This window comes from Janthinobacterium sp. BJB426, from assembly GCF_002735705.1.
GTDB lineage: Bacteria > Pseudomonadota > Gammaproteobacteria > Burkholderiales > Burkholderiaceae_D > Janthinobacterium.
In genome coordinates, this window is sequence record NZ_PDZL01000011.1 from 57,672 (window position 1) to 115,063 (window position 57,392).

Here is a 57,392-nt window from a genome sequence, read left to right on the forward strand (position 1 = left end):
ACGGAAGCGCACGCCACCCTGGCCGTGGCCATGAACCGCATCGGCGGCAAGTCGAACACGGGCGAGGGCGGCGAAGATCCGAACCGCTACATGCAGGAATTGAAGGGTATTCCGATCCGCCAGGGCGACACCATGGCCTCCGTCGTGGGCGCCGAACAAATCGTCGTCGATATTCCGCTGCAGGAAGGCGATTCCATGCGCTCGCGCATCAAGCAGGTGGCGTCGGGACGTTTCGGCGTCACGGCCGCCTACCTGAACTCGGCCGACCAGATCCAGATCAAGATGGCGCAGGGCGCGAAACCGGGCGAAGGCGGCCAGTTACCTGGCCATAAAGTGTCTGAATACATCGCCAGCCTGCGCTTTTCCGTGCCGGGCGTGGGCCTGATTTCGCCGCCGCCGCACCATGACATCTATTCGATCGAAGATCTGGCGCAGCTGATCCATGACTTGAAGAACGCCAATCCGCGCGCCTCGATCTCCGTGAAGCTGGTGTCGGAAGTGGGTATCGGCACGGTGGCTGCCGGTGTCACCAAGGCGAAAGCCGACCACGTGGTCGTTGCCGGCCATGACGGCGGCACGGGCGCCTCGCCACTGTCGTCCGTGAAACATGCGGGCACGCCGTGGGAGTTGGGTCTGGCCGAAACGCAACAAACGCTGGTCTTGAACGGCTTGCGCAGCCGTATCCGCGTGCAGGCCGACGGCCAGATGAAGACGGGCCGCGACGTGGTCATCGCCGCTCTGTTGGGCGCCGACGAGATCGGTTTCGCCACGGCGCCGCTGGTGGTCGAAGGCTGCATCATGATGCGCAAATGCCACTTGAATACGTGCCCGGTGGGCGTGGCCACGCAAGATCCGGTGCTGCGCGCCAAGTTCTCGGGCAAGCCTGAGTATGTCGTCAATTATTTCTTCTTCGTGGCCGAAGAAGCCCGTCAGTTGATGGCGCAGCTGGGCATCCGCACGTACGATGAACTGATCGGCCGCGTCGACTTGCTGGACAAATCGAAGGCAATTTCGCACTGGAAGGCGCAGGGGCTGGACTTCTCGGCCATCTTCTACAAGCCGGAAACCCCGGACGGCCAAGCCTGCCGCCACGTGGAGTTCCAGGATCATGCGCTGGAAAAGGCGCTCGATCACAAGCTGATCGCGCAAGCGCGCGCGGCGCTGGAAAAGGGCGAGCGCGTCTCCTTCATCTCGCCCGTGCGCAACCTGAACCGCACGGTGGGCACCATGCTGTCCGGCGAAGTGGCGAAGAAATACGGTCACGCCGGCTTGCCGGACGACACCATCCACATTCAATTGCAAGGCACGGCGGGCCAGTCGGCCTGCGCCTTCCTGGCGCACGGCATTACGATCGACCTGGTGGGTGAAGGTAACGACTACGTGGGTAAAGGCTTGTCGGGCGGACGCATCATCGTGCGGCCGAATACGGAATTCCGTGGCTGGGCCGTGGACAACATCATCATCGGCAACACGGTGCTGTACGGCGCCATCGCCGGCGAAGCCTTCTTCAATGGCGTGGCCGGCGAACGCTTTGCCGTGCGCAACTCGGGCGCCACCACGGTGGTCGAGGGCCTGGGCGACCATGGCTGCGAATATATGACGGGCGGCACGGTCGTGGTCCTGGGCAATACGGGACGCAACTTCGCGGCCGGCATGTCGGGCGGCATTGCCTATGTGTATGACCCGGCGGGCGACTTTGCCAGCAAGTGCAACACGGCCATGGTCAGCCTGGACAAGGTGGTTTCTGCCGGTGAACAGCACCTGGACCGCGATGCCTGGCATACGCAGCACCGCGATGGCGTGCCGGAAGCCGACGAGGTCATCCTCAAGCGCCTGATCGAGCGTCACTTCAAGCACACGGGCAGCACGCGCGCCCGCGTCTTGCTGGACGACTGGGCAGCGGCGCGTGGCAAGTTCGTGAAAGTCTTCCCGAACGAATACAAGCGCGCACTGATTGAAATGGCAGCTGACGCCGCCATGGAAGTGCAAGCCGTCGCCGCCTGAGCCAGCTAAGCTCATTGCCAAATGAATGACCAGGGAGCGGCCCAGCCGTTCCCCGCCAGCCAAATACAAAGGAAACATCGTGGGTAAAATTACCGGCTTCATGGAATTCAAGCGCCAGGACGAACACTATCTGGAGCCTGCCGCGCGCCTGAAGAACTACAAGGAATTCGTCTTGCACCTGTCGGACGCGCAAGCGACCGTGCAAGGCGCGCGCTGCATGGATTGCGGCATTCCCTTCTGCACCACGGGTTGTCCCGTGAATAACATCATTCCCGACTGGAATGACCTGGTGTACCGCGGCGCCTACCGCGAAGCGCTCGACATCCTGCATTCGACAAATAACTTCCCGGAATTTACGGGCCGCATCTGCCCGGCGCCGTGCGAATCGGCCTGTACCCTGGGCATCCATGAAGATCCGGTCGGCATCAAGTCGATCGAACACAAGATCATCGACATGGGCTGGGAACACGGCTGGGTCACGCCGCAGCCGGCCCCTTTCAGTACCGGCAAGAAAGTGGCCATCGTCGGTTCCGGTCCTGCCGGCCTGGCGGCGGCGCAGCAGCTGGCGCGCGCCGGCCATGCCGTCACCGTGTTTGAAAAGAGCGACCGGGTCGGTGGTTTGTTGCGTTATGGCATCCCCGACTTCAAGATGGAAAAGTCGCACATCGACCTGCGCGTGAAACAGATGGAAGCCGAAGGCGTCGTGTTCCGCACCAGCGTGCTGGTGGGCAAGGATTTCCCGGCCCACGTCAACAACTGGGCCAAGGAAACCATTTTCCCGGAAGACCTGGAAAAGGAATTTGACGCCGTCATCATGGCCGGCGGCGCCGAGCAGCCGCGCGACTTGCCCGTGCCGGGCCGCGAACTGAAAGGCGTGCATTTCGCCATGGATTTCTTGCCGCTGCAAAACAAAGTCAACGCGGGCGACAAGCTCAAGGACCAGATCAAGGCCACGGGCAAGCACGTGGTGGTGATCGGCGGCGGTGACACGGGTTCCGACTGCGTCGGCACCTCGAACCGCCATGGCGCCGCTTCGGTGGCCCAGTTCGAACTGATGCCGCAGCCGCCGGAACAGGAAAACAAGCCGCTCGTCTGGCCGTACTGGCCGACCAAGCTGCGCACCTCGTCCTCGCACGAGGAAGGCTGCGAGCGCGACTGGGCCGTGGCCACCAAGCGTTTCGAAGGCAAGGGTGGCAAGGTGGAAAAGCTGATCGCCTGCCGCGTTGAATGGAAAGACGGCAAGATGAGCGAAGTGCCGAACTCGGAATTCGAGATGAAAGCGGACCTGGTCTTCCTGGCCATGGGTTTTGTTTCCCCTGTGCAACAGGTGCTGGAAGCGTTCGGCGTCGATACGGATGCGCGCGGCAATGTCAAGGCAACAACAGACGGCGTTGGCTGCTACCAGACGTCGGTGGCCAAGGTGTTTGCGGCCGGCGACATGCGCCGTGGCCAGTCGCTGGTGGTCTGGGCCATCCGCGAAGGACGCCAGTGCGCGCGCGCCGTCGATGAGTTCCTGATGGGGGCATCCCTGCTGCCGCGCTAATTAACGAGCAATTGTTCGTTTTTTTGCCAGGGCCACGGCGCGGATCGCGACGTGGCCTTTGTTATTTTTACTTGTCAAGTCAACAGCGGCGAAGGCGATCGGGCAGGGACGCGATGTGCGGGCCAAATTTCCACTACAATATCTGACTTTCGATTCATTAGTGTTGTATTCTTCCCCTTTACGGGGCTGTCCCTAGGGGTGTCTCAGCAGAGGTTGGCGTTTCTGCACTACAATACGCCATTAAAATAGTGAGCTTCGTCGTGCCAAATCTTGTTGAGATCCGTGATTTACACTTTGCCTATGGAGAACGTTCGATTTTATCGGGCCTTCAAATGGATTTCCCACGTGGAAAAGTTGTGGCCGTCATGGGTGGCTCCGGCAGTGGCAAGACGACCGTACTGCGCCTGATCGGCGGGCAGTTGCGCCCCAGTTCCGGCTCCGTGAATGTGGACGGCCAGATCGTGCATACCTTGGGGACCGACGAGCTATATCAGCTGCGCCGCAAGATGGGCATGCTGTTCCAGCACGGCGCCCTGTTTACGGATTTGACGGCGTTCGAAAACGTGGCGTTCCCCCTGCGCGAACACACGGACTTGAATGAAGAGCTGATCCGCACCCTGGTGCTGATGAAGCTGCACGCCGTGGGACTGCGCAATGCGGCGCAATTGAAGCCGGCCGAGATCTCGGGCGGCATGGGCCGCCGCGTCGCGCTGGCGCGCGCCATCGCGCTCGACCCCGAACTGATCATGTATGACGAACCCTTCGCCGGCCTGGATCCGATTTCCATGGGCGTGACGGCGAATTTGATCCGCAATCTGAACGATGCGCTGGGCTCCACGTCTATCCTGGTATCGCATGATGTGAAGGAGTGTTTCGCCATCGCTGATTATGTCTATTTTCTGTCATCGGGCAAGATCGTGGCGCACGGCACGCCGGCCGAGATGGCCGTGTCGACGCATCCGTACGTCAAGCAGTTCGTCAATGCCGAGGCCGATGGTCCCGTGCCGTTCCATTACCCGGGCAAGTCGCTGGCCGACGACCTGGGCCTGCAGACGGGGGGCGGCCGATGATCGCGCGTTTCCTGGCGGCGATCGGAGCATGGTTGCGCAATTCGGTACAAGACCTCGGCTTCGCCGTGCGGTCGTTTTTCATCATCATCGCCTCGTCGGGCGGCCTGTGGCGCCGTCCGCGCCTGGTGATTGAGCAACTGTTTTTTATCGGTAACCGCTCGCTGGTGATTACCGCCGTCTCTGGCCTGTTTGTCGGCATGGTGCTGGGTTTGCAAGGCTATTACACCTTGACCACGTACGGCGCCGAACAGTCGCTGGGCTTGCTGGTGGCGCTGTCCCTGACGCGCGAACTGGGGCCGGTCGTCACGGCGCTGCTGTTTGCCGGCCGCGCGGGCACCTCGCTGACGGCGGAAATCGGCCTGATGAAGGCGGGCGAGCAATTGTCGGCCATGGAAATGATGGCCGTGAACCCGATCCAGCGCGTGCTGGCGCCCCGTTTCTGGGCCGGCGTGATCGCCATGCCGATCCTGGGTGCCATCTTCACGGCCGTCGGCATCATCGGCAGCTACCTGGTCGGCGTGGTGCTGATCGGCGTCGATGAAGGCTCGTTCTGGTCGCAGATGCAGGGCGGCGTGGATGTCTGGAAAGAAGTGGGCAATGGCACCATCAAGAGCCTGGTGTTCGGTATTGCGGTGACCTTCATCGCGCTGTTCCAGGGATACCAGGCTCAGCCGACGCCGGAAGACGTCTCTGGCGCCACCACGCGCACGGTGGTCATCTCGTCGTTGATGGTGTGGTGGCTCGATTTCATGATGACGGCGTTGATGTTTAGCAAGTAATTGCCGATCAGCGACAAACAGCGGGCCTGGGCAAGATGTTGCGCAGGCGGCAGCAAGTAAAAATTATTTAGGATTGTTTATGCAACGTAAATCTTTGGATGTCTGGGTCGGCTTGTTCGTCTTGCTGGGTGTGGCGGCATTGATGTTTTTGGCGCTTAAGGCCGGCAATATGAGCTCGCTGTCTTTCAGCAAGACGTATACCATTACGGCCAAGTTCGACAATATTGGCGGCCTCAAGCCGCAGGCGCCCGTCAAGGGTGCCGGCGTGGTGGTGGGGCGCGTGGCGGAGATCCGCTTTGACGACAAGACCTACCAGGCGCTGGTGAAACTCGACATCGAAGATGGCTATAAATTTCCGAAAGACAGCTCGGCCAAGATTTTGACGGCCGGTTTGCTGGGTGAGCAATATATCGGCCTGGAAGCAGGCGGCGATCTGGCGAACCTGGCAGAGGGCGACAAGATCGCCCGTACTCAATCGGCCACAGTGCTGGAAGACCTGATCAATCAGTTCATCTACAGCAAGGCAGCGGAAGGAAAGGACAGCAAATGAGCGAGTCGACCAAGCAATTCCAAGGCAGCCTGGCGCGTATCGGCCTGGCCCTGGCCATCGCCGCCAGCGTAAGCGCTTGCGCCACCGGCACCAATCCGCGCGACCCGCTCGAGGGTTACAACCGCGCCATGTTCAAGTTCAACGACACCGTCGACCAGGTGGCCCTGAAACCGGTCGCCACGGCCTACAAGACGGTCACGCCATCTTTCGTGCAAACGGGCGTGGGCAACTTCTTCGGCAACTTGTCCGATGTGTGGAGCGCCGTGAACAATTTGCTGCAAGGCAAGGGCGAGGCGGGCTTGCAAGACGTCGTGCGCGTCAGCATGAACTCGACTTTCGGTATCCTCGGCTTGATCGACATCGCGTCGCAGGCGGGCATTCCCAAGCATAACGAAGATTTTGGCCAGACCCTGGGCTGGTATGGCGTCCAGCCTGGTCCGTACGTGATGCTGCCGCTGCTGGGCCCATCGACCGTGCGCGACACGGTGGCCCTGCCGCTCGATATCACGGGCGACCCATGGCGCTACAAGGATCCGGTCAATGTGCGCAATATCGGCACGGTGACGCGCGTGGTCGACAAGCGCGCCGCGCTGCTCGACGCGACCAACCTGATGGAAGCGGCCGCGCTGGACCGTTATGAATTCATCCGCGACGGCTTCCTGCAGGCGCGCGAAAGCAAGGTTTTCGATGGCGATACGGATCGCCGCGACCGCAAAGTGCCAAAAAACGACACCAGCGATTATGAGCCGGAGTACGAGGCAAAACCGCAACCGGCCAGCGACGTCCCTGCGGCCACGGCCGCCGCGGTTGTGACACCCGCGGACCTCGTAACATCTGGTAGCAATACCGTTGCCGCCGAGACCAAGCCGCAGGAGTAAACTCCGCTACAGGAACACCACGGCTGCGATCAACGCCAGCCGGTGCATAGCAACACCATGAAAGGTAGAACCATGAAATTGATGAAACAACTGCTGGCGATGGCCACCATCGCCTTTGCCACCGCCGCCCAGGCCGCCCCCGCCGTGGAAGCGCCGGACGTATTGGTCAAACGCATCAGCCAGGACGTGATCGACACGGCCAAGAACGACAAGGCCATCCAGGCTGGCGATATCAAGCGCGTCACCGAATTGGTGGAAAGCAAGATATTGCCGTACGTGGATTTCCAGCGCATGACGGCCCTGGCCGCCGGCCGCCACTGGCGCGATGCCACGCCCGACCAGCAAAAGCAGCTGGCCGCGGAATTTCGCACCTTGCTGATCTACACGTATTCGGGCGCCCTGTCGCAGATCAAGAACGAAACCGTGGAATTCAAGCCGCTGCGCGCCGACCCTAGCGACACGGAAGTGGAAGTGCGCTCGCAAGTGAACGTGGCGCGCGGCGAACCCGTGCCCCTGAACTACCGTGTGGCGAAAACCCCGTCCGGCTGGAAGATCTATGACATCAACGTGCTGGGCGCGTGGCTGGTGGAAACCTACAAAAGCAGCTTTGCCAGCGAGATCAGCAAGGGCGGCGTCGATGGCCTGATCAAGACCTTGTCGGCGAAAAACAAGGCCCTGGCCAGCCGTCCCGCTGCCAAAGCCAAATAATCGGCTATCATATAGCTCCTGACCCAGCTCCAGACCAGCGCAGCCCGACGCCATGCCAGACTCTCTCGACACCTTGCAGTCCCTGACTTCCCTGACCGTGCACAATGCCACTTCGGCATTGGAGCAGGGTCTGGACGCCATTCGCTCGGGTCAGACGAAGTTTGACTTGCGCAACGTCAAGGCCGTCGATTCGGCAGCCGTCTCCGTCATGCTGACGTGGCAACGCGCCGCGCAGGATGCCGGCGGCGTGCTGGAGCTGAAAAACCTGCCGAACAACCTGAAAAACCTCACCAAGCTGTATGGCGTGTGCTCGCTCGTTTCGAGCACCCTGAGCGCCGACGACTGCGCCAGCGCCGGCGGCCACGCCGAACGCAGCCCGTCCGACCTGCATCATCATTGATCCTGTCCCACTCCCCGCATCAGCAGTAGCTTTCAAGCCGGCAGGCCAGCAGCGCCGCCGGATTGATCTCCAAGTGTTCCACGAATTTTCCAACTATAATTGACTGTTGCGCCGTCCTCGCCTGAAGGCGGCGCCCTGCACCGGCCTGCCGGCCTGGATGTCTCCGGCAACTGGCGCATCACACCAGACGCATTACACTTGAAACAAGCACATGACCGCAATTCAAATCACGAATGTAGAAAAGAGCTATAAATCGCTCAAGGCGCTGGGCGGCGTGTCGCTGGCCATCGAGGAGGGCGAATTTTTCGGCCTGCTCGGCCCGAACGGCGCCGGCAAGACCACCCTCATTTCCATCATCGCCGGCCTGATACGTCCCGACGCGGGCACCGTCAAGATCCATGGCCACGACGTGGTCACGGACTTCCGCAATGCGCGCCGCAACCTGGGCGTGGTGCCGCAGGAACTGGTGTTCGACCCGTTTTTCACCGTGCGCGAAACCCTGCGCCTGCAATCCGGTTACTTCGGCTTGCCGAACAACGACAAGTGGATCGACGAGGTCATGGAAAACCTCGACCTGACCGGCAAGGCCGACACGAATATGCGCGCGCTGTCCGGCGGCATGAAGCGCCGCGTGCTCGTGGCCCAGGCGCTGGTGCACAAGCCGCCCGTCATCGTGCTCGATGAGCCGACGGCCGGCGTCGACGTGGAACTGCGCCAGACCCTGTGGAAGTTCATTTCGCGCCTGAACCGAGAAGGCGGCCACACGGTCGTCCTGACCACCCACTACCTGGAAGAGGCGCAAGCCATGTGCCAGCGCGTCGCCATGCTGAAAACCGGCAAGGTGGTGGCGCTCGACACCATGTCGGCCCTGATCCGTCGCATCGCCGGCTCGCAGCTGCAGGTGCACCTGAAACACGGCGCCCTGCCGGCCGACCTGCAGCACCTGGTGCTGCACCCGGAAGAACAGCAGGCGCCGAACAAGTTCAGCCTGCGCGTCAACGAATACAGCGAAGTCGAGAAAATCCTCGCCCGCCTGCGCGAAGCGGGCGCCGAGATCGATGAAATGCAATTGCAACAAGCCGACCTGGAAGATATCTTCTTGCAGATCATGGATAAAGGTACCGTATGATTTCGACAGGATTTCGCACCCTCGTCTACAAAGAGACGCTGCGCTTCTGGAAAGTGGCGACGCAAACCGTGGCCGCGCCCGTGCTCACGTCGATGCTGTACCTGCTGGTGTTCGGCCATGTGCTCGACGGCCGCGTGGAGCCGAGCCCCGGCGTCAGCTACACGGCCTTTCTGATTCCCGGCCTGGTGATGATGAGCGTGCTGCAAAACGCGTTCGCCAATTCCTCGTCCTCGCTGATCCAGTCCAAGATCACGGGCAACCTGGTGTTCGTGCTGCTGACGCCCCTGTCGCACTGGGAAATCTTCTCGGCGTATGTACTTGCTTCCGTCGCGCGCGGCCTGGCCGTGGGCTTTGGCGTCTTCGCCATCACGTGCTGGTTCGCCGACCTGTCGTTTGTCGCGCCGCTGTGGATCGTCGTCTTCGCCTTCCTGGGCGCCGCCATGCTGGGCACCATGGGCCTGATCGCCGGCATCTGGGCTGAAAAATTCGACCAGTTGGCCGCCTTCCAGAACTTCCTGATCATGCCGGCCACCTTTTTGTCGGGCGTGTTCTATTCGATCCATTCGCTGCCGCCGTTCTGGCAGACGGTGTCGCATTTGAATCCCTTCTTCTACATGATCGACGGCTTCCGCTACGGCTTCTTCGGCGTGTCCGACGTCAGCCCGTGGCTCAGTCTTTCCATCGTCGCCGGCTTCCTCGTGATCCTGGCGCTGGCATCGATTCGCCTGCTGAAGAGCGGCTATCGTTTGCGCCACTAATTGCGCCACTGATTGCGGCATATCACATCACTACATTATTCAATATCAAGGACTTATCGTGACCACCACTCCAGAACTGATCCACGGCTACCTGTCGGCCGGCCTCGAATGCACGCACCTCGAAGTGGAGGGCGATGGCCAGCACTTCCAGGCCGTGATCGTTTCGCCCGCGTTTGCCGGCAAGCGTCTGATCCAGCGCCACCAGATCGTCTACGCGGCGCTGGGCGACCGCATGCGCGAAGAAATCCACGCGCTGTCGATGAAAACCCTGACACCTGAAGAATTCCAAGGATAAGCACATGGACAAGCTCCTCATCAACGGCGGCAACCGCCTGAACGGCGACATCGCCATCTCCGGCGCGAAGAACGCCGCCCTGCCCATCCTGTGCGCGGGTCTGCTGACTGCGGGCGACCTGGACCTGACGAACGTGCCGCATCTGCACGACGTGGCCACCATGTTGAAACTGCTGGGCCAGACGGGCCTGAAAGTGCAGCAGGACGGCGACCGCGTGCTCCTCAACGGCAGCGCCATCGATACCCTGGAAGCGCCGTACGAACTGGTGAAAACCATGCGCGCCTCGATCCTCGTGCTCGGTCCCCTGCTGGCGCGCTTCGGCGAAGCCAAGGTGTCCTTGCCGGGCGGCTGCGCCATCGGTTCGCGTCCCGTCGACCAGCATATCAAGGGCCTGGAGGCGCTGGGCGCCGAGATCCGCATCGAAGCGGGTTACATCTACGCCAAGTGCGCCAAGCTGAAAGGCGCGCGCATCGTCACCGACATGATCACCGTCACCGGCACCGAGAATCTGCTGATGGCCGCGACCCTGGCCGAAGGCGAGACCATCCTGGAAAACGCCGCCTGCGAACCGGAAGTAACCGACCTGGCGCACCTGCTGGTGGCCATGGGCGCGAAGATCGACGGCATCGGCACCAGTCGCCTGGTGATCCAGGGCGTGGACGCCCTGCACGGCGCCTCGCACGCGGTGATCGCCGACCGTATCGAAACGGGCACCTTCCTGTGCGCCGTGGCGGCCACGGGCGGCGATATCACCCTGCGCAATGTGCGCACCGATATCCTCGACGCGGCGCTCGACAAGCTGCGCGCCATGGGCCTGACGATGACCTTCGGCGCCGACTGGATCCGTGCCGAGATGTCGGCCCGTCCGAACCCCGTCAGCTTCCGCACCACCGAATACCCGGGCTTCCCGACCGACATGCAGGCGCAGTTCATGGCCGTGAACACGATTGCCAACGGCGCCAGCCGCGTTACCGAGACGATTTTCGAGAACCGCTTCATGCACGTGCAGGAAATGAACCGCCTGGGCGCCGACATCACCATCGAAGGCAACACGGCCATCATCGCCGGCGTCAAGCAGCTGCGCGGCGCGCCCGTGATGGCGACCGACCTGCGCGCTTCGGCGTCGCTGGTGATCGCGGCCCTGGCCGCCGATGGCGAAACGCTGATCGACCGCATCTATCACCTCGACCGCGGCTACGACCGCATGGAAGTGAAATTGTCGGCCGTCGGCGCGAACATCGTGCGCATCAAGTAAAAACAAGAAAAGGAACGAGCATGAACGGATCGAACAACGGTGACAGCTCCCAGCTGATCCTGGCGCTCTCGAAGGGCCGCATTTTTGAGGACACCATGCCGCTGCTGGAAGCGGCCGGCATCAAGGTGCTGGAAAACCCGGAGACTTCGCGCAAGCTGATTTTGGCCACCAACGATCCGAACGTGCGCGTCATCATCGTGCGCGCCAGCGACGTGCCGACCTACGTGCAGTACGGCGCGGCCGATTTCGGCGTGGCGGGCAAGGATGTCTTGCTCGAACACGGCGGCGAAGGCCTGTACCAGCCGATCGACCTGAATATCGCCGCCTGCCGCATGTCGGTGGCGGTGCAGGCCGGTTTTGACTACGAAAAGGCCGTGCACCAGGGCGCGCGCTTGCGCGTGGCCACCAAGTTCGTGCACACGGCGCGCGAGCATTTCGCCGCCAAGGGCGTGCACGTCGACCTGATCAAGCTGTATGGCTCGATGGAGCTGGCGCCGCTGGTCGGCCTGTCCGACGCCATCGTCGACCTGGTCAGCACGGGCAGCACTTTGCGCGCGAACAACCTCGTCGAGGTCGAGCACATCATGGAAATTTCGTCGCGCCTGGTGGTCAACCAGGCTGCGCTCAAGCTCAAGCGCGAGCGCTTGCAGCCGATCATCGAGGCGTTTGAACGCGCTTCGCAAACTAATTCGCAAGCCTAGACTTATTCAGTAGCAGAAAGCCGATTATGCCGATACAGATACGCAAGCTCGATTCAAGCCAGGATGGTTTCCAACAATCGCTCGACACCTTGCTGGCGTTCGAGGCGGGCACCGATGCAGCGATTGAAACGTCGGTCGCAAAAATCCTGGCCGATGTGAAAACGCGCGGCGATGCCGCCGTACTGGAATACACCAACCTTTTCGACCGCATCCCGCATGGCGGCGCGGCGGAAATGGCGGCGTTTGATATTTCGCAAGCCGAATTGCAGGCAGCCCTGAACGGCTTGCCGTCGGCCCAGCGCGAGGCGCTGCAGATCGCCGCGCAGCGCATCCGCGCCTTCCACGAACGCCAGCGCGAGGAATTGCGCGGCTTTAGCTACACCGAGCCCGATGGCACTGTGCTGGGACAGAAGATCACGCCGCTGGACCGGGTCGGCATCTACGTCCCGGGCGGCAAGGCAGCGTATCCATCGTCCGTGCTGATGAACGCCATTCCCGCGCACGTGGCGGGCGTGGGCGAGATCATCATGGTGGTGCCGACGCCCGATGGCGTGAAAAACCAGATGGTGCTGGCCGCCGCCGCAATCGCCGGCGTGACGCGCGTGATCACCATCGGCGGTGCGCAAGCTGTCGGCGCGCTGGCGTATGGCACGCAGACGATCGCCGCCGTGGATAAGATCGTCGGCCCCGGCAACGCCTATGTGGCTGCCGCCAAGCGCCGCGTGTTCGGTATCGTCGGCATCGACATGATCGCCGGGCCGTCGGAAATTCTCGTGCTGTGCGACGGCACGACGGACCCCGACTGGGTGGCGATGGACCTGTTTTCGCAGGCCGAGCACGACGAACTGGCGCAGGCGATTCTGCTGTGCCCGGACGCCGATTACATCGCGCAAGTCGAAGAGAGCATCGCCAAGCTGCTGCCGACGATGCCGCGCCAGGCCACCATCAGCACCTCGCTGCAGGACAGGGGCGCGCTGATCAAGGTGCGCAGCATGGAAGAAGCGTGCGAGATCGCCAACAGCATCGCCGCGGAACACCTGGAAATCTCGGCGGACAACCCGCAGCAGTGGGCCGAGCAGATCCGCCACGCGGGCGCCATGTTCCTGGGCCGCTTTTCGTCCGAGTCGCTGGGCGACTATTGCTGCGGTCCCAATCACGTGCTGCCAACGTCGCGCACGGCGCGCTTTTCGTCGCCGCTGGGCGTGTACGACTTCCAGAAGCGCTCCTCCATCATTTACGTCAGTGAAGCGGGTGCGCAAACCCTGGGCCGTGTCGCCGCCACGCTGGCGTATGGCGAAGGCTTGCAGGCGCACGCGCGCAGCGCCGAACTGCGCCTGAAGCCGCAGCCATGACGAAGTTGGCGGAGCAGCCGGACTGGGTCAACCGGGTCTATTGCGAAGATGCGCTGGCGGGGCTGGCGCGCATTCCCGATGGCTCGGTGGACCTGATCCTGACGGATCCGCCGTACAACCTGGGCAAGGATTACGGCAATGCCTCGGACCAGCAGTCGGTGGCCGACTACCTGCGCTGGACGGAACAGTGGATCGATGCGGCGCTGCCCAAGCTGAAAGCCAACGGCAGCCTGTACATCTTTCTGACCTGGCGCTATTCGCCGGAGATCTTCGTCATGCTGAAGCAGCGCATGGCGATGATGAATGAAATCATCTGGGACCGCCGCGTGCCGTCCATGGGCGGCAGCGTGCGCAGCTTTTCATCGGTGCACGACACCATCGGCTTCTTCGTCAAGCGCAAGGATTACTACTTCGACCTTGACGCGGTGCGCATCGCCTACGACGCGGCTACCAAGAAAGCCCGTTCGCGCTCGATCTTCATCGGCGCGAAATGGCTGGAAGTGGGCTACAACCCGAAAGACTTGTGGAGCGTGTCGCGCCTGCACAAGGAACATCCGGAGCGGGCCGACCACCCGACGCAAAAGCCGCTCGAAATCATCGAGCGCATGCTCAAGGCGTCGTGCCCGCCCGGCGGCGTGGTGCTCGACCTGTTCATGGGCAGCGGCACCACGGCCCTGGCGGCGAAGCGTTGCGGGCGCGATTTCGTCGGCTTTGAACTGAACCCCGACTACTGCGCCATCATCGAACAACGGCTGGCGGCGCTGACGCAGGAGCTGGCCGCACCGGCCACATTGGCCGCGTCCAAGCCCGCCAGGGCGGCAGCAAAGAAACCGACGGCTGCCAAGAAGCCGGCTGCCGTGAAAAAGCCGCCCGCCGTGAAAAAAGCACCGGCCCGCAAGGCGCGCAGCGCCGCCGTGCCGGAAGACGTCGTCATTTAATTTCATCAGGAGTGTTTGCAGCATGTCTTTCCTCGATCAGTTAATCAGCAACACCGTGCGCTCCGATGTGCGGGCCGTCAAAAGCTACCAGGTAGCCGATGCCAGCGGTTACATCAAACTCGATGCGATGGAAAACCCGTATCCGCTGCCGCCGCAGCTGCGCGAGGAACTGGGCGCGCGCCTGGCCGGCGTGGCGCTGAACCGCTATCCGCCGTCCTACGCCAGCCTGCAGGCGGCCATTTGCGCCAGACTCGGCGTGCCCGCCGGTTACGACGTCATGCTGGGCAATGGCTCCGATGAACTCATTTCCATCCTGGCCATGGCGTGCGCCCGCCAGGAGCCTGGCCAGCGCGCCGTGCTGCTGGCGCCCGTGCCGGCCTTCGTCATGTATGCGCGCTCGGCGCAGTTTGCCGGCATGGATTTTGTCGGCGTGCCTTTGCAGGCGGACTTCAGCCTGGACATGCCGGCCATGCTGGCGGCGATCGAACAGCATCGCCCGGCGCTGGTCTTCCTTGCGTATCCGAACAACCCGACGGGCAACCTGTTTGCCACTGGCGACATCGAGCGCATCCTGGCGGCCCTCGGCGACACGGGCATCGCCGTCGTCGACGAAGCGTATGAACCGTTCGCGCAGCACAGCTTCATGGGCCGTTTGCCCGAATATGAAAACCTGGTGGTGATGCGCACCGTGTCGAAACTGGGCCTGGCCGGCATCCGCCTCGGCTACATGTCGGCCGCGCCGGCCCTGCTGGCGCAATTTGAAAAAGTGCGCCCGCCGTACAATGTGAACGTGCTGACCCAGGCGGCGGCCGAATTCGCGCTCGAACACCTCGATGTGTTGAATGCCCAGGCGGATTTGCTCAACAGCGCTCGCGACGATCTGGCGCTGCGCCTGGCGGAATTGCCGGGCGTAACGGTCTTCCCCTCGAAGGCAAATTTTCTTTTGATTCGTGTGGCTGATTCCGACGATGTTTGCGCAAAACTGCTTGCCCGCAGGGTTTTAATTAAAAATATGAGTAAAATGCATGCTGCGCTGGCCAATTGCCTGCGCATCAGCGTCAGCACCCCGGAAGAAAATTCCCTTTTTTACGATGCCTTCAAGGCATCCCTCGTTTAGCCTATCGCCAGAGCCTCCCATGAACCGCACCGCAGAAATCACGCGCAACACCAATGAGACGCAAGTTCGCGTCGCCCTCAACCTGGATGGCACGGGCCAGCAAAAGCTGAACACCGGTGTGCCCTTCCTCGACCATATGCTGGACCAGATCGCCCGCCACGGCTTGATCGACCTGGATATCGAAGCGACGGGCGACGTGCATATCGACAATCACCATACGGTGGAAGACGTGGGCATCACCTTGGGCATGGCCGTAGCCAAGGCTATCGGCGACAAGAAGGGCATCCGCCGCTACGGCCACGCGTATGTGCCGCTGGACGAGGCGCTGTCGCGCGTGGTGCTCGATTTCTCGGGCCGCCCGGGCATCGAATACCACATCCCGTTTACGCGCGCCATGATCGCCGGCTTCGACGTCGACCTGACCCTGGAATTTTTCCGCGGCTTCGTCAACCATGCGGGCGTGACATTGCATATCGACAACTTGCGCGGCACGAATGCCCACCATCAGTGCGAAACCGTGTTCAAGGCCTTTGGCCGCGCGCTGCGTATGGCTGCCGAGCTCGACGAGCGCGCGGCCGGCATCATTCCATCGACCAAGGGCAGCCTGTAAGCGCCCGCGAACCACTGTAGATTCCGAGATCAAACATGAATAAAATTGTGGTGGTGGATTACGGCATGGGTAATTTGCGCTCGGTGGCGCAGGCCTTGCGTGCCGTAGCGCCGGAAGCCGACGTGCGCATTTCCGGACTGGCGCAAGACATCGACAGCGCCGACCGCATCGTCTTGCCGGGCCAGGGCGCCATGCCCGACTGCATGCGCAGCCTGCGCGAATCAGGTGTACTGGAGGCGCTGTTGCGCGCCGCCGACAGCAAGCCCGTGCTGGGCGTGTGCATCGGCGAGCAAATGCTGTTCGACGGCAGCGAAGAGGGCAATGCGGCCGGTCTGGGCTTGCTGCCAGGCAAAGTCGTGCGCTTCCAGCTCGACGGCCAGGTGCAGGAAGACGGCTCGCGCTTCAAGGTGCCGCAAATGGGCTGGAACCAGGTGCGGCAAACGGCGTCCCATGTCATGTGGGATGGCATCGCCGACAACGCGTATTTTTACTTTGTGCACAGTTATTTTGCTCAACCTCAAGAGGCGGCGCACACGGTGGGCGAGACTGTCTATGGCGCGCCGTTCGCCTGCGCCGTCGCCCGTGATAATATTTTCGCGACACAGTTTCACCCTGAAAAAAGCGCTGCCGCTGGCTTGCAGCTGTACAAGAACTTCGTTCACTGGCAACCTTAACGTTAGCTCTCCGGCTTTTTTTCCGCCTCTCACTCACTCTAGACCACACTGACCATGCTGCTTATTCCCGCCATCGACCTGAAAGACGGTCACTGCGTACGCCTGAAACAAGGCGATATGGAACTTGCCACCGTATTTTCCGAAGACCCGGCCGAGATGGCCCGCCATTGGCTGATGCAAGGCGCGCGCCGGCTGCATTTGGTCGACCTGAATGGCGCTTTTGCCGGCAAGCCGAAGAACGAAGGCGCCGTCAAGGCCATCCTGAAGGCGGTGCAAGATTTCGCCGTGGAAAATGACATCGAGGAAATCCCCGTGCAGCTGGGCGGCGGCATCCGTGACCTCGACACCATCGAGCGCTACCTCGACGCCGGCATCACCTACATCATCATCGGCACGGCGGCCGTGAAAAGCCCCGGCTTCCTGCACGACGCCTGCGGCGCCTTCCCGGGCCACATCATCGTCGGCCTCGATGCAAAAGATGGCAAAGTGGCAACGGATGGCTGGAGCAAGATGTCGGGCCACGAAGTGATCGACCTGGCGAAAAAATTCGAAGCCTACGGCGTCGAATCGATCATCTACACGGACATCGGCCGCGACGGCATGATGGGCGGCATCAATATCGAGGCCACCGTCAAGCTGGCGCAAGCCGTCAAGATCCCCGTCATCGCCTCGGGCGGCCTGCACAATATCGGCGACGTGGAAGCGCTGTGCGCGGTCCAGGCCGAAGGTATCGAAGGCGTGATCTGCGGCCGTTCCATCTATGAAGGCACGATCGACCTGGCGCAGGCGCAGGAACGCGCCGACGAACTGACCGACGCCGCCGTTTAAGCCTGCCTGGCCAGGGCGTGCGCGTGCATGCCCTGGCCAGGCGACAATCTGGATACCATCATGCTTGCAAAACGTATCATCCCCTGCCTCGACGTGACCAATGGCCGCGTTGTCAAAGGTGTCAATTTCACGGAATTGCGCGACGCCGGCGACCCGGTGGAAATTGCCCGCCGCTATGATGAGCAGGGCGCCGACGAAATCACTTTCCTCGACATTACTGCCTCGAGCGACAACCGTGGCCTGATCTTCGACATCATCGAAGCCGTCGCGTCGCAAGTGTTCATTCCGCTGACCGTGGGCGGCGGCGTGCGCGTGGTGGAAGACGTGCGCCGGCTGCTCAACGCGGGCGCCGACAAGGTCAGCATCAACACCTCGGCCGTGACGAATCCGCAACTGGTGTACGAAGCCTCGCAAAAGCACGGCTCGCAATGCATCGTCGTCGCCATCGACGCCAAGCAGGTGTCGCCCGGCAAATGGGAAGTGTTTACCCATGGCGGACGCACGGCCACCGGCCTGGACGCCTTCGAATGGGCGCGTAAAATGGAAAGCCTGGGCGCCGGAGAGATCTTGCTCACCAGCATGGACCGCGACGGCACCAAGGTCGGCTTCGACCTTGGCCTGACGCGCGGCGTGTCCGACGCCGTCAGCATTCCCGTGATCGCCTCGGGCGGCGTGGGCGGCTTGCAGGACCTGGTCGATGGCATCAAGGTGGGCCGCGCGGACGCCGTGCTGGCCGCCAGCATCTTCCATTATGGCCAGCACACGGTGCAGGAAGCCAAGCGGTTCATGGCGCAGCAGGGCATTCCCATGCGTCTGGCGTAAATATCAGCAGTAAATATAGGCAGGATAGAAGAACATGCAAAACGGAACCATCGTAGCAAGCAATGCCAAGTGGCTGAAAAAGGTCAAATGGGACGAGCACGGCCTGGTGCCCGTGATTGCGCAGGAAGCGGGCAGCAATGACGTGCTGATGTTCGCCTGGATGAACCGCGACGCGCTGGCGCGCACGGTGGAGCTGGGCGAAGCCGTATACTGGAGCCGTTCGCGCAAGAAACTGTGGCACAAGGGCGAAGAGTCGGGCCACACGCAAAAGGTGCTGGAAATCCGCCTCGATTGTGATGAAGACGTGGTCTTGCTGAAAATCGAGCAAGCGGGCGGCATCGCCTGCCATACGGGCCGCCATTCGTGCTTCTTCCAGAAATTCGAAGGCGACGAGAAAACGGGTGAATGGCAAGTCACCGACCCCGTCCTGAAAGACCCTGAGACGATTTACGCGGAAAGCAAGAGCAAATGAGTGAAACCCTGAAGCGCCTGGCCGCCGTGATCGAATCGCGCAAGCTGGCCAACGGCGGCGACCCCGCCACCTCGTATGTCGCGCGCCTGTTTGCCAAGGGCGACGATGCGATTTTGAAAAAAATCGGCGAAGAGGCCACGGAAACGGTGATGGCCGCCAAGGATGCGCGCCGCGACAACGACCCGTCGAAGGTCCTGTACGAATGCGCCGACCTGTGGTTTCACAGCTTGGTGATGCTGGCGCAGTTCGACTTGACGCCGCAGCAGGTGCTCGACGAGCTGGCGCGCCGCGAAGGCCTGTCCGGCCTGGAAGAAAAGGCGGCACGCAAGGATGAGTTGCGCGACGCCGGCGAAACAGACAAACACTGACCTACTGGAGCGTGCGTGGATAACTGTATTTTCTGCAAGATTGCTGCAAAACAAATTCCTTCGTCCATCGTGTATGAGGACGAGGACTTGCTGGCCTTCAAGGACATCAACCCGGCCGCCCCCGTGCACCTGCTGTTGATCCCGAAGCGCCACGTGGCCAGCCTGTCCGATTGCGACGACAGCCATACGGACATGCTGGGCAAGCTGCTGCGCCTGGCGCCGAAGCTCGCTGCCGAGTTCGGCTGCGCCGTCACGTATGACGCCGATGGCACGCCTGCCGGCGGCTTCAAGACCATGATCAACAGCGGCCCGAACGGCGGGCAAGAGGTGTATCACCTGCACATGCATGTGTACGGCGGTCCCCGCCCCTGGCGCGGTCAACACTGATTTCGCTGCGCGCCGGGTTCACGTGTATACTACCGGCATTGGTCGACGCTATTCGGGCACCGTCCCGCAAGGAGAATGTGATGGGTTCATTGAGTATTTGGCACTGGGTGATCGTTCTGGTCATTGTGATGCTGGTCTTCGGCACCAAGAAACTGGGCAATATCGGCGGTGATATCGGCAAGGCCGTCAAAGGCTTCAAGGATGGCGTCAAGGGCGAAGATGACGCTCCGGCAGCCAATACCCCTCCTGCTGCGCCATCGCAAGTGGCCGACAAAAGCACCATCGACGTCGAAACGAAAGAGAAAAGCAAGTTCTGATAGCGTGGCGGGGCGCTTGCCTCGTCCGGTAACAGCCCTTGTCCGCTTATGATCGATCTCGGTCTCTCTAAAATCGCCATCATCGGCGTGGTTGCGTTGATAGTCATCGGCCCTGAAAAGTTGCCGAGAGTGGCGCGCATGGCCGGTACCCTGTATGGCCGCGCGCAACGCTATCTGAACCAGGTGAAATCCGAAGTTTCGCGCGAAATTGAAATGGAAGAGCTGAAAAACCTGCAGAAGGAAGTGCAGGATGCGGCCCATTCTGTCAAGCAAAGCGTGGAGAAATCCATGCATGGCGTGGAAAACTCGATCTCCGGCAACCTGGCCGAGGTGGAAAACGCCTGGCGCGGCGATGCCAGCTCGTATGAGGGGCATCACGATGCCCATGAAGCCATGCTGCGCGCCACCAACGATGACCTGGCCCGCAAGGCGCGCGAATTCCGCCGCAAGAAGCTGGTGCGCAATTCCGCCATCCCTGGCTGGTACAAGCAGCGCCATGGCGGCAAGCTGCACGTGCAGTCGGCCGCCGCCCGCGTGGCGCGCTTCCGTCCGCGCGCCAGCTCCTCCTCCTTTTACTCATGAGTAGCAAATCCCCGGTGGAAGAAACTTTTATCTCGCATCTGGTCGAGCTGCGCAACCGCCTGGTCAAGGCCTCGATCGGCATCGCCGTCGTCTGCGCCGTGCTGTTTTACTGGCCCGGCCCTTCGCATATCTACGATTTTATTGCGGCGCCGATGATCGCCTCGCTGCCGGCCGGCTCGAAAATGATCGCCACCGGCGTCATCTCGCCGTTCCTGGTGCCGATGAAAGTGACCCTGGTGATCGCCTTCATCGTCGCCTTGCCCTGGGTGCTGTACCAGATGTGGGCGTTTATTGCCCCCGGCCTGTACACGCATGAAAAGCGCCTGATCGCGCCGCTGGTCATTTCGTCGTCCCTGCTGTTCATCGCCGGCGTGGCCTTCTGCTATTTCTTTGTGTTTGGCCGCGTCTTCCACTTCATCAGCGACTTTTCGCCATCGTCGATCGCGGTAACGCCCGATATCGAAAACTACCTCGATTTCGTCATGTCGATGTGCCTGGCCTTTGGCGCCACCTTCGAGGTGCCCGTGGTGGTGGTGATCCTCGTGCGCATGGGGCTGGTTTCCATCGCGAAACTCAAGGAAGTGCGTCCCTACATCATCGTCGGCGCCTTCGTGATTGCCGCCATCGTCACGCCGCCGGACGTGGTCAGTCAGTTCTCGCTGGCCATCCCGATGTGCCTGTTGTTCGAGCTGGGCCTGCTGGTGGCGCCCATCTTCGTCAAGGCAACCCAGGCGCCGGAAGAAGCGTCCTAGACGGTCTACAATACTCGCAAGCAAAAGCCGCTGACCTCCTTCGGGAGCAGCGGCTTTTTTATCATCAGGGAAGTTGGTGAATGCTTACTGCAGCATCAGTTTGCTGAGGATGCCCAGGTTGAGCGGGATCAGGGTGCTCATCATCCAGTAGACGTGTTTCATGTCGGCGCCATGGCGCAAGTCCAGGCGTTCCAGGCGGGCGTCGAATTTTTGCTCCAGGGCATCTATTTTGGTATCGAATTTCAGTTCCAGCGCATCCACTCTGGTATCGACCTTTTGCGCCACCAGCTTGATTTCCCCCAGCAGATTGCGCTCCAGCGCCGCCAGCTCGCCATGCACGACCACGGCCGAACCCAGTACTTCACCCAGCGCCGTGGCATGGGCTTCCGCCTGCTGCGTGGGCACGCCGGCCGAGGCGAGGCGTTTGGCGTCATCGAGGGTGTCGAACTGGATGGGCATATGCATAGACGCTCCTGATATCCAGCCTAGCAGGAAAATCGGCAATTGCCAGTGAGGAGTACGGTGGCGCCTGCCTTCCCATGAGCTTAATGGACCGGCACGCCGGTGCTTTGCGGCAGCGCAAACGCATGCAAAAAGGGCGCCGCAGCGCCCTTTGCAAGGTAGGAAGACGTACCGCTTAATTCATCAGTTCCTTGATGACTTTCACGGGTGCGCTGCCGTAGCTGAGGAATTGCTCGTGGAAATCTTTCAGCACGAACTTGTTGCCCAGCGCTTGCTTGCGCTGTTCGCGCAAGTCCATGATTTCGCTGTAGCCGCTGAAATAGCTGGTCAGTTGCACCGAACTCAGCTGCACGCGGCGCCATTTTTCCTTGGCTTCACGCTGGGTCTGGAAAGCCTGGCGCGTCAGCAGGTCGAGCGCCTGCGCTTCCGTCATGCCCAGCACGTGCACGCTGTAGTCGAGGATGGTGTTGGTGACGCTGCGCAAATTCCACTTCGAGTACATCAGCCACATTTCCGGCGCGTTATTGCCATAGCCCGATTCGAGCATCATGCGCTCGCCATACACGGCCCAGCCTTCGATCATGGCGCCATTGCCGAAGATGGACTTGACCAAGGACGGCGACTTGTTGGCGTAGACGAGCTGCGTGTAGTGGCCGGGAATGGCTTCGTGGATGTTCAGGATCTGCAAGATCCAGTGGTTGTATTCGCGCAAGCTGCTTTCCGCCTGTTCCGGCGTTTCGCCGTCGAGCGGCGTCACGTTGTAATAGGTGCGGTCCTGCGGACGGTACGGGCCGGGCGCTTCGATGCTGGCGCCGGCCACGCCACGCTGGTAGGCGGGCGTTTCACGCACGACCAGGGGCTTTTTCGGATCCATCGTCAGCAGGTTGTGGCTGGTCACCCATGCCTGCAGCTCGGGAATCTGGCGACGGATTTCCGGCACGAAATCGGCGGCCGCCACGTGGTTGCTGGAGAGCTTGTCAATCACCATGCCGATCTTCGCCGTGCGGTCCGCCGGCTTGGCCGTGGCGCCCATGGTTTTCGCCCACAGCTCGTCGGACAGGCTGTCCATGTGCTCAAGCAACTTTTCGCGCGCGGCCAGGGCCTTCTGGTACATCTGTTCGGCGCTCACGCTGGCCTGGATATCGTAGGCAAATTTCTGTTCGTACAGCTCCTTGCCGATGCGGAAGGAGCGCGCGTTGCCGTTCTGCGCCAGCGCGGCATCCTGTTCCGTCAGCCAGGCCGCGTAGCCTTGCACGGCCGTGCGGGCCGCGGCGATGCGCGCGTTGTACAGCTGTTTTTCCGTCGGCGTCAGGATCGAGCCCTGTGCCGTCTTGTTCAAGTCATCGAGCACGCTGAGCACGCCTGCGCTCTGGGCGATGGCCAGCTGCGTGTGTTCGCGCGTGGGATTGACGATGCTGGCGCGCGCGGCCGCATAGTATTGCGGCACGGTGGCGATGCGCTTGAGCAAGGTGCGCAGGCGCTGCGGCTGGGCCGCATATTCCGTGTTCAGGATGAAGTCGATGGAACCGGCCACGTTGTACTGGGCGGGATTCCATTCGAATTCGCGGAAGGTGGTCAGGTACCAGCGGTCCGATTGCAGTTTATTCGTCAGCAAGGCCAGGTCGGTACGTTGCTTGTCCGACATTTTGCTGGCATTCAGCTTGCCGAACTTTCCCAGCCATTCTTCGATGAAAGCCAGTTGCTTCTGGCGGCTGGCCGCGTCGGGAATGCTCAGGTTGGCGGCGCCATCGTACTTGCCGACGGAAATTGCGCTTTCCGGGTCCAGGCGCCACAGGGCCGTGAGGAACTGACCGCTGAGGTTATTCATGGAACGGTCGCTGCTGTTCTCGCTGGCGACGGCCGCGACCGTGGCTGCCGTGGCGGCGCTGACGACGGCCGCCTTCTTGGCGACGGTTTTTTTCTTGCTGCTGCTGGTGCTGGCCTTGCCGTTTTTCTGCGGCTTCTTGGCGGCGCTGGCCGGTGTCAGGGTAAACGCCATCATCAATGCGGCGAGCGCAACTTTATTTTTTATCAGCATAGTTTATCTCTTGAATATTTTGCCGTTTGTCCTCATCAGAAAATAATAAACTGATAATATAAGTAACAAACAACTATTGAAAGGTTGGCCTTGCTTGCCTGGGCGGCCCAAAGATTAGCATTAATTGCCGTCGCTGCGCAGTTTTTTGCGCCGGAAGCGCGCGACGCTAGACGACGATGGCGCTGCCGCGCAGCAGTTCCTGATGGTGCGCATTGATGGCCGCCACGGCATCCTTGCCGCGCGCCATGCCGGTGGCGTGGATTTCGATATCTTGCGTGTAGCGCTGGCTGACGCGCACCGTATAGGACTGGAACAGCCAGCTCCAGAAGTTCGTTTCATAGACGGCTTCATCCATGTCGCGCCATTTCACGCCCGTGAGTTTCTTTTTCCACGGCAAGATACCTGAGGCCAGCCACACGCCCGCCTCGTCGTAGTACAGTTGGTAGCTGCGTATCGTCAGCAGGCGGTAGCCGACGATCAGGGCCGAGCCGATCAGCACGACGAAGGCGGCGCGCGCGTTGTACTTGAAGGCCAGCGGCAGGGCGGCAAAAAACAGCAGCACGGCAATGAGGAAGGTGCTGACGTAGGCGGTCCAGGATTTGCCGCACAAAAAAGTGGCGCGCTGGCCGGCGCTGGTGGCGATATAGTCGGTCATGGCGTGGGAGAGCAACAGGGAAAATGGATCATCGCATGGAACGCGGCTTCGCCGTTCATTTTTTCAACCCCTCTTGGAGCATGCCCAGCATGTCATTGGCCGACATGCGCGCGGCGGCGTCGCTGCCTTCTAATAAACTGTCGGCCAGGTCGCGCTTGTGCTGGTGCAATTCGACGATGCCTTCCTCGATCGTGTGTTTCGCCACCAGGCGGTAAATGGTGACGGGGCGCAATTGCCCCATGCGGTGGGCGCGGTCCGATGCCTGGTCTTCCACGGCCGGGTTCCACCACGGGTCCATGTGGATCACGTAATCGGCCGCCGTCAGATTGATGCCCATGCCGCCCGCCTTCAGGCTGATGAGGAAAACGTCGCCCTCACCCGCCTGGAAGGCGTCCACGCGGCGCTTGCGCTCCTGCATGGGCGTGCTGCCATCGAGATACTGGTAGCGCACGCCATGCTGCTCCAGGTGCTGGCGGATCAGGGTCAAATGGTCGACGAACTGGCTGAAGACGAGCACCTTGTGGCGGTTTTCCAGCAAGCCCGACAGCAATTGGGCGAACGCCGCCAGCTTGCTGCTGGCCAGGCCCAGCTCGGGCGCCACGAGCTGCGGATTGCAGCAGGCGCGGCGCAGTTTCATGATTTCCGCCAGGATCTGGATGGCTTTCTTTGATGCCGGCCCTTCCACCATGGCCAGCTTTTCCAGCGCTTCGCGGCGCAGGGATTCGTACAGGGCCGTTTCCTGCGGCGACAATTCCACCTCCAGCACGATTTCCGTGCGCGACGGCAATTCCGACAGCACTTGCGTCTTGGTGCGGCGCAGGATGAAGGGCGCGATCAGGCGGCGCAGCCGCAGGCGCGCGCCGGCCGCCGCCCGTTTATCCTGATCTTTCTCAATGGGACCGGCGAAGCGCAAATTAAACTGGTCGAGGGTGCCCAGCAAACCGGGATTGATGAAGCGGAACAGATTCCACAATTCGCCCAGGTGGTTTTCCAGCGGCGTGCCGCTGGCCACCATGCGGAAATCGCCTTGCAGGGCCATCACGGCTTGCGAGCGCTTGGTGGCGCCATTCTTGATCGCTTGCGCTTCGTCGAGCACGATCGTATGCCAGCGCACGCCGGCAAACAGCGCCGCTTCCTGCTGCAGCAAGCCGTAGCTGGCCACCACCACGTCGAAGGGCTGCAGGGTGTCGAGCATGTCGGCCCGGTCGCCGCTGCCGAACAGTTTGATGTTCAAGGTGGGCGCGAAGCGCTGCGCTTCACTGATCCAGTTCATGCACACGGACGTGGGGGCGACGACGAGGGTGGGGCCGTTGGGCGCGCGCGCCAGGATCAGGGCCAGCGCCTGCAAGGTTTTACCTAAGCCCATGTCGTCGGCCAGGCAGGCGCCCACGCCCCAGTGCGCCAGGCGCGCCAGCCATTCGTAGCCGGCCAGCTGGTAGTCGCGCAAGTCCGCCTGCAAGGTGCTGGGCAGCTGCGGCTGATAGTCGTCGAGGGCGCGCAGGCGCAGCAAGTGTTCGCGCCACAATTTGTCGGCCTTCACGCCGCCCGCATCGTTGGCCAGCTCTTCCAGCGCGAAGGCGGCCAGTGGGTGGATGTGCACGCCATCGGCATGCGCTTCGCCATACGCGGCCAGCTCGGACAGCCGACGGTGCAATTCGTCGCTGAGCGCCAGGAACTGGTTGTCGCCCAAGGCCACGAAGCGGCTTTTATTGTTCTGCATCAAATCGAGCAGGGCGCGCAAATCCATCACCTTGTCTTCGTCGATCTGCACTTCGCCGCTGGCGGCAAACCAGTCTTTTTCGCTCTTGATGTTCAGGCGCATCTGGCCGCTGTCGATGCGTTTCGACACGCGCATGGTTTCGCCTTCCGGCCACGCCAATACCATGCCGGCGGGATCGAGCGCCTGCAGCTCCACCAGCAATTGCAAGCCCAGCGCAGGCTGGCCCAGCAGCCACTCGCCATGCTCTTCTTCCGCCTCTTCCAGCACCAGACATTTCCCGATGAGCTGACGCTGCGCTTCGCGTTCCGCATTCAGGTCGCGCCGCGCCTGCACGGCCCGGCCCGCCACGTCGGCAAACACGCTTTCGGCGCCGCTGCCGGGCGCGTAATAGGCGCCGTTGTCGAGCAGCGGGCGGACCAAGATCTGCATTTTCAGGCCTTGCTGGTAGGGCAGCAGGTGCACGTGCAGGCGGTGGTCGGCCGTGATCGCTTCCGCGTCGCCGGCGCCGCCGCCAATATCGGACTGCACCGTGACCATGGACGAGATGGCGCCGATGGCCTGCATCACCTGTTTTTCCGCATGCAGGGGCACGGACAGGCCCAGGCCCACGATGGCGCCGATGCGCCGGTGCTCATCGAGGATATGTACCACGCGCAAGCGCGTCGGCGTCTCGCGCTGCACCACGACATTGCTGCCGTTGTCGGGCAGGGGCGGCTGCATGCCCAGCCACAGCTGCCCCTCGTGGGATTTGATCAGGAGTTCCGGCGCGCCGGCGATCAGTTCCACTCTTGTGTCGGGGTGATCGAGCCAGAAGACGAGCGGGTGGCCCACCAGCAAGATGGCAGCCTTGTCCAGCTCGACTTCATAGCGCGGTGCCGACGAATAGTATTGTTTAAAAGGCGCGATGCTGCCCGCCGCGCGCGCGTCCTGCGGCGTGAGGAAATCGATGTCGCCCGCCTCTTCGGCCAGGCGTTTGAGGCCCATGGCGCGGCCCTTGCTCCAGCCGCCGCGCGCGTCGCGCTTCTGCTCGCGCACTTCCACGGCCGTGAGGCCAAAGCGCGGGTCGAATGCCACCAGCCAGACGAGGCGCGAGACGCCGCCCAGCGCTTCGGCGGGCGCGTTCTGCTGCAGGTTGATCAGCGCGCTCAACTGGCGCTGCCACGCTTCCTGGCGCTCGAACCACGGCGCCATGTCCGTCAAGCCATGCTGCGCCCGCTTGGACGTGGCATAGCGCTCCTGCTGCGGCTCGCCCATCAAGCCCAGCAAGCCGGCCGCTTGCGCGGCGATCAGGTCGTAGCCGGCCGCGTCCGCTTGTTGCACCAGCGACCGCAGCTGGTCCTTGCGTTCGCTCAATTGCGGTAGCGCCAGCCAGTAGTACAGCAAGCCCTGGAACAGTTGCGCCTGCAGTGCCGTTTCCCAGCTGCGCGTGGGGATGCTTTCCGCCAACTGCACGCCGGCGCGCACCAGGCGCAAGGTATTGAGCTGCTGGTAGACGATGCTGTCGTGGTTCGGCTGCGCGTGCAGGGCGATATCGAGATAGGTTTCCGCGCTTTTCAGCAGCTTGGCGTCGTTGCCGCGCAGCAGTGCAAGTACATACAGGTGGCCGCCGATGCCCGTAAAGCACAGCTTGCGCTTGCCTGCTTCCTTGCGCAGTCCTTTCAAGGCTGTCTCGAAGCCCGCCACGGCGTGTGCATGTTCGCCGCGCAACAGAGCGATGCTGCTGTCGACAAACAGCGCCTGCGGCCCCTGCTGGCCCGCCAGGTAGCGGGCGGCCGCGTCGAGTTCGCCGCATAGCAGGGCGTCTTCGGCCAGGGCCAGCGGCAAGGCAGCGCCGATATGGTCGCCGGCGGCCGCCTGGCGCGCATGGTGGGCGCGCGCGTACGTGCGGATGGCGTGCGCCGTGGCCGGCTCGCGCGGCGCATTGCCCAGTAGTACGGCCAGGATGTCATCCTGCAGTTGCGGCATGACGAAAGACAACATTTCCGGTTCGAACGGGCGGCCGAAAATCTCGATCAGCGGATGCAGCTGCTGCGCTTCATAGCACGCCATGCAGGCGGCCAGGATGGCGGCCACGTGGCGCACCTCGTCATTGCGCAAGAGGGCGATGCGCAGGCGCGCCACGCCTTGCCGGTAGCTGCGCAATTCCACATAGCCATCCCAGTTGCGGCGCACGGGGTTGATCAGCTCGATAGCCTGACACAGGTCGCGAAACACCAGGTGCTCGATGGCGGCGCGCATGGCAGGCCAGCGCAGCCTCGCTTCGCAGGCAAAGCCCCGTCCCACCACCTCGCTGGCCAGCGCCAGACGCGTCAGCCGCTGCAGCATGTTGGTCACCACCAGCAGGGAAAATGGCGTGCCGTCCGGTTCGACGACATTGGCGCGCTGCAAGTGTTCATACACGGCATGCTTGCCCACCGGTTCGCCCGTGATCGCCAGCAAGGCCAGGATCATCTGTTCATGCTGCTCCAGAGCGGCGAATTCGTCCAGCAGATGTTGTTCTACATGTTGCTCGTTCATGCGGGCAAATTGGCGATATGCACGGGCGGCTCGCCGGCCGCCACAGGCAGGCCGAACACGCGCTGGTAAAAATACAGTTCCGCGTCCAGGGTGCGCACGATGTTTTCCGCCTTGCGGAAGCCGTGGCCCTCGCCTTCGAGCGGGACATACGCGACGGGTACGCCGCGCGCCTGCAAGGCGTCGACCATCAGCTGCGACTGCTGTGGCGGCACGACCTTGTCGTCGAGGCCCTGGAAGAAGATCATCGGGCGCGACAGTTTATCCGTGTGGTGGATGGGCGAGCGCTCAAGGTACAGCGCCTCGGCTTGCGGCTGCGAAGCGATCAGGTAGTCCGTGTAGCGCGATTCGAACTTGTGCGAATCGTTGTCCAGGCCCTTCAGGTCGGACACGCCATAGTAACTGGCGCCCGCCTTGAAGACGTCGTGGAAGGTCAGCGCGCACAGGGTCGTCAGGCCGCCCGCGCTGCCGCCGCGGATGATCAGGCGTTCGGGGTCGGCCAGACTGTTGGCGGCCAGATAGCGCGCGCCGGCGATGCAGTCTTCCACGTCGACGATGCCCCATTGCCCGCGCAGCGCGTCGCGGTATTCGCGGCCGAAACCGCTGCTGCCGCCATAGTTGACGTCAAGCACGCCGATGCCGCGGCTGGTCCAGTACTGCGTCGCCAGCTTTAATGTATTGCTGGCCATGCTGGTGGGGCCGCCATGGCTGATGACGATGACGGGCGGCAAGGTTCCTGCCGGCGCCTGCACGTCGCCATTGGTGGGCGCATAAAAGAAGGCGTACGCCGTGCGGCCATTGCTGCTAGGAAAACTCAAGCTGCGCGGCACGGACAGATAAGCGAGCGCGGGCAGCGCCGTGATCGACTGCGCCAGCACTTCCAGCTCATGGTTAGCCAAATCGATGCGCGCCAGTTCCAGCGCAATGGTGGGGCTGCCGCCCAGCAGTGCGACGAAGCCGGGGCCCACGCGCAGTTCGCGGATTTCCTGGTAAGGGTGGGGAATCGGCTCGAGTTTGGCCGCCGCCACGTTCAATTGCGCCAGGTAGCTGATGCCGGCCTGGATATACGTGCAGACGATCTCGTCGTCGGACAGAAAACCGTACATGCTGCCGCCGAAGGTCCAGTGCGGCGTGGCAAATTCCGCTTCCATCGGGCACAGCGCCTCGATGTTGGCGCCGTGCAGGCGGTACAGATTCCACCAGCCGCTGCTGTCGGAAACGAAGTGCAGCAAGCCGTTCGGCGACCATTCCGGCTGGCAAATCGACTCGCGCGCGCCGCCGGCGATCAGGCGTGGCGAACCGAGGCTGCCATCCGCGTGCACGTCGGCCAGCCACAGTTCCGTGCCTTGCCACGGCAGGCGCGGGTGGTCCCAGCTGATCCAGGCCAGCTGGCTGCCGTCCGGCGACAGGCGCGGCGCCGCATAAAAATCGTGGCCGCGCGCCAGCACCGTTTCGCGTCCGTCGAAGCCGACGGCGGCCAGGCAGTTTTCCGGAAGGGCATGACCTTCTTCCGGATGCTGCTCGCGCACGGCGATCAGGCGGGAGCGGGCCGTATCGACAACGAAGTCCGCATGGCGCGTGCTGCCGCCCGTGGTAAACGCTTCGGGTGCGTCGTCGCCGGCCACGCGGTACAGGCAGTTGTCGGCGAAATGCGAGAAATACACGGTATCGCCGGCAACGGCATACGCGCCTCCGCCATACTCATGCACGCGGGTGCGCACATTGAAGGGCGCCGGCGTCAATTCATCGACACGCGCGCCGCGCTGGCGCAGCAGGGTGTTGCGGCCCGCCTCGCTGGCGCGCCCGGCCAGCCAGAACACGTCGGTCCCATCCGCACCGCCCAGGGCCAGCTGCGTCAGCGGCGAGGCGCCGGCGGCCACGATGGCCGCGCTGATCGGCGATGGCCAAATGCCATAAGGGGTGCTGGATGCGGTCGAGGTCATGCGGGCTCCGTATAGTGAGGGGATCAAGGGCCGCCAGGCAGGGTCAGGGCGCGCGGCGGCGTGCATCATCATAATGGAAGGGCAGGCACAACGAAAGTCATCGCTGTGCGCGGCAATTGCTGCAAAGCGGCACCGGAATCAATGAAATGGCGGCGATTGGATGCGATAATACCGCTTCTCCAAGCTCGATTGCCTTCCATGCCACAATTTGCTCCGCTCCAGAATGATACTTTCCTGCGCGCCCTGCTGCGCCAGCCGACCGAGCACACTCCCGTCTGGCTGATGCGCCAGGCGGGCCGCTACCTGCCCGAATACCGCGCCACGCGCGAGCGGGCCGGCTCCTTCCTGGGCCTGGCAAAGAATCCCGATTACGCGACCGAAGTGACCTTGCAGCCCCTGGAGCGTTTCCCGCTCGACGCGGCCATCCTGTTTTCCGACATCCTGACGGTGCCTGACGCCATGGGCCTGGGCCTGTATTTCGCCGATGGCGAAGGCCCGAAGTTCGAGCGCCCGCTACGCACGGAACAGGACGTGAAGGCCTTGCAAGTACCTGACCTGGCATCGCTCGACTATGTCTTCAAGGCTGTCACGCAAATCCGTACGGAACTCAATGGCCGCGTGCCGCTGATCGGTTTTTCCGGCAGCCCGTGGACCCTGGCGTGCTATATGGTGGAAGGCGGCGGCTCGAAAGAGTTCCATACCATCAAGAAGATGCTGTACAACCGCCCGGACCTGATGCACCACATCCTGGCGATCAACGCCACCTCCGTGGCGCAGTACTTGAATGCGCAAATCGATGCTGGCGCGCAAGCCGTGATGATTTTCGACTCCTGGGGCGGTGCGCTGGCCGATGGCGCCTACCAGGAATTCTCGCTGGCCTACATGCAGCAAGTGGTGGCGCAATTGAAACGCGACAAGGATGGCGTCAAGATTCCCTCCATCGTGTTTACCAAGGGCGGCGGCCAATGGATCGAGCAGATCGCCGACATCGGCGCCGATGCCGTGGGTCTGGACTGGACCGTCAACCTGACGCGTGCGCGCCAGCTGGTGGGCCATAAAGTGGGCTTGCAGGGCAATCTCGACCCGGCCATCCTGTTCGCCAGCCCCGAGCAGATCCGCGCCGAAGTGGCGAAAGTGCTCAACGCCTTTGGCGCGCCCTCGGCCGGCGCGGGCCACGTATTCAACCTGGGCCATGGCATTTCCCAGTTCACGCCGCCGGAATCCGTGGAAGCCATGGTGGAAGCCGTGCACAGCATGAGCCGCGCCATGCGCAGCGGCCAGTAAGTATCCGTTTTCCCCTGGCGCAGGGGCGGAAAAGGCAGGCTTTCCAGCGGAAGCCTGCCTTTTTCTTTGCTGCGCCCCAGCAAGAAATACCGACTTATGCACAATTTTTTTTGCTGCGGAAATAAGAGGCAGTCGAAAAGCCATGCCCGGGGATGCTCTGCAAGTGCTTGATTATTAAGAAATAAAAAATACCTTGTCCGGCGGACTTTGTTGCTATTGATAAGGTTATTCTTTCGTTTGCCTGCCTTATTCCTTCATTGTCCACAAAGTTATCAACAGATTCTGTGGATAAAATTGAAAAGTATTTTGTTAACCGATACTTAGCGCCGATGTTCAGGTTTCACCTGAAGTGCATGTTGCACTGCATGATAATTGAACAATGTTTCGCCGCTCAGTGCGTAAAAACGAACGCTTGCCCGGCAATTGTCAACTTTGCCGCATGCCACCGGTATTTTTCCCGCTCGGGCGCCTCAAAATGGCGCTGATTTCTGTATAAATAAATTACAAATGGTTCAGTTATGCACAGCGGCGGAAATGCCCCCCGGTTTTCCAGCCTCCCGGGCATCAATTTTTAAGCCTTTGATTTTAAATGGTTAATTTTTCTTGCGTGCCGCTCTTGACGGCGATCGAAATTTTCTATCCACATTTTTCTGAAAGTTAATTTTGCTTTGTCCACAAAGTTATCCACAGAATTTTCTTCAGGCACGATGACACGCTGTCCTGCCTGCCGTTAGGCGTTTGAGGGATGAAACAAGTATCATGGCCCGCTGGCTTGATGCCTGACTTCCCGCGCGCCATTTACCCTGCGGCGCGCTTTTTTATTGAGATAGGCCCACCCCCCATGTCGCAGTGCATTTTGACGTCGTGCATCCTGAAAATCGCGCTCGACACGCCCTTGAACGCCCTGTTCGACTACCGCTGGAACGCGGCGGCGGTAGACGCGGACGCCGGCGCGGACGCTGCCGCGCCGTTGCCGCAAGTGGGGCAGCTGGCGCTGGTGCCGTTCGGCCGGCGCGAAGTGATGGGGCTGATCGTCGGCGTGTCCGACAGCACGGACGTGCCCGCCGCGAAACTGAAGGATGTGCTGGCCGTGCGCAGCCAGCTGGCGCCGTTGTCGGAACAATGGCTGGCGCTGGCCGCCTTTGCCGCCGATTACTACCAGCGTCCGCTCGGTGAAGTGGCCTTGCCGGGTCTGCCGAAGAATTTGCGCGTGCTGACCACCGTGGCGCTCGACCGCGCCATCAAGAAGCTGGGCAAGCTGGCCGACGCGCATGACGGCACGCCGCTGAACATGCCGGCCCTGAATGCCGCCCAGCAAGAAGCGGCGGACGCCATCGGCGGCGCCCGGGGTTTCAAGCCGACCCTGCTGTATGGCGTGACGGGCAGCGGCAAGACGGAAGTGTATCTGCAAGCCTGCGCCCAGGTGCTGGCGCGCGAGGACGATGCGCAAATCCTGATCCTGGTGCCGGAAATCAACCTCACGCCCCAGCTGGAAGGCAATATCCGCGCGCGCTTTCCCGGCGTCATGCTGGCGACCCTGCACAGCAGCCTGTCCGAAGGCGAGCGCATGCTGCACTGGCTGGCCGCCCACCAGGGCCAGGCGCGCATCGTGCTCGGCACGCGATTGGCCATCCTGGCGTCCTTGCCGAAATTGAAATTGATCGTCATCGACGAGGAACACGACCCGTCCTACAAGCAGCAGGAAGGCTTGCGCTATTCCGCGCGCGACCTGGCCGTGTGGCGCGCCTGGCAATTGCAGATTCCCATCGTGCTCGGTTCGGCGACGCCCTCGCTGGAAAGCTGGCACCACGCACAGACGGGGCGCTACCGCAAGCTGGAATTGCGCGAGCGGGCCGTCAAGAACGCGGTATTGCCGCGCGTCAAGATTTTGGACATGGAGCGCGACAAGCCGAAAGATGGCCTGACTTCGCATCTGGTAGCCGCCTTGAAACTGCGCATGGAGCGCGGGGAGCAGTCGCTGCTGTTCCTGAACCGGCGCGGCTATTCCCCCGTGATCTGTTGCGAATCGTGCGGCTGGATCAGCAATTGCACGCGTTGCACCTCGTTCATGGTGCTGCACAAGCCCGAACACCGCTTGCGCTGCCACCATTGCAGCCTGGAACTGCGCATTCCCCGCCATTGCCCCACCTGCGGCAACGTCGACCTGCAGCCGCTGGGACGCGGCACGCAGCGGGTGGAAGAGGGCTTGCAGCAATTGTTTCCAGAGGCGCGCATTTTGCGCATCGATGCCGATTCCACGCGCAAGAAGGGCAGCGCACAGGAAGCGTTCGACACCGTGCACCGGGGCGAAGTCGATATTTTGATCGGCACGCAGATGGTGGCCAAGGGGCACGATTTCAAAAAGCTGACCCTGGTCGGCATCCTGAATCCGGACACGGCCCTGTTTTCGCAGGATTACCGGGCCAGCGAACGCCTGTTCGCCCAGTTGATGCAGGTGGCGGGTCGTGCCGGGCGCGCCGCGCAGACGGAAGGGGGCAGCGTATCCGAGGTGCTGATCCAGACGCGCTATGCGCGCCATCCGCTGTACGACGCCGTCGTCAACCACGATTACGACCACTTCGCCACGACCTTGCTGGAAGAGCGGGCGCAGGCGGCGCTGCCGCCCTACCTGTTCCAGGCCCTGCTGCGCGCCGAGGCGCCCGAGCTGGCGACCGCCATCGAGTTCCTGCAGGCGGCGAAAGAGTGCATGGAACACCCGCAGGTGACCATCAATGACCCGATTCCCATGAGCATGACGCGCGTCTACAACGTGGACCGCGCCCAGCTGCTGCTGGAATCGCCCTCGCGGCCGGCCCTGCAGGCGTTTTTAAAAGAATGGCTGGCGGAACTGCGCGCCATGAAGTCACGCGTGAAATGGTCGCTGGAAGTCGACCCGCTGGATATTTGAATTAATGCACTGAGTTAGTTCAGATAGTCGCGCGCCGACTTGACGATCTGCTCGGACAGCAGCTTGGTAAACGGCGTGTCCAGGGTCCACGCATGCCAGCTCAGCGGCACATCCAGGGTGCTGCCCGGCATCAGCTCCACGAGACGGTCTGTTGCCAGCCCCTGGGCGGCCAGGCGCTGCGGCATCAGGCCATAGGCGAGGCCATCCTGGACGCAGCCGCGGCGCGCCGCTTCCACGGGTAAGGTGTGGTGCGGAAACGGTTCACGCATGCTCAATTGTTCAGCAAGGAAACGCGCCAGCAAGCCGTGCTGGCCCACGACGGCCGGTGCCAGTTGCACCGCTTCGGCAATAAAACCATCGCCGAACCAGTGGCCGGCAAACATGGGTGTAGCCACGCACACATAGCGCAAGGTGCCCAGCGGCGTGACGCTGGTGGCGGCCGCCGCGTCGATCGCTGTGCCGGACTCGGCTGCCACGCAGCCAAACACGGAGCCGTCGCGCACCATTTGCAAGGCGCTGTCGCTGTCGGCCAGGCGCACGTCGAGCTGGCAGCGCGGCGGCGCCAGCAGGGCGGACAAGGTGTCGGGGAACCACGTGGCCAGGCTGTCGGCATCGATGGCGATGGCGATTTCCGGCATGCTGACGCTGTTGCCCAGGTCGATGTCGAGCGATGCTTCCATCAGCTTGACGTTGCGGTGGTGCACGATCAGGCGCTGGCCCAGGCCCGTCGGCACGGCTGGCTGGCCACGGATGATCAGCAGGCGCCCGCTGGCGTCTTCCAGCGCCTTGATGCGCTGCGAGACGGCCGACTGGGTGATGCCCAGCGCCAGGGCAGCCTTGTCGAAACTGCCATGGCTGGCGACGGCGTCCAGCACGGCCAGCGCGCGATAATCGAGTGATCCCATTAGCTCAGCTTATAAATTTTGAAAATGATTAGTTATACTAATGCATATATTGCTGCAAAGTAAAACCTTATTTTCGGCAAACGGGTAGTATCGAACGCTGTGAGCAACCTCAGTGGATGGATAGCACGATGAAGACGATACGAGTGGATGTGGCCGTGATCGGCAGCGGCACGGCCGGCATGACGGCGCACAAGGCGGCGCGCATGCAGGGCAAGCGCGTGCTGATGATCGAAAGCGGACCGTACGGCACGACCTGCGCCAGGGTCGGCTGCATGCCCAGCAAACTCTTGATCGCGGCGGCCGAGGCGGCCCATGCCGTGGCTGCCGCACCCGGTTTCGGCGTGCATCCGGGGCCCGTGCGCATCGATGGCCGGCAAGTGATGGCCAGGGTGCGTAGCGAGCGCGACCGCTTTGTCGGCTTCGTGCTCGACGGCGTCAACGCCATCCCCGACGAGGAAAAACTGCGCGGCCACGCGCGTTTTATTTCTCCCGGCACATTGCAGGTGGATGAGCATACGATTGTCGAAGCTGGCAGCGTGGTGATCGCCACCGGTTCCACGCCCAGCGTACCGCCCGAGTGGCAGGCGGCCGGCGAGCGTGTCATCACCAGCGACGCCGTGTTCGAGTGGACGGACTTGCCGCAATCGGTCGCCGTGGTCGGCAGCGGCGTGATCGGCCTGGAGCTGGGCCAGGCGCTGGCGCGGCTGGGCGTGCGCGTGACCCTGTTTGCGCGCGGCAATAAAGTCGCGCAACTGACGGATCCGCTGGTGCTGCGCGAGGCGGATGCCGTGCTGGCGCGCGAACTCGATATCCGGTTCATGACCAAGGTCGCGCACGTGGAAAAAACGCCGGACGGCAGCGGCATCCTGCTGACCAGCAGCGATGGCGCCGGCGTGGAAAAAACCGAGCAGTTCGAGTATGTGCTGGCCGCCATCGGCCGCGCGCCGAACGTGGACAAGATCGGCCTGGAAACGGCGCAAATCGAGCTCGACCGCCACGGCATTCCCCTGCATGACCCGCACACCATGCAGTGCGGCAAAAGCGCCATCTTCATCGCCGGCGACGCCGACAACGAACTGCCGCTGTTGCCCGAGGCGGCCGACGAGGGCCGCATCGCCGGGGAGAACGCGGCCCGCTTTCCTGACATCAAACCTGGCTTGCGCCGCACGCCATTGACGATTGCCTTCACGGAGCCGCAGATCGCCACTGTGGGCGCCACGTACCAGCAATTGTGCGTGAGCCATGCGGGCCGTTTCGCCGTGGGCGCCGTGTCGTTCGGTAACCAGGGCCGCAGCCGCGTGATGCTGCAAAACCAGGGCTTGCTGCGCGTGTATGCGGAGTTTGGCAGCAAGCGCTTTCTCGGCGCCGAGCTGATCGGCCCACGGGCGGAACACCTGGGCCACTTGCTGGCTTGGGCGTGCCAGGCGCAGCTGACGGTGCCGGCCATGCTCGACATGCCGTTCTACCATCCCGTCATCGAGGAAGGCGTGCGCACGGCCTTGCGCGAGCTGGCGCTGCACCTGGAAAAAGACCCGGAACACGCGCCCGGCTGCGCCGATTGCTCGCCTGGCGTCTGATGCAATTTTTGTATTTAAACAATTTTGTAGACAAGCGCACATGATTGCGCGATCATCGCTGCCACATTGAAATATTGATTAAAAGCAAAAAACATTTCAATTGGTTCATGCCCACGACTTCCTGATGGTAAAAAGGGTAGCGGCTAGCGATGACGGAGACGATGTGAAAATTCGGCGCATTTATGCGGGAGAACTCGCCCTCGGCGTGGCTCTGCCCTGGGACGTGCATGGCGAAACGGGCGGCTTGCTGGCCAGGCTGGGCCATGTCATCAGTAGCGAGAACCAGATCGCATTGCTGCTGGCGCGCGGCGTCATCGCCGATGCCAGTGCGGACGTGCCGCGCACGGCCACGGAGGCGCCATCGGCCCTGCGCATGCTGAACCTCGTCACGGCAGGCCTGGGCCTCGTCTTGCCGGCCATTGCCGCCGGGCAGGCGGACAGCCACCTGTCCCTGCCGGCGCTGGCGCAGCTGGTGGAAGAGGCCGTTGCACTGGACGCCGACGTGGCACTGGCCTGCATCCTGCACAACCAGGGCGCGGGCGACTTTGCCGTGCGCCACAGCGTCGACACGGCCGTCATCACGGCCTTGCTGGCGCGCGCCCTGAAACTCGACGACGCCGTCGTGCGCAGCGTGGTGCTGGCCGCGCTGAGCATGAATGTGGGCATGCTGGAACGCCATGCGGATTTCCAGCACAAGGCGGGTCCGCTGGACGCCCAGGAACGGGCCTATTTGCGCGCCCATCCGCAAGCCGGTGTCGACCTGCTGCGCGCGGCGGGCGTGACGGACGCCGTCTGGCTGCAGGCCGTGCTGCAGCACCATGAAAATATCGATGGCAGCGGTTATCCGCTGGGCACGCAAGGCGAGGCGATCGGCATCGGTGCGCGCCTGATCATGCTGGCCGACCGCTATTGCGCGCGCGTCTCGAAGCGCAGCTACCGCCAGCCCTTGCTGCCCAACGTGGCCCTGCGCGAAATGCTGATGGCCGACAAGGCCACCCTCGATGCGCCGCTGGCGTCGCTGCTGGTGCGCGAGCTGGGCATCTACCCGGTCGGCACCTTCGTCAAACTGTTGAATGGGGAAATCGGCGTCGTCACGCGCAAGGGCTTGAATGCCACCACGCCGCATGTGCAGTCGCTGATCGGCCCGCGTGGCGCGCGCCTCGAGGTGCCGCTGCGGCGCGACACGCGCGTGGACTTGCACGCCATCCGCGAAGTGCTCAGTGCGGAGCAGGCGGGACTGCAGTTTCGCCCTGATCAGCTGTGGGGCCGCAGCGCCAGAGTTTGATTTAGTTCAGCAGACCCGCATCCAGCCGTCCTTCGGCTGCCAGTTCGCGCATGATGCGCACGGTGTCGATGTCGGATTCCTTGTAGGCGGAACGGCGGAAGTCGTCGTACAGGGCGTTGGCCGCATCGGTGGCCGCGTCGTGGCCGTCGTCGTATTGGAAGCGCACCCACAGGCTCGCTTCATCGGGCATCTCGATGGTCATGATCAATGACGAGGCGCTGATGTCCTTTTGCGCCGGCACTTCGTAGCGCACCTGCAGTTGCGGTATCAGCACCACCCTGTCGTTGATGACCAGCTCGCCATAGCGCAGGCTGCGCGCGAAACCGGCATCGCTGCGCTCGCTGATCTGACATTCATCGAGGTGCGGCACGAACAGCTTGGGCGACTCGGCGCGCAAGACGAGGCCGCGCCAGACCTGTTCCAGGCTCAAGGTGTCAATCAGCGGGTTCAAGGGATCGTTGATTTCAATCAGGTGTTCAAATTTCATGGGACTGCCATTCGGTAAGTGGGCGCGCACGGGCGATATAGGCGGAATGGTACTCCAGGCGTGGCATCGCCGCACGCATTGAATCGGCCAAGATGGCGGCATATGGTGATATATCAATGCCATTGCCTGTTTTTCGGGCATGTCCCATCGTGCAAAAGGCGGGCGCGACGCTGTTACAATGGGCTGCTGTTCCCTGCGGAAATACCCTGATGTCCAAAGCACCACAGTTCGGTCTGAATGCGCCCCAAAGCGAAGCGGTTACCTACCTCGACGGCCCTTGCCTGGTGCTGGCGGGCGCCGGCTCGGGCAAGACGCGCGTGATCACGCAAAAGATCGCTCATCTGATCGAAGACCGGGGCTATGACCCGCGCACCATCGCCGCGCTGACCTTCACCAACAAGGCGGCGCTGGAAATGCAGGAACGCATCGCCAAGCTGTTGAAACAGCCGCGCCAGGCCAAGCAGCTGACGGTGTCGACCTTCCACTCGCTGGGCGTGAAGATCCTGCGCCAGGAAGCCAATGGCGTGGGCTTGAAAGACCGCTTTTCCATCATGGACAGCGACGACTGTTTTTCCCTCGTGCAAGACCTCGCCATTACCACCGATAAACAGGTCATTCGCGGCATCCAGAATGCCATGTCCCTGTGGAAAAATGGCCTGATCGACCCGGACATGGCCCTGGCGCAAGCGAAGGATGAGGACGAGGCGAATGCGGCGCGCATCTACCGCAGCTATGTGGCGACCCTGTCCGCCTACCAGGCCGTCGATTTCGACGATTTAATACGCCTGCCGGTGGAACTGTTCCGCAACAACGGCCCCGTGCGCGACAAGTGGCAGCGCCGTTTGCGCTACCTGCTCGTCGATGAATACCAGGATACGAATACGTGCCAGTACGAACTGGTGAAACTGATGGTGACGGGCATCGGCAAGAAGCCGATGTTTACGGCCGTGGGCGACGACGACCAGGCAATCTATGCTTGGCGCGGCGCCACCGTGGAAAACCTGAAGACCCTGGAAACGGATTTCCCCGATTTGCGCGTGATCAAACTCGAGCAGAATTACCGCTCCACCATGCGCGTGCTGAACGCGGCCAATGCCGTCATCGGCAACAATCCTAAACTGTTTGAAAAGTCGCTGTGGTCGGAACACGGCCTGGGCGAGCCGATCAAGGTGCTGGGCATGCAGACGGACGAGCAGGAGGCGGAGCAGGTCGCCATCATGATTTCGGCCGACCATTTTGAACGCAAGAATAAATTTTCCGATTACGCGATTCTGTACCGCGGCAACCACCAGGCGCGCATCATCGAGCAGTGTTTGCGCAAGGAACGCATCCCGTACACGATTTCGGGCGGCCAGAGTTTCTTCGACAAGGCCGAGATCAAGGACATCATCAGCTACCTGCGTTTGCTGGCGAATGAAGACGATGACCCGGCCTTCATCCGCGCCGTGACGACGCCGCGCCGTGGCGTGGGCCAGTCGACCCTGGAAGTGCTGGGCGCGTTTTCGGGGCAGTGGCAGTGCTCGCTGTTCCAGGCCGTGTTTAAAGGCGGCATCGAAGCCAAGCTGACGGACCGCCAACTGGGGCCGCTGCGCGATTTCTGTAACTTCATCAACGACCTCGAATCGCGCGCCAGCCGGCCCGGTGCGGCCGGCAGCGGCGACAACGCGGCCGAAGTGCTCGATGACATGATGAAGGAAATCCACTACGAATCGTATCTGTACGATGCTTTCGAGGAACGCCAAGCGCAAAGCAAGTGGCAGAACGTGCTGGAATTCGTCAACTGGCTCAAGGAACGGGGCCGGGGCGGCAAGGACCGCGACGGTGAAGAAAAGAACGTGCTGGAATTGACGCAGATGGTGGCCCTGATGACCATGCTGGAAGGCAAGGACGAGGAGCAGGATGCCGTGCGCATGTCGACCCTGCACGCGTCGAAAGGCCTGGAGTTTCCGCACGTGTTTCTGGTCGGCGTGGAAGAGGGAATCTTGCCGCACAAGGGCGATCCTGATGCGCCGGCCGAAACCATCGCCGCGCGCATCCAGGAAGAGCGCCGGCTGATGTATGTGGGCATCACGCGGGCCCAGCGCACCTTGCACATCACCTGGTGCAAGAAGCGCAAGCGGGCCGGCGAGCAAGTCCATTGCGACCCGTCGCGTTTCATCAAGGAAATGGAACTCGACGTGGGCGACGCCGTGCCGACGGAAGCGGAGGTGATTTCGCCCAAGGAACGTCTGGCGCGCATGAAAGCCTTGCTGGCCGCGCCGAAAGGCTAATTCAAGAACTTCACGCTTCCACGGCGCCGTCGGGCGTGGTTTTCGGCACGATGGCCAGCTGCATGCCCAGCGCATCGAGCATCTTCAAAATGGTTTCAAAGCGCGGTTTGCTGCCTTCGCGCAAGGCTTTATACGCGCCTTCACGCGTGATGTCGGCCCGGGCCGCTACCTTGCCCATGCCGTAGGCGCGCACCACGTCGTTCATGGCGGACTGGAACAGTTCCGCGTTGCCGGTGGCAACGATTTCGCTCATGTAGGCGGCCACGGCGGCCTTGCTGGTCAGGTGTTGCGTCGGGTCGAATTTGCTCAGCCCTAATGCTTCCAGGTTGTCGAGGTCGAAGGTGTCATGGTCGATATGTTGGTTCATTTTTTTCGTGCTCCTGTGGATGCCGCCGCCGCTTTCTTCAGGGCCGCCTGCCGGGCTTTCAAGTCCTTGAGTATCGCTTGCGCCTGCTTGATGTCGCGTCGCTGGCTTGATTTGTTTCCACCCAACAGCAGCAAGATCAGGGTGCCCAGGTTGGTCTCGTGAAAATACACGCGCCAGCCGGGTCCCGTCTGTAAAAAACGCAGCTCGCACACGCCTTCGCCCACAGGCCGCCAGTCGCCCTTTTTACCGTGCTGCAAATGCTTGATGCGCGCATCAATGGCGGCCGCCGCCACGTCGTGCAAGGTGTCTTCCCAGCGGCGGTATTCAGCCGTCTTGCGCGTATCGATCAGATCAGGCAAGGTGGATAGGTCCATTGTAATCGTTTGTTCTCATTCGTCAAGCGGTTTGATTCAGCCATATGGAGAGAATAGGCAGAAATCGGCACCGCTTCGGCAAGAATGCCGCTTGTTTGTCCTGGCTCACGCCGCTGCGGCGGTAAAATGCCGCTTTCAGTCAGGAGTCACCGTGAGCACCATGGACAATGCAGAACAGATGGAAGTACGTTTCGTCGATATCGAAATCAAGCTGGCGCAGCAGGAAGACCTGGTCGAGTCGCTGAACCAGATGGTGTACCAGCAGGGCAAGCGCATCGACCAGCTCGAAGCGATGCTGCACAAGCTGGGCGAACACGTACGCGACGGGGCGCAGCAGGCGAATGGCGGGCTGGTCAACGAACGTCCGCCGCATTATTGAATCGGCATCGTGACGCGGGGCGCATGAAAACCGTTCATTACTGGCTGGCGCGCTACCATCGGTAGTTGCTGGTGACGCAAGTGTGTCAGGCTGTTATTATTTCAGGCTGGCCCGCGACACAATCGCGGCTCTCTTGCGTTCCTTGAAAGTAGACATGACCCGTCCAACAATGCTCGTCATCGCCGCCAGCCTGATGCTGGCGCCAGCCGCCGCCGTTTTTGCCGCCACCGCGGCCGCAGCGCTGCCTGCTTCGAACCCGTTTGCGCAGGCCAGCAGCCTGCCCTTCCACTATCCGCCGTTCGACAAGGTGCAGGACGCGGACTACGCGCCCGCCTTTACGGCAGGCATGGCCGCCAACCTGGCGGAAATCAACGCGATTGCGAATAACAAGCAGCCAGCGACCTTCGACAATACCATCGTCGCCATGGAACGCTCGGGCCAGCTGCTGAGCCGCGTGCGCACCGTGTTTTCCGTGATGTCCGGCTCGAACACGAATGAGACGATCCAGGGCCTGGAGCGTGAACTGGCGCCGAAGATGGCGGCCCACAGCGACGCGATCATGCTCAACGACAAACTCTTCAAGCGCATCGACAGCCTGTACGCCAAGCGCGCCAAGCTGGGCCTCGATGCGGAATCGAAGCGCCTGCTCGAGCGTTACCACACGGACTTCGTGCGCGCCGGCGCCAAGCTGTCGGCCGCGGACAAGGAAAAGCTGCGCGCCTACAATGGCCAGCTGGCCGCCTTGTCGACCAAGTTTGCGCAAAATGTACTGAAGGAATTGAACGCTTCGGCCGTCGTTGTCGATACGCGCGAAGAACTCGACGGCCTGTCGTCGGCTGCCATCGAAGTGGCCGCCGGCCTGGCCAAGAAGCGCGGCCTCGATGGCAAATATGTGATCGCCCTCGTCAACACGACGGGCCAGGCACCGCTGTCGCTGCTGACCAACCGCGCCGTGCGCGAACGCATCATGGCCGCCTCGCAAGCGCGCGGCAGCCGTGGCGGCGAGTTCGACAATACCCAGGAAGTGCTGGAACTGGCGAAACTGCGCGCCGAACGTGCCGCGCTGATGGGCTACCCGAACTACGCGGCCTACTCGCTGGAAGACCAGACGGCGCACGACACGACCGCCGTGAACGCTTTGCTGGGCGAACTGGCGAAGCCGGCCGTCGTCAACGCGCGCCGTGAAGCGGACGATATCCAGAAGGTCATCGATGCAGGCAAAGGCGGCTTCAAGGTGGGCGCTGCCGACTGGGCCTTCTATAGCGACAAGGTGCGCGCCGAACGCTACAACTTTGACGAAACGCAATTGAAGCCGTACTTTGAAATGCACAGCGTATTGGCCCGTGGCGTGTTCTTTGCCGCCGGTAAATTGTACGGCTTGACCTTCAAGCAGCGCACCGACTTGCCAGTCTACACGGCCGACATGCTGGTGTACGACGTTTTCAATGAAGACGGCACGCAACTGGCCATCTTTACGCTCGACCCTTACGCGCGCAGTAACAAGCGCGGCGGCGCCTGGGCGAATGCCTACGTGGGCCAGTCGAGTTTGCTGAACCGCAAGCCCGTCATCGCGAATAACCTGAACATTCCGAAGCCGGAAGCGGGCCAGCCGACCCTGATGACGTTTGACGAAGTCAACACCATGTTCCACGAATTCGGCCATGCGCTGCACGGCATGTTCTCGAACGTGAAATACCCGCGCTTTGCCGGCACCAGCGTGCCGCGCGACTTCGTCGAATACCCGTCGCAAGTCAATGAAATGTGGGCGCTGTGGCCGGAAGTGCTGCAAAACTACGCCAAGCACTACCAGACGGGCGCGGCCATTCCGGCCGAGTTGCTGGCGAAAGTGACGGCGGCCGACAATTTCAACCAGGGCTATAAAACCACGGAATACCTGGCATCGGCCCTGCTGGACCAGCGCTGGCACCAGCTGACCCCGGCGCAGATCCCGACCGACGTGCTGGCGTTTGAGAAGGCCGCCTTGACGGATGCGGGCGTCGATTTCGCCCCGGCGCCGCCGCGCTACCGCACCACGTATTTCTCGCACGCGTTCGCGGGCGGTTATTCGGCCGGCTACTACGCGTATTTGTGGTCGGAAAAGCTCGACGCAGACACGGTCGAGTGGTTCAAGGAAAACGGCGGCCTGACGCGCAAGAACGGCGACTGGTTCCGGACTAAACTGCTGTCGCGCGGTGGCAGCGCCGATGCGCTCGACATTTACCGCAACTTCCGTGGCCGCGATGCGAAGATCGAGCCGTTGCTGGAACGCCGTGGCTTGAACGGCAAGTAATTCCTTCCCAGCACTGGCCTCGCTGGTGCTGAACATCAATGGCCGCCCCGCAATGGGCGGCCATTTTTATTTGGCGATTCCGCTTGAAAACCGTGGTAAACCGCGCAGTTGGCGTCATGCACCACAGGATCGCCCATGTTGGATGACGCCTGTGTGACAGACTGCTATGATCTGCCACTGGCCCGCGACGCGATCGCGGTTCTTCCCGCGCTTCCTGAAAGATGTCATGATCCGTCCACAACTGCTCGTCATCGCCGCCAGCGTCATGCTGGCCCACGCCGCCCCATCCGCCATGGCTGCCGCCACTGCAAAATCCGCGCCTGCCGCTGCCGTCAGCGCCCAGAACCCCCTGCTCAAAGTGAGCCCGCTGCCATTCCAGATGCCGCAGTTCGGCCTGATCAAGGATGAACACTACGCGCCGGCGTTTGCCGAAGGCATGAAACGCCAGTTGGCCGAAGTCAACGCGATTGCCAGCAACCGCCAGGCGCCCACGTTTGAAAACACCATCGTGGCCCTCGAGCGCACGGGACAGCTGCTGCACCGCGTGCAAAGCATCTTCAGCAACATGACGTCGACCAATACCAACGCCGTGCTGGAAGCGGTGGAAGTGGACGTGTCGCCGAAGCTGGCCGCGCACGCGGATGCGATCACCCTGAATCCGAAACTGTTTACCCGCATCGACACGCTGTACGCCAAGCGCGACAAGCTGGGCCTCGATGCCGAATCCCTGCGCTTGCTCGAGCGTTATCACACGGACTTCGTGCGCGCCGGCGCCAAGCTGTCCGATGCGGACAAGGAAAAACTGAAAGCCTACAACGCCGAACAGGCGGGCCTGGAAACGGCCTTCGCGCAAAACGTGCTGAAGGAAACGAATGCCAAGAGCATCGTCGTCGACACGCGTGCTGCACTGGCCGGCATGACGGACAGCGATATCGATACGGCCGCCACGGCCGCCAAGGAACGGGGCTTGACGGGCAAGTTCGTCATTGCCCTGGTCAACACCAGCGGCCAGCCGCCACTGGCGGTATTGACGGATCGCAAGACGCGTCAGCGCCTGATGGATGCGTCGCTGAACCGGGGTAGCCAGGGCGGCGAGTTCGACAACCGCGCCATCGTGCTGAAGCTGGCCAAACTGCGCGCCGAACGGGCCACCCTGCTCGGTTACGCCAACTACGCCGCGTACTCGCTGGAAGACCAGACGGCCAAGACTACGACGGCCGTCAACACCCTGCTGTCGGAACTGGCGAAACCGGCCGTCGCCAACGCGCGCCGCGAAGCGGCCGACCTGCAGCAAGTGGTCGATGCCGAGAAGGGCGGTTTCCAGGTAGCGGCGGCCGACTGGGCCATCTACACGGACAAGCTGCGCAAGCAACGTTTCAATTTCGATGAAAACGAGCTGAAACCGTACCTGGAACTCAACAGCGTGCTGAACAATGGCGTTTTCTTTGCCGCCAATAAACTGTATGGCATCAGCTTCAAGCAACGTACTGATCTACCGGTGTACAACCCGGACGTGCGCGTGTATGACGTGCTCGATGCCAACGGCAAGCCGCTGGCCCTGTTCATCGCCGACTTCTATGCGCGCGGCAACAAGCATGGCGGCGCGTGGATGAATGAATACGTGTCGCAGTCAATGCTGATGGGCACGCATCCGGTGGTGGCCAACCAATTGAACATTCCGAAGCCGTCCGCCGGCCAGCCGACCTTGCTGACGTTCGATGAAGTGACGACCATGTTCCACGAATTCGGCCATGCGCTGCACGGCATGTTTTCGAACGTGAAATATCCGCGTTTTGCCGGCACCAGCGTGCCGAGCGACTTCGTCGAGTATCCATCCCAAGTCAATGAAATGTGGGCCGTCTGGCCGGAAGTGCTGCAAAACTATGCCAAGCACTACCAGAGCGGCGCGGCCATGCCGCAGGAATTGCTCGACAAGGTCACGGCGGCGAAGAAATTCAACCAGGGTTTCATGACGACGGAATACCTGTCGGCGGCCTTGCTGGACCAGCGCTGGCACCAGCTGGCGCCGAGCCAGATCCCGACCGACGTGCTGGCCTTTGAAGCGGCATCGTTGAAAGACGCGGGCGTCGACTACGCGCCCGTGCCGCCACGCTACCGCACCAGTTACTTTTCGCACAGCTTCTCGGGCGGCTACTCGGCGGCGTATTACGCCTACCTGTGGTCGGAAAAGCTGGACGCGGAATCGGTCAACTGGTTCAAGGAAAACGGCGGCCTGACGCGCAAGAATGGCGACTGGTTCCGCAGCAAATTGCTGTCGCGCGGCGGCAGCGTCGATGCGCTGCAGCTGTTCCGCGACTTCCGCGGCCGCGATGCCACCGTGGAACCATTGCTGGAACGCCGCGGCTTGAACGCCAAGTAAGACGTCCTCAGCAGAAGCTTGCGTTGCGTTGACATGGCGCACGCAAGCTTTCTGTGCCGGCGGCGTAGAATTGAGTAAGATGTAAACAAGAAGGCAGTCGAAAGAGTATATGAGTCAGCAAGATTTGAATGGCATTACCCTGGAAGGTATCGTGACGCGCCTGCAGGCCCACTATGGTTGGGACGGCTTGGCCAAGCACATCGATATCAATTGCTTCATCAGCGATCCCAGCATCAAGTCGAGCCTGAAGTTTTTGCGCAAGACCCCGTGGGCCAGGAGCAAGGTGGAACAGCTGTACCTGGACACGCAATTTACTGACTGACAGGAAAAAACATGGATAGCAAACTCAAGGAATCGCTGCAACAACTGCAATCGACACTAGCAACCAGCGGCCCCGTCGATGAAGAACTGCATGGTTTGCTGCAAAAACTCGATGTCGACATCAAGTTGCTGATGGAAAAGCGCGCCGCGCAGGAACAGGAAGAAGAGTCGACCACCTATGGCCTGGCCGAGCGCAGCCAGGAATTGTCGGCCAAATTTGCTGTCAAGCATCCGAAACTGGAGCCGGCGTTGCGTGAGCTCGGTGAGATTCTCGCCAACATGGGCATTTAAGCAAGTCTTGGGAAATGCCGGGCCCGTTCCTGCGGGGAGGCCCACATTTCCCCAAGTGATTGAAAAATAAACGTTTTTTGTACTGAAATCCAACAGTAAAAAGCAGGCCGTCAGGTTGGAAATGGCCAATTCCGGTACAATCCGTACCCTATGAGCTCCCCTACCAATTTATTTGCGACCGTTCCCAAGCGGTCTGCCCGCGCTGCCGTGGCGCCTTTCCTGCCGATGTCGCGTGCCGAGATGGACGCGCTGGGCTGGGACCAGTGCGACGTCATCCTCGTCACGGGTGACGCCTACATCGACCATCCGAGTTTCGGCATGGCCCTGGTTGGCCGCCTGCTCGAAGCGCAGGGTTACCGCGTCGGCATCATCAGCCAGCCGGACTGGCTGTCGGCCGAAGCGTTCCGCATTCTCGGCAAGCCGCGCCTGTACTACGGCATTACCGCCGGCAACATGGATTCCATGGTCAACCAGTACACGGCCGACCGCAAGATCCGCTCCGACGATGCCTACACGGCGAATGCGGAACCGAATAAACGCCCGGACCGCGCCGTCACCGTGTACGCGCAGCGCGCGCGCGAAGCGTATCCCGACGTGCCGGTGGTGATCGGCAGTATCGAAGCGTCCCTGCGCCGCATCGCCCATTACGATTACTGGTCGGACAAGGTCCGCCGTTCCGTCTTGCCCGATTCCAAGGCTGATTTGTTGATCTTCGGCAATGCCGAACGGGCGCTGGTCGACCTGACGCACCGTCTGGCTGCCGGCGAACACATCAAGGATATCCGCGACTTGCGCGGCACGGCCTTCATGGTGCCGGCCGGCTGGCTGCCAGGCGACGACTGGGGCGTGCACAATTCCACCCGCGTCGACGTGCCCGGCAAGGTCGACCCGCATTACAGCCCGTACGAGATGGTGCAGGAAGACAAGACCGCCTGCGCCACGGAAAATGCATCGAAATCGGCCGAAGTGATCAAGCCGATCCGCATCATGAGTCGCGAAGAGCGCCTCGCCATGGCCAAGGAAAAGCACGACAAGACGGTCGTGCGCCTGCCTGCGTATGACGTCGTCAAGGATGACCCCGTCATGTATGCGCACGCGTCGCGCGTGTTCCACCTGGAATCGAATCCCGGCAATGCGCGCGCCATGGTGCAGGCGCACGGCGAACGCGACGTGTGGCTCAATCCGCCGCCGCTGCCGCTGGCCATGGACGAGATGGATGGCGTGTACGACATGAATTACGCGCGCGCGCCGCACCCGAGCTATGGCAAGGCGCACATCCCCGCCTGGGAAATGATTCGCTTCTCCGTCAACATCATGCGCGGCTGCTTCGGCGGCTGCACCTTCTGCTCGATCACGGAGCATGAAGGGCGCATCATCCAGAGCCGTTCGGAACCGTCGATCCTGCGCGAAATCGAGCATATCCGCGATAAAACCAAAGGTTTTACGGGCACCATTTCCGATATGGGCGGCCCGACGGCGAATATGTACCGCCTCGCCTGCAAGGAAAAAGAGATCGAAGTGTCGTGCCGCCGCCTGTCCTGCGTGTACCCGTCGATCTGCGTGAACCTGGGCACGGATCACAGCAAGCTCATTTCGTTGTACCGCAAGGCGCGCGCCATTCCCGGCATCAAGAAAGTGCTGATCAGCTCGGGCTTGCGCTACGACCTGGCCGTGCGTTCGCCCGAGTACGTCAAGGAACTGGTGACGCATCACGTCGGTGGTTTGCTGAAGATCGCTCCTGAGCACACGGAAGAGGGCACTTTGTCGAAGATGATGAAGCCCGGCATCGGCGCGTATGATGAATTCAAGGAAATGTTCGACCGTTTCTCGCTGGAAGCAGGCAAGAAGCAGTATTTGATCCCCTACTTTATCGCCGCCCATCCGGGCACGACGGACGTGGACATGCTGAACCTGGCCCTGTGGTTGAAGAAAAACAATTTCAAATTGGACCAGGTGCAAACCTTCATGCCCACGCCGATGGCGATGGCGACGACCATGTATCACACGCGCAAGAATCCTTTGCGCAAGGTTACGGCAGACTCGGAAGTGGTGGAAACGGCCCGCAGCGGCAAGATCCGCCGCACCCATAAAGCGTTCCTGCGCTACCAGGACCCGGCCAACTGGCCGATCCTGCGCGAAGCGCTGGTCAACATGGGCCGTGGCGACTTGATCGGCAATGGCGACAAGCATTTGATTCCGGCCTGGACCTCGTCCGAGTCGGGCGGTCTGGCCGCAGGCGAACGCAGCCGCCAGACGCATGGCGCCGGCACGCCGGACAAGTTCAAGGTCACGCCGGGCAAGAACCGCATCGCCCTGGGCGGCACGGCCGCCGCGCCGAAGGCGACCGCCGTCGAATCGAAAGTGCGTCCATCGATCTTGTCGACCATCAAAACGAAGGCCAAGCCGGCCGCCGTGCCGATGGGCCGTGGCAGCAAGCCGCCAGCCAAGGGCGCTCATGCCGCACCGGCACGGGGCGGACGCAAGTAAGCCAGCGGCACTGTCCCCTGCATCGACTGAAAACCCGGCAACGCATACAGCGTTGCCGGGTTTTTTGCCATCTGCGCACCAGGATGGAGCGCAAAAACGAGGGGGCAGCAGGATTTTTACCAATATTTAAAAATTGAATAGAGCAAAAGGCAATTTTCCCTTGTGGCAACTTGGTGTTTGAAAATATACTCGTTGAATATTTAGCCGTACGGCAACAATGCTGCCATTCTGGCAAGCGCCAGCGTACGCGACTCCCAGCGTTTAGATGAAAAGAGATGCCAATTGAACTGCCTTTCCTGCCAGGCCGAGAATAAGCCGGGCGCAAAATTCTGCTCTTCCTGTGGCACCACGTTCGCCGCCGCCGCCGCCGCCGTTGCCCCGCTGCCAGGCAAATCCTGTGGCCAGTGCGGCCATGATTGCAAGCCAGATGCCAAGTTCTGTCCCAAGTGCGCGTTCAGCTTTGCCGTGGCGCCCGTTGCCGCAGCGGTGCCGCCGCCACTGCCAGAACCCATCATCGAGCCTGTGATTGAACCCGTCATTGAGCCCGTTATTGAATCCCTGCCCGTGGCTGAGCCTGCCCCGGCACCGGTGGCTGAGCCTATTGCGCCGCCGCCGCCCGTGCTGGAAAAGCGCCGTGCTGACCCAGTCCCAGTCCCTGCACCGGCGCCAGAACCTGCTGCCGTACCCGCCAGCGTGCCCGACACGCCGGCTGACAGCCAAACGGGTGGCAACCGCATGAAACTGATCGCCGCAGCCGTCGCGGTGGTCGTGGTCGTGGCTGCCGCAGGGGGATACTATTACCTGTCAGGCAAGCCTTCCGCGCCCGCGCCAGTCCCCGCACCGACGGTTGCTGCCGAGGACGCGACGGCTGCCGCCGAGCAGCCGCTGGCCATCGATGACGCTGCGCTCGATGGCGGCACGGCGGGCGACCTTGCCGCGACACCTGCAGCCGAGCCTGAGCCAGCGGCAGCGCCTGCTCCGGCACCCGAGCCGGCTCCAGCAGCGGCCCCAGCCCCAGTCGTGGAAAAACCGGCCAAGCCCGTCAAGGTGACCCCGCCACCGGCGCCTGTCAAACAGACGACGGGCCTGGAAAGCGTGATCACCGACAGCCTGTCGGAAGCGAGCCACTGCATGAGCCAGCGCAAATACGACTGTGCCATTGCCAACGCGAATGCCGTGTTGCGTATGGACACGGGCAACCGCCATGCGCAGGACATCAAGCGCAAGGCGAAAGAAGCGCAGGACAAGGCGCTGTCGCAGATCCAGATCGAGTAAGCGGCGCTGCTTGCCTTCCCCCTATTTTGATCCTCCTGGAGAAATGACATGAAAAACTTGAAACAAATGGCCAAACCCCTGGTGGCGATGCTGGTCGTATCCTCGATGCTGGCCGGCTGCGCCGCACCGGGCGGCCCTGGCGCTACCGGTACCCCCACAGCAGGCACGGAAGCGGCGAGCGGCGAATGCAATACGGCCATGCTGGCCGGTATCGGCGCCGTCGTGGGCGGCTTGCTGGGTGGCGGCAACAATACCGTGCGCGGCGCGGCCCTGGGCGCCAGCCTGGGCGCGCTCGCCTGCGTGGCCTTGAATTATCAAAGCCAGCAAGTCAAGACGGCGCAGCAGGTGCAGACCGACTACAAGGTGGCCAACAAGGGCAAGCTGCCCGAGCAGTCGACCCTGGTGAAATACGAGACGGGCTTTACGCCGTCCTCCGTGCGTCCGGGCCAGAAGGCGCAGACCAATTCGTACATCGAAGTGGCGGCCGGCACGCGCGATCCGAACCCGCTGGTGGAAGAGGAATTGAGCCTGTACAAGCCAAATGGCGACCTGATCAAAACCGTGCGCAAGGTGGTCAGCAGTAATAACGGCAGCGGCGCCTACAAGGGCGGCTTCTCGATTCCCATGCCTGAAGGCGTGCCGCAGGGCATTTACCCGGTGCGCACGGCCCTGTACCTGAATAGCAAGCGCGTCGGTGGCCAGGACGTCAAGCTGCAGATCGTCCAGCGCCAGGCGCCCGCGAGCGAGCTGCAACTGGCGCGCGCCTACTGACATTGATTGCCACGGGGTGGCCATGCCGGCCGTCCCGTTCCCCGATTTATCCCCATCCAGGCTAGACATGACCATTTCCACCGCAGCACCTCAACCTCTTCCGTTTTCCTCCGCCGTGGGCTCGCTGATCGAAGCGACCGATGCCATCAAGAACTTCCGCGCGATTGCCTTGCTGGCGCTGACCTTCATCAGCGCCGTGCTCGTCGGTGGCGTGCTGACGATGCTTGCCGGCGGCATGAGCAGTCCGCTGCTGGCCTTTTTCGGTGGCTTGATGGCCTTCCTTGTGATGTTTTACGGTTCCAACGCCGTGGGCATCATGCTGATGCGCGACGCGCAAGGCCAGCCTGGCATGAGCCTGGTTGATGCCGTGCTCGTTTCGCTGGTCACGAGCCACCGCCTGATCGCGGTCGTCTTCCTTGAATTCTTGATCGTGCTGGCGGCCATGATCGCCATCGCCATCATCTTGTTCGTCTGCAAGATCCCTGTGCTCGGCCCCGTGCTGTACACGCTCGTCTTCCCGCTGTCGGCCATCGTGCTGGGCGTGCTGGTGTTTGCGCTGTTCTACGTGATGCTGCCGCTGGCCGGCCCTGCCGCCTGGTCGGGCGCCACCGTGTTCCAGATCATTGCCCGCCTGAACCTGATCGTGCGCACCAAGCTGGTGTCCGTGATCCTGCTGGAAGTGCTGCTGTTCCTGATCACGACGTTTGTGGCGCTGCTGATCTTTGGCGTGGTCGGTACCGGCGTGTCGCTGACCAGCGGCATGTCCGCAGGCATCCTGGGCCTGGGCGGCCAGATGAACATGTATTCCCTGGCTTCGGGTCTGAGCGGCGGCTCCGGCTACATCATCGCAGCAGGCCTGGGCGGCGGCTTGCTGCTGGCGGCCGCGGCCGTCGTGCCTGGCCTGATCTTTACCAAGGGCGTGTGCATCATTTACCTGAACGCGACGCGCAATGTCGATTTCAGCGCCTCGGAAGCGAGCCTGAACGACGGCCTGGCCACGGTCAAGAAAAAAGCCGAGGAAGCGCGTGAGCGCGCGCGTGCCCTGGCCGAGCAGGCGACTGCCCCTGCCACGCCAGCCGCTGCCGCTGCGCCGGCTGACAGCCTGCAATGCCCGAGCTGCAAGGCGCCGGTCGCATCCGACGATGCGTTCTGCGGCGAATGCGCGCATAAACTCAAGTAAGGCACACCATGGCTCACTTCTGCACCAAATGCGGCACCGCTTATGTTCCCGGCGCGCGCTTCTGCGATGAATGCGGCAAGGCCGTCAACGCCGCACCGACGCCAGCGCCCGCTCCTGTACCGGCATCCGCACCAGCCGCGACGCCGGCGCTGTCCGGCGTGAAGCGGCGCCATGTGGTGATCGCCGGCGGCGTGCTGGCCGCAGTCATCGTGGCCGGTGGCGCGCTGGCGTGGCTGCTGGCGCCAGAGGCGGCCTCGGCCGGCAGTTTCAGCCGCGCCATCGATGCCCATCTGGCAGCAGACGAGGCGGCGCGCGACAAGTTGCTGTGCCTTACCAACTTGCCGTACCAGAAGGAAGAGATCCGCGTGGCGTCGTACGACAGTTCCACTCGGCAATGGCTGGATATCCTCGTGCGTAGCGGACTGTACAGCGCACCCGTGGAACAAAGCAGCGGTGGCTGGGTTGCGCAATCGCAATTTGTCTACGCGCTGGCCGCTCCGGGCAAGGCGGCCTTGCGCGGCGACAAGCTGTGCGTGGCCAAGGGCTTGAAAGTGGCCAAGGTCAGCGGCTACGACCAGGTCCGCGACCTGGGCGCACAGCACGTGGCGATGGCCAAGGCCACCCTGGCATTGACCGATGAGGCAGCGTGGTTCGCCAAGTCGGCGGACCGGGCGCTGATCCTGCAGCGCTTGCCGGATGGCGACATGGAAGTGCGGTTGCCGCTGGCGCTGGTCGACAAGCAGTGGCAAGTCATCGACGAAGCGCAGATGAGCCAGGCGGCCATGAGCGGTGTGATCGGCAAAGCGCCGGCCGGGCAGGGCGCGGGCATGCTGGACAAGCTGAAGAGCGCGTTCCGCTTTGGCGGCCACCCGGCGGTGGGGAAATGGCAGGCGGCGATGGGCAATGTCCTGGAATTTACAAGTGACAGCGTGATCAATAACGGGACGTCGACCAAGGCCACCTTCACCACCAAGGGCAATACCGTGACGATCGCGCCGGAAGGCGCGGGCGAAGCGGCCATGGACATTATCGTCAGCGACGATGGCAGCACGGCGCAGATCAGCATGGGCGGCATGCGGGTGACGACCCTGCGGCGCGTGCGCGATTAAGCAGCTGTCAGGCGGCGCAGCTTGCCGCCTGATCTGCTTCCCCGAGCCCGGCCATGCCGGGTTTTTTTACGTCCGCAGGGAGCGGTGTGCACGCCCATTTGTCTTGACATCAAGATAGTTTGCATCCACACTGGCTTTTTATCTTGATATCGAGATAGTTGCATGAGCTCTTCTTTTGCCCGCCCCGCCTGGGGCGATATTCTGCTCACGGCGCTGGCGCCCCTGATCTGGGGTTCCACGTATATCGTCACGTCCGAACTGCTGCCGCCGGACCGGCCCTTCACGGCGGCCCTGATCCGCGTGCTGCCGGCCGGCTTGCTGTTGCTGCTGGTCATGCGGCGCCTGCCCGTGCGGCGCGACTGGATGCGCGTGCTGATCCTGTCCGCGTTGAATATCGGCGTATTTCAGGCGCTGCTGTTCGTGGCCGCCTACCGCTTGCCGGGCGGCTTGGCGGCCGTGGTGGGCGCCATCCAGCCGCTGCTGGTGATGGGCCTGGCCTGGGGCGTGGAAGGGCGCCGTCCGGCCCGCCTGGCCTTGGGTGCCAGCGTGCTGGGCGTGGCCGGCATGGGCGTTTTATTGTTGTCGCCACGCACGGTGTGGGAACCGATCGGCATCGCTGCCGCGCTGGGCGGCACGGCCTGCATGGCGGCCGGCACCTACCTGACGCGGCGCTGGAAGCCAGACTTGCCCGTGCTGGCGCTGACAGGCTGGCAATTGTTGCTCGGCGGCCTGATGCTGGCGCCCGTCGCCTGGCTGGCCGATGCGCCCTTGCCGGCGCTGTCCCTGCCGCAAGTGCTGGCCTACGCCTACCTGTGCCTGGCCGGCGCCCTGCTGGCGTACGCCTTGTGGTTCCGTGGCATCGCCAGGCTGTCGCCCGTGGCCGTGTCTTCCCTGGGACTGCTCAGTCCCCTGATGGCCGTCGTGCTGGGCTGGGCCTTGCTGGGCCAGGCCATGACGGGCTGGTCAATGCTGGGCTTGCTGCTGGTACTGGCCAGCGTGCTGGCGGTGCAGTGGGCCAGCGCCCGGCCGGCAACAAACTCCTGAATCCACGCATTTCCCCTCGCCAGGCTGATCGCATCAGCCTGGATGTTTCCCTCTGGGCGCTCTCTTTTTGCTGCACCGCACATACAGTTTTGCTTGCACTGATATGGGGCATTGAGGCACTATTCGCTTCGCGCAAACGTTTGCGCGCAACGAATTTCCTAAAAAGCATGCAGTACACGTGCTTGACCAACAACTCTGGAGACGCCCATGACATCCCGTATTCGCCTGAAAATGATTGCCGCCGCTGTCCTCGTGTGTGCCTTGCCCGCCGTGCCGGCGATGGCGCAGACGCCAGCCAAACCAAAGGTGGCGCTGGTGATGAAGTCGCTCGCCAATGAATTTTTCCTGACCATGGAAAATGGCGCCAAGGCGCATCAGAAGGCCAATGCCGCCAAGTATGACCTGCTGTCGAACGGCATCAAGGATGAAACGGATACGTCGAGCCAGATCAAGCTGGTCGAGCAAATGATCGTCTCGCGCGTCAACGCGCTGGTGATCGCCCCGGCCGACTCGAAAGCGTTGGTGCCGGTGCTGAAGAAAGCCATCGACGCGGGCATCATCGTCGTCAATATCGACAACAAGCTCGACGAAGGCGCCCTGAAAGAGAAGGGCATCAGCGTACCGTTCGTTGGCCCGGACAACCGCAAGGGCGCCAAGGTGGTCGGCGACTACCTGGCCAAGCAGATCAAGAAGGGCGATCCGGTCGGCATCATCGAAGGCGTCTCCACCACCTACAACGCGCAGCAGCGCACCCTGGGTTTCCAGGACGCCATGAACGCGGCCGGTGCCAAGGTTGTCAGCGTGCAATCGGGCCAGTGGGAAATCGCCCCTGCCAACACGGTGGCGGCAGCCATGCTGAACGCCAACCCGAATATCAAGGCTTTGCTGTGCGGTAACGACAACATGGCCATCGGCGCCATTTCCGCCATCAAGGCGGCCGGCAAGACGGGCAAAGTCCTCGTCGTCGGCTACGACAACATCAACGCCATCAAGCCGATGCTGGCCGATGGCCGCGTGCTGGCTACCGCCGACCAGTTCGGTTCGCAGCAAGCCGTGTTCGGCATCGAGACCGTGCTGAAAGCCCTGGCGCAGAAGAAGAAACAGGCCGAGCTTGGTGGCGTCATCGAAACCAAGGTCGAACTGGTCGCCAAGGGCGCCAAGTCCTGATCGTTTGATCCCGCCGGGGCCGGCCCCGCTTGCTCACCGAGCAGGCGGTGCCGGCCCCGCCGCCACTACCGCGGAGTTTTATCATGCCCACCGACATTCCACCGGCGCCAGCCGCCATTCCCCTGTTAACGCTCGATAACATCGGCAAGTCCTATGTCGGCCCCGTCCTCGGTGGCGTGGGCCTGCGCCTCGCCCCTGGCCAGGTGCTGGCGCTGACGGGCGAGAACGGCGCGGGCAAGAGCACCCTGTCGAAGATCATCTGCGGCCTGGAGCAAGCTACCACGGGCACGATGCTGCTCGACGGCAAGCCTTACCAGCCCGCCTCGCGCGGCGCCGCCGAGGCGCTGGGCATCCGCATGGTGATGCAGGAACTCAATCTGATTCCCACCCTGTCGATCGCGGAAAACCTGTACCTGAAGAATTTGCCGCAGCGTTTCGGTTTCATCGACCGTACGCGCCTCGAGCGCGACGCGCGCGAACAGATGGAGAAAGTCGGCCTGGGCGGCCTCGACCCGTGGACTTTGGTCGGCGAACTGGGCATCGGGCACCAGCAAATGATCGAGATCGCGCGCAATCTGATCGGCGCCTGCCGCCTGCTGGTGTTAGATGAGCCGACAGCC

General features: G+C 62.2%; 53 protein-coding genes and 1 pseudogene (2 of these 54 cut by a window edge). 45 read left to right on the plus strand and 9 right to left on the minus strand.

The window, feature by feature from the left end; translation table 11 throughout:
- The 26 genes from CSQ93_RS17930 to tatC all read left to right on the plus strand — a co-directional run.
- Positions 1-2,004, plus strand: partial view of a glutamate synthase-related protein gene (locus CSQ93_RS17930; protein WP_099379204.1) — the end only. Its footprint begins 2,697 nt before the window's first position; only the last 2,004 of its 4,701 coding nucleotides appear in the window; the start codon falls outside the window, past its left edge; the stop codon is at positions 2,002-2,004.
- Between the two features lie 79 nt (positions 2,005-2,083).
- The gene (locus CSQ93_RS17935; protein WP_099379205.1) at positions 2,084-3,547 is read left to right on the plus strand and encodes a glutamate synthase subunit beta; all 1,464 of its coding nucleotides are present in this window, start codon (positions 2,084-2,086) and stop codon (positions 3,545-3,547) included.
- Between the two features lie 260 nt (positions 3,548-3,807).
- Positions 3,808-4,617 carry an ABC transporter ATP-binding protein gene (locus CSQ93_RS17940; RefSeq protein ID WP_034781028.1) on the plus strand — a complete coding sequence of 270 codons (810 nt, stop codon included), beginning with the start codon at positions 3,808-3,810 and terminating at the stop codon, positions 4,615-4,617.
- Positions 4,614-5,396: a lipid asymmetry maintenance ABC transporter permease subunit MlaE gene (gene mlaE / locus CSQ93_RS17945; RefSeq protein WP_034780952.1), complete on the plus strand. Its 783-nt coding sequence runs from the start codon at positions 4,614-4,616 to the stop codon at positions 5,394-5,396. Before CSQ93_RS17940 ends, mlaE begins: the two co-directional genes overlap by 4 nt.
- A 79-nt stretch (positions 5,397-5,475) precedes the next feature.
- Positions 5,476-5,946, plus strand: coding sequence for an outer membrane lipid asymmetry maintenance protein MlaD (gene mlaD / locus CSQ93_RS17950; RefSeq protein WP_070219660.1), 471 nt, complete (start codon positions 5,476-5,478; stop codon positions 5,944-5,946).
- Entirely contained in the window at positions 5,943-6,824 is an 882-nt protein-coding gene (locus CSQ93_RS17955; RefSeq protein WP_099379206.1) for an MlaA family lipoprotein, read from the plus strand. Before mlaD ends, CSQ93_RS17955 begins: the two co-directional genes overlap by 4 nt.
- A gap of 72 nt (positions 6,825-6,896) precedes the next feature.
- Positions 6,897-7,532 (plus strand): MlaC/ttg2D family ABC transporter substrate-binding protein, encoded by a 636-nt coding sequence (locus CSQ93_RS17960; protein WP_099379207.1) that lies wholly within the window; start codon positions 6,897-6,899, stop codon positions 7,530-7,532.
- A 52-nt stretch (positions 7,533-7,584) separates the two neighbouring features.
- Positions 7,585-7,932: an STAS domain-containing protein gene (locus tag CSQ93_RS17965; RefSeq protein ID WP_034780949.1), complete on the plus strand. Its 348-nt coding sequence runs from the start codon at positions 7,585-7,587 to the stop codon at positions 7,930-7,932.
- A gap of 211 nt (positions 7,933-8,143) precedes the next feature.
- Positions 8,144-9,061: an ABC transporter ATP-binding protein gene (locus tag CSQ93_RS17970; RefSeq protein WP_099379208.1), complete on the plus strand. Its 918-nt coding sequence runs from the start codon at positions 8,144-8,146 to the stop codon at positions 9,059-9,061.
- Positions 9,058-9,819, plus strand: coding sequence for an ABC transporter permease (locus CSQ93_RS17975; RefSeq protein ID WP_099379209.1), 762 nt, complete (start codon positions 9,058-9,060; stop codon positions 9,817-9,819). Before CSQ93_RS17970 ends, CSQ93_RS17975 begins: the two co-directional genes overlap by 4 nt.
- Positions 9,820-9,877: 58 nt before the next feature.
- Positions 9,878-10,114: a BolA family protein gene (locus tag CSQ93_RS17980; protein ID WP_034753824.1), complete on the plus strand. Its 237-nt coding sequence runs from the start codon at positions 9,878-9,880 to the stop codon at positions 10,112-10,114.
- Between the two features lie 4 nt (positions 10,115-10,118).
- Complete coding sequence (gene murA / locus CSQ93_RS17985; protein ID WP_035823107.1) at positions 10,119-11,369, plus strand: UDP-N-acetylglucosamine 1-carboxyvinyltransferase; 1,251 nt, start codon at positions 10,119-10,121, stop codon at positions 11,367-11,369.
- A 20-nt stretch (positions 11,370-11,389) separates the two neighbouring features.
- Positions 11,390-12,070, plus strand: a complete 681-nt coding sequence (gene hisG, locus CSQ93_RS17990; RefSeq protein ID WP_099379210.1) for an ATP phosphoribosyltransferase — start codon at positions 11,390-11,392, stop codon at positions 12,068-12,070.
- A gap of 26 nt (positions 12,071-12,096) precedes the next feature.
- Complete coding sequence (hisD, locus tag CSQ93_RS17995; RefSeq protein WP_099379211.1) at positions 12,097-13,422, plus strand: histidinol dehydrogenase; 1,326 nt, start codon at positions 12,097-12,099, stop codon at positions 13,420-13,422.
- Complete coding sequence (locus tag CSQ93_RS18000) at positions 13,419-14,360, plus strand: DNA-methyltransferase (RefSeq protein WP_099379212.1); 942 nt, start codon at positions 13,419-13,421, stop codon at positions 14,358-14,360. Before hisD ends, CSQ93_RS18000 begins: the two co-directional genes overlap by 4 nt.
- Positions 14,361-14,382: 22 nt before the next feature.
- Complete coding sequence (hisC, locus tag CSQ93_RS18005; RefSeq protein ID WP_099379213.1) at positions 14,383-15,477, plus strand: histidinol-phosphate transaminase; 1,095 nt, start codon at positions 14,383-14,385, stop codon at positions 15,475-15,477.
- 19 nt (positions 15,478-15,496) lie between these two features.
- Complete coding sequence (gene hisB, locus CSQ93_RS18010) at positions 15,497-16,087, plus strand: imidazoleglycerol-phosphate dehydratase HisB (RefSeq protein WP_010402123.1); 591 nt, start codon at positions 15,497-15,499, stop codon at positions 16,085-16,087.
- Positions 16,088-16,122: 35 nt separating this feature from the next.
- Positions 16,123-16,761, plus strand: a complete 639-nt coding sequence (gene hisH / locus CSQ93_RS18015; RefSeq protein WP_099379214.1) for an imidazole glycerol phosphate synthase subunit HisH — start codon at positions 16,123-16,125, stop codon at positions 16,759-16,761.
- A gap of 54 nt (positions 16,762-16,815) precedes the next feature.
- Complete coding sequence (hisA, locus tag CSQ93_RS18020; RefSeq protein WP_070219639.1) at positions 16,816-17,589, plus strand: 1-(5-phosphoribosyl)-5-[(5-phosphoribosylamino)methylideneamino]imidazole-4-carboxamide isomerase; 774 nt, start codon at positions 16,816-16,818, stop codon at positions 17,587-17,589.
- A 60-nt stretch (positions 17,590-17,649) separates the two neighbouring features.
- Entirely contained in the window at positions 17,650-18,411 is a 762-nt protein-coding gene (hisF, locus tag CSQ93_RS18025; RefSeq protein WP_034753845.1) for an imidazole glycerol phosphate synthase subunit HisF, read from the plus strand.
- A 34-nt stretch (positions 18,412-18,445) separates the two neighbouring features.
- Positions 18,446-18,883 (plus strand): phosphoribosyl-AMP cyclohydrolase, encoded by a 438-nt coding sequence (gene hisI / locus CSQ93_RS18030; protein WP_034753847.1) that lies wholly within the window; start codon positions 18,446-18,448, stop codon positions 18,881-18,883.
- Entirely contained in the window at positions 18,880-19,251 is a 372-nt protein-coding gene (locus CSQ93_RS18035; protein ID WP_034753849.1) for a phosphoribosyl-ATP diphosphatase, read from the plus strand. The genes hisI and CSQ93_RS18035 overlap by 4 nt, the downstream gene beginning before the upstream one ends.
- Before the next feature lie 15 nt (positions 19,252-19,266).
- Positions 19,267-19,638 (plus strand): histidine triad nucleotide-binding protein, encoded by a 372-nt coding sequence (locus CSQ93_RS18040; protein WP_099379215.1) that lies wholly within the window; start codon positions 19,267-19,269, stop codon positions 19,636-19,638.
- Between the two features lie 80 nt (positions 19,639-19,718).
- On the plus strand, positions 19,719-19,955 hold the full coding sequence (gene tatA / locus CSQ93_RS18045; RefSeq protein ID WP_034780931.1) for a Sec-independent protein translocase subunit TatA: 237 nt from the start codon (positions 19,719-19,721) through the stop codon (positions 19,953-19,955).
- Positions 19,956-20,003: 48 nt separating this feature from the next.
- Positions 20,004-20,537, plus strand: a complete 534-nt coding sequence (gene tatB, locus CSQ93_RS18050) for a Sec-independent protein translocase protein TatB (protein ID WP_099379216.1) — start codon at positions 20,004-20,006, stop codon at positions 20,535-20,537.
- On the plus strand, positions 20,534-21,289 hold the full coding sequence (gene tatC, locus CSQ93_RS18055) for a twin-arginine translocase subunit TatC (protein ID WP_099379217.1): 756 nt from the start codon (positions 20,534-20,536) through the stop codon (positions 21,287-21,289). The genes tatB and tatC overlap by 4 nt, the downstream gene beginning before the upstream one ends.
- 84 nt (positions 21,290-21,373) lie before the next feature.
- Here the strand turns inward: tatC and CSQ93_RS18060 are convergent, their stop codons facing one another.
- The 5 genes from CSQ93_RS18060 to CSQ93_RS18080 all read right to left on the minus strand — a co-directional run bounded on the left by CSQ93_RS18060 (position 21,374) and on the right by CSQ93_RS18080 (position 30,621).
- The gene (locus tag CSQ93_RS18060; protein WP_099379218.1) at positions 21,374-21,754 is read right to left on the minus strand and encodes a hypothetical protein; all 381 of its coding nucleotides are present in this window, start codon (positions 21,752-21,754) and stop codon (positions 21,374-21,376) included.
- 172 nt (positions 21,755-21,926) lie between these two features.
- Positions 21,927-23,786: a DUF885 domain-containing protein gene (locus CSQ93_RS18065; protein WP_099379292.1), complete on the minus strand. Its 1,860-nt coding sequence runs from the start codon at positions 23,784-23,786 to the stop codon at positions 21,927-21,929.
- Positions 23,787-23,955: 169 nt separating this feature from the next.
- On the minus strand, positions 23,956-24,444 hold the full coding sequence (locus tag CSQ93_RS18070; protein WP_099379219.1) for a hypothetical protein: 489 nt from the start codon (positions 24,442-24,444) through the stop codon (positions 23,956-23,958).
- Between the two features lie 55 nt (positions 24,445-24,499).
- Positions 24,500-28,681 (minus strand): DEAD/DEAH box helicase, encoded by a 4,182-nt coding sequence (locus tag CSQ93_RS18075; RefSeq protein WP_099379220.1) that lies wholly within the window; start codon positions 28,679-28,681, stop codon positions 24,500-24,502.
- The gene (locus CSQ93_RS18080; protein ID WP_099379221.1) at positions 28,678-30,621 is read right to left on the minus strand and encodes a dipeptidyl-peptidase 5; all 1,944 of its coding nucleotides are present in this window, start codon (positions 30,619-30,621) and stop codon (positions 28,678-28,680) included. The genes CSQ93_RS18075 and CSQ93_RS18080 overlap by 4 nt, the downstream gene beginning before the upstream one ends.
- Before the next feature lie 198 nt (positions 30,622-30,819).
- Here CSQ93_RS18080 and hemE point away from each other — a divergent pair, with 198 nt between their 5' ends.
- Both hemE and CSQ93_RS18090 read left to right on the plus strand, forming a co-directional pair.
- Complete coding sequence (gene hemE, locus CSQ93_RS18085) at positions 30,820-31,905, plus strand: uroporphyrinogen decarboxylase (protein WP_099379222.1); 1,086 nt, start codon at positions 30,820-30,822, stop codon at positions 31,903-31,905.
- An 841-nt stretch (positions 31,906-32,746) separates the two neighbouring features.
- Positions 32,747-34,813 (plus strand): primosomal protein N', encoded by a 2,067-nt coding sequence (locus CSQ93_RS18090; protein WP_099379223.1) that lies wholly within the window; start codon positions 32,747-32,749, stop codon positions 34,811-34,813.
- Between the two features lie 14 nt (positions 34,814-34,827).
- Here CSQ93_RS18090 and CSQ93_RS18095 read toward each other — a convergent pair whose 3' ends face one another.
- Positions 34,828-35,718, minus strand: a complete 891-nt coding sequence (locus CSQ93_RS18095) for an ArgP/LysG family DNA-binding transcriptional regulator (RefSeq protein WP_099379224.1) — start codon at positions 35,716-35,718, stop codon at positions 34,828-34,830.
- A gap of 128 nt (positions 35,719-35,846) precedes the next feature.
- On the opposite strand from CSQ93_RS18095, the gene CSQ93_RS18100 reads away from it, so the two are divergent.
- Together CSQ93_RS18100 and CSQ93_RS18105 are read left to right on the plus strand one after the other, a co-directional pair.
- A complete protein-coding gene (locus CSQ93_RS18100) occupies positions 35,847-37,295 on the plus strand; it encodes a dihydrolipoyl dehydrogenase (RefSeq protein WP_099379225.1) in 1,449 nt (482 codons plus the stop codon).
- A gap of 163 nt (positions 37,296-37,458) precedes the next feature.
- Positions 37,459-38,580 (plus strand): HD-GYP domain-containing protein, encoded by a 1,122-nt coding sequence (locus tag CSQ93_RS18105; RefSeq protein ID WP_233516234.1) that lies wholly within the window; start codon positions 37,459-37,461, stop codon positions 38,578-38,580.
- A gap of 1 nt (position 38,581) precedes the next feature.
- Here the strand turns inward: CSQ93_RS18105 and CSQ93_RS18110 are convergent, their stop codons facing one another.
- Positions 38,582-39,067, minus strand: a complete 486-nt coding sequence (locus CSQ93_RS18110; RefSeq protein ID WP_099379226.1) for an SRPBCC family protein — start codon at positions 39,065-39,067, stop codon at positions 38,582-38,584.
- 209 nt (positions 39,068-39,276) lie between these two features.
- On the opposite strand from CSQ93_RS18110, the gene CSQ93_RS18115 reads away from it, so the two are divergent.
- Positions 39,277-41,337 carry a UvrD-helicase domain-containing protein gene (locus CSQ93_RS18115; protein WP_051991465.1) on the plus strand — a complete coding sequence of 687 codons (2,061 nt, stop codon included), beginning with the start codon at positions 39,277-39,279 and terminating at the stop codon, positions 41,335-41,337.
- 10 nt (positions 41,338-41,347) lie between these two features.
- Here the strand turns inward: CSQ93_RS18115 and CSQ93_RS18120 are convergent, their stop codons facing one another.
- Positions 41,348-41,704: an addiction module antidote protein gene (locus tag CSQ93_RS18120; RefSeq protein ID WP_099379227.1), complete on the minus strand. Its 357-nt coding sequence runs from the start codon at positions 41,702-41,704 to the stop codon at positions 41,348-41,350.
- Positions 41,701-42,078, minus strand: a complete 378-nt coding sequence (locus CSQ93_RS18125; protein WP_233516235.1) for a type II toxin-antitoxin system RelE/ParE family toxin — start codon at positions 42,076-42,078, stop codon at positions 41,701-41,703. The genes CSQ93_RS18120 and CSQ93_RS18125 overlap by 4 nt, the downstream gene beginning before the upstream one ends.
- 160 nt (positions 42,079-42,238) lie before the next feature.
- Here CSQ93_RS18125 and CSQ93_RS18130 point away from each other — a divergent pair, with 160 nt between their 5' ends.
- The 14 genes and pseudogenes from CSQ93_RS18130 to CSQ93_RS18190 all read left to right on the plus strand — a co-directional run.
- Positions 42,239-42,457, plus strand: coding sequence for a SlyX family protein (locus CSQ93_RS18130; protein ID WP_034753936.1), 219 nt, complete (start codon positions 42,239-42,241; stop codon positions 42,455-42,457).
- A 154-nt stretch (positions 42,458-42,611) separates the two neighbouring features.
- A complete protein-coding gene (locus CSQ93_RS18135; protein ID WP_233516236.1) occupies positions 42,612-44,747 on the plus strand; it encodes a M3 family metallopeptidase in 2,136 nt (711 codons plus the stop codon).
- Positions 44,748-44,973: 226 nt separating this feature from the next.
- Positions 44,974-47,127, plus strand: coding sequence for a M3 family metallopeptidase (locus tag CSQ93_RS18140; protein ID WP_099379229.1), 2,154 nt, complete (start codon positions 44,974-44,976; stop codon positions 47,125-47,127).
- Positions 47,128-47,236: 109 nt separating this feature from the next.
- On the plus strand, positions 47,237-47,449 hold the full coding sequence (locus CSQ93_RS18145; RefSeq protein ID WP_034780902.1) for a VF530 family DNA-binding protein: 213 nt from the start codon (positions 47,237-47,239) through the stop codon (positions 47,447-47,449).
- Positions 47,450-47,460: 11 nt separating this feature from the next.
- Positions 47,461-47,739, plus strand: a complete 279-nt coding sequence (locus tag CSQ93_RS18150) for a DUF4404 family protein (RefSeq protein ID WP_099379230.1) — start codon at positions 47,461-47,463, stop codon at positions 47,737-47,739.
- 225 nt (positions 47,740-47,964) lie between these two features.
- Positions 47,965-50,226, plus strand: coding sequence for a YgiQ family radical SAM protein (locus CSQ93_RS18155; RefSeq protein WP_233516245.1), 2,262 nt, complete (start codon positions 47,965-47,967; stop codon positions 50,224-50,226).
- Positions 50,227-50,508: 282 nt separating this feature from the next.
- Positions 50,509-50,616 (plus strand): annotated as a pseudogene (locus tag CSQ93_RS29795) (zinc-ribbon domain-containing protein); the annotation flags it as partial.
- Between the two features lie 174 nt (positions 50,617-50,790).
- Positions 50,791-51,501 carry a hypothetical protein gene (locus CSQ93_RS18160; protein ID WP_233516238.1) on the plus strand — a complete coding sequence of 237 codons (711 nt, stop codon included), beginning with the start codon at positions 50,791-50,793 and terminating at the stop codon, positions 51,499-51,501.
- A gap of 48 nt (positions 51,502-51,549) precedes the next feature.
- Positions 51,550-52,272, plus strand: coding sequence for a hypothetical protein (locus CSQ93_RS18165; RefSeq protein WP_099379232.1), 723 nt, complete (start codon positions 51,550-51,552; stop codon positions 52,270-52,272).
- 67 nt (positions 52,273-52,339) lie between these two features.
- Positions 52,340-53,452 carry a zinc ribbon domain-containing protein gene (locus CSQ93_RS18170; RefSeq protein WP_158301279.1) on the plus strand — a complete coding sequence of 371 codons (1,113 nt, stop codon included), beginning with the start codon at positions 52,340-52,342 and terminating at the stop codon, positions 53,450-53,452.
- A gap of 8 nt (positions 53,453-53,460) precedes the next feature.
- On the plus strand, positions 53,461-54,561 hold the full coding sequence (locus CSQ93_RS18175) for a zinc ribbon domain-containing protein (RefSeq protein WP_099379234.1): 1,101 nt from the start codon (positions 53,461-53,463) through the stop codon (positions 54,559-54,561).
- Between the two features lie 162 nt (positions 54,562-54,723).
- Complete coding sequence (locus CSQ93_RS18180) at positions 54,724-55,605, plus strand: EamA family transporter (protein WP_099379235.1); 882 nt, start codon at positions 54,724-54,726, stop codon at positions 55,603-55,605.
- 207 nt (positions 55,606-55,812) lie between these two features.
- Positions 55,813-56,772 (plus strand): sugar ABC transporter substrate-binding protein, encoded by a 960-nt coding sequence (locus CSQ93_RS18185; protein WP_099379236.1) that lies wholly within the window; start codon positions 55,813-55,815, stop codon positions 56,770-56,772.
- Positions 56,773-56,855: 83 nt separating this feature from the next.
- Positions 56,856-57,392 carry the start of a sugar ABC transporter ATP-binding protein gene (locus CSQ93_RS18190; RefSeq protein WP_099379237.1) on the plus strand. It continues 1,014 nt past the right edge of the window, so 537 of the gene's 1,551 nt are visible here — the first part of the coding sequence; its start codon is at positions 56,856-56,858; its stop codon lies beyond the right edge, outside the window.

What these genes read in the sequence shown, in the direction of transcription:
- CSQ93_RS18145 (WP_034780902.1), top strand. Translation starts at nt 47,237, where the DNA reads ATGAGTCAGCAAGATTTGAATGGCATTACCCTGGAAGGTATCGTGACG.
- CSQ93_RS18110 (WP_099379226.1), bottom strand. Translation starts at nt 39,067, where the DNA reads ATGAAATTTGAACACCTGATTGAAATCAACGATCCCTTGAACCCGCTG.
- CSQ93_RS18165 (WP_099379232.1), top strand. Translation starts at nt 51,550, where the DNA reads ATGAAAAACTTGAAACAAATGGCCAAACCCCTGGTGGCGATGCTGGTC.
- CSQ93_RS18115 (WP_051991465.1), top strand. Translation starts at nt 39,277, where the DNA reads ATGTCCAAAGCACCACAGTTCGGTCTGAATGCGCCCCAAAGCGAAGCG.
- hemE (WP_099379222.1), top strand. Translation starts at nt 30,820, where the DNA reads ATGCCACAATTTGCTCCGCTCCAGAATGATACTTTCCTGCGCGCCCTG.
- CSQ93_RS17955 (WP_099379206.1), top strand. Translation starts at nt 5,943, where the DNA reads ATGAGCGAGTCGACCAAGCAATTCCAAGGCAGCCTGGCGCGTATCGGC.
- CSQ93_RS18035 (WP_034753849.1), top strand. Translation starts at nt 18,880, where the DNA reads ATGAGTGAAACCCTGAAGCGCCTGGCCGCCGTGATCGAATCGCGCAAG.
- CSQ93_RS17960 (WP_099379207.1), top strand. Translation starts at nt 6,897, where the DNA reads ATGAAATTGATGAAACAACTGCTGGCGATGGCCACCATCGCCTTTGCC.
- CSQ93_RS18175 (WP_099379234.1), top strand. Translation starts at nt 53,461, where the DNA reads ATGGCTCACTTCTGCACCAAATGCGGCACCGCTTATGTTCCCGGCGCG.
- mlaE (WP_034780952.1), top strand. Translation starts at nt 4,614, where the DNA reads ATGATCGCGCGTTTCCTGGCGGCGATCGGAGCATGGTTGCGCAATTCG.
- hisB (WP_010402123.1), top strand. Translation starts at nt 15,497, where the DNA reads ATGAACCGCACCGCAGAAATCACGCGCAACACCAATGAGACGCAAGTT.
- mlaD (WP_070219660.1), top strand. Translation starts at nt 5,476, where the DNA reads ATGCAACGTAAATCTTTGGATGTCTGGGTCGGCTTGTTCGTCTTGCTG.
- CSQ93_RS18125 (WP_233516235.1), bottom strand. Translation starts at nt 42,078, where the DNA reads ATGGACCTATCCACCTTGCCTGATCTGATCGATACGCGCAAGACGGCT.
- CSQ93_RS17965 (WP_034780949.1), top strand. Translation starts at nt 7,585, where the DNA reads ATGCCAGACTCTCTCGACACCTTGCAGTCCCTGACTTCCCTGACCGTG.
- CSQ93_RS18155 (WP_233516245.1), top strand. Translation starts at nt 47,965, where the DNA reads ATGTCGCGTGCCGAGATGGACGCGCTGGGCTGGGACCAGTGCGACGTC.
- CSQ93_RS18060 (WP_099379218.1), bottom strand. Translation starts at nt 21,754, where the DNA reads ATGCATATGCCCATCCAGTTCGACACCCTCGATGACGCCAAACGCCTC.
- CSQ93_RS18170 (WP_158301279.1), top strand. Translation starts at nt 52,340, where the DNA reads ATGACCATTTCCACCGCAGCACCTCAACCTCTTCCGTTTTCCTCCGCC.
- CSQ93_RS18080 (WP_099379221.1), bottom strand. Translation starts at nt 30,621, where the DNA reads ATGACCTCGACCGCATCCAGCACCCCTTATGGCATTTGGCCATCGCCG.
- CSQ93_RS18100 (WP_099379225.1), top strand. Translation starts at nt 35,847, where the DNA reads ATGAAGACGATACGAGTGGATGTGGCCGTGATCGGCAGCGGCACGGCC.
- CSQ93_RS18150 (WP_099379230.1), top strand. Translation starts at nt 47,461, where the DNA reads ATGGATAGCAAACTCAAGGAATCGCTGCAACAACTGCAATCGACACTA.
- hisA (WP_070219639.1), top strand. Translation starts at nt 16,816, where the DNA reads ATGCTGCTTATTCCCGCCATCGACCTGAAAGACGGTCACTGCGTACGC.
- CSQ93_RS18135 (WP_233516236.1), top strand. Translation starts at nt 42,612, where the DNA reads ATGACCCGTCCAACAATGCTCGTCATCGCCGCCAGCCTGATGCTGGCG.
- CSQ93_RS18095 (WP_099379224.1), bottom strand. Translation starts at nt 35,718, where the DNA reads ATGGGATCACTCGATTATCGCGCGCTGGCCGTGCTGGACGCCGTCGCC.
- CSQ93_RS18180 (WP_099379235.1), top strand. Translation starts at nt 54,724, where the DNA reads ATGAGCTCTTCTTTTGCCCGCCCCGCCTGGGGCGATATTCTGCTCACG.
- hisH (WP_099379214.1), top strand. Translation starts at nt 16,123, where the DNA reads ATGAATAAAATTGTGGTGGTGGATTACGGCATGGGTAATTTGCGCTCG.
- hisD (WP_099379211.1), top strand. Translation starts at nt 12,097, where the DNA reads ATGCCGATACAGATACGCAAGCTCGATTCAAGCCAGGATGGTTTCCAA.
- tatC (WP_099379217.1), top strand. Translation starts at nt 20,534, where the DNA reads ATGAGTAGCAAATCCCCGGTGGAAGAAACTTTTATCTCGCATCTGGTC.
- hisF (WP_034753845.1), top strand. Translation starts at nt 17,650, where the DNA reads ATGCTTGCAAAACGTATCATCCCCTGCCTCGACGTGACCAATGGCCGC.
- murA (WP_035823107.1), top strand. Translation starts at nt 10,119, where the DNA reads ATGGACAAGCTCCTCATCAACGGCGGCAACCGCCTGAACGGCGACATC.
- CSQ93_RS18000 (WP_099379212.1), top strand. Translation starts at nt 13,419, where the DNA reads ATGACGAAGTTGGCGGAGCAGCCGGACTGGGTCAACCGGGTCTATTGC.
- CSQ93_RS18075 (WP_099379220.1), bottom strand. Translation starts at nt 28,681, where the DNA reads ATGAACGAGCAACATGTAGAACAACATCTGCTGGACGAATTCGCCGCT.
- hisC (WP_099379213.1), top strand. Translation starts at nt 14,383, where the DNA reads ATGTCTTTCCTCGATCAGTTAATCAGCAACACCGTGCGCTCCGATGTG.
- hisG (WP_099379210.1), top strand. Translation starts at nt 11,390, where the DNA reads ATGAACGGATCGAACAACGGTGACAGCTCCCAGCTGATCCTGGCGCTC.
- CSQ93_RS18130 (WP_034753936.1), top strand. Translation starts at nt 42,239, where the DNA reads ATGGACAATGCAGAACAGATGGAAGTACGTTTCGTCGATATCGAAATC.
- CSQ93_RS18140 (WP_099379229.1), top strand. Translation starts at nt 44,974, where the DNA reads ATGATCCGTCCACAACTGCTCGTCATCGCCGCCAGCGTCATGCTGGCC.
- tatB (WP_099379216.1), top strand. Translation starts at nt 20,004, where the DNA reads ATGATCGATCTCGGTCTCTCTAAAATCGCCATCATCGGCGTGGTTGCG.
- CSQ93_RS18120 (WP_099379227.1), bottom strand. Translation starts at nt 41,704, where the DNA reads ATGAACCAACATATCGACCATGACACCTTCGACCTCGACAACCTGGAA.
- hisI (WP_034753847.1), top strand. Translation starts at nt 18,446, where the DNA reads ATGCAAAACGGAACCATCGTAGCAAGCAATGCCAAGTGGCTGAAAAAG.
- tatA (WP_034780931.1), top strand. Translation starts at nt 19,719, where the DNA reads ATGGGTTCATTGAGTATTTGGCACTGGGTGATCGTTCTGGTCATTGTG.
- CSQ93_RS17970 (WP_099379208.1), top strand. Translation starts at nt 8,144, where the DNA reads ATGACCGCAATTCAAATCACGAATGTAGAAAAGAGCTATAAATCGCTC.
- CSQ93_RS18090 (WP_099379223.1), top strand. Translation starts at nt 32,747, where the DNA reads ATGTCGCAGTGCATTTTGACGTCGTGCATCCTGAAAATCGCGCTCGAC.
- CSQ93_RS17975 (WP_099379209.1), top strand. Translation starts at nt 9,058, where the DNA reads ATGATTTCGACAGGATTTCGCACCCTCGTCTACAAAGAGACGCTGCGC.
- CSQ93_RS18185 (WP_099379236.1), top strand. Translation starts at nt 55,813, where the DNA reads ATGACATCCCGTATTCGCCTGAAAATGATTGCCGCCGCTGTCCTCGTG.
- CSQ93_RS18070 (WP_099379219.1), bottom strand. Translation starts at nt 24,444, where the DNA reads ATGACCGACTATATCGCCACCAGCGCCGGCCAGCGCGCCACTTTTTTG.